This window comes from Vibrio sp. 10N.222.55.B11, assembly GCF_041473705.1.
Taxonomy (GTDB): domain Bacteria; phylum Pseudomonadota; class Gammaproteobacteria; order Enterobacterales; family Vibrionaceae; genus Vibrio; species Vibrio crassostreae_C.
Genome location: NZ_JBFRST010000050.1, coordinates 115344 through 158536, shown reverse-complemented (window position 1 = coordinate 158536; position 43193 = coordinate 115344). Strand labels below are relative to the sequence as shown.

General features: G+C 39.3%; 39 protein-coding genes (1 of these 39 only partly in view). 4 read left to right on the top strand and 35 right to left on the bottom strand.

Features of this window, described 5'->3' with window-relative positions; all coding sequences use genetic code 11:
• Positions 1-99: 99 nt before the first annotated feature.
• The 14 genes from AB4503_RS18625 to AB4503_RS18560 form a co-directional block, all read right to left on the bottom strand.
• On the bottom strand, positions 100-537 hold the full coding sequence (locus tag AB4503_RS18625; protein WP_372115532.1) for a WbuC family cupin fold metalloprotein: 438 nt from the start codon (positions 535-537) through the stop codon (positions 100-102).
• A gap of 10 nt (positions 538-547) precedes the next feature.
• Positions 548-1744, bottom strand: coding sequence for a glycosyltransferase family 4 protein (locus tag AB4503_RS18620; RefSeq protein ID WP_372115531.1), 1197 nt, complete (start codon positions 1742-1744; stop codon positions 548-550).
• A complete protein-coding gene (gene wecB / locus AB4503_RS18615; protein ID WP_372115530.1) occupies positions 1744-2874 on the bottom strand; it encodes a non-hydrolyzing UDP-N-acetylglucosamine 2-epimerase in 1131 nt (376 codons plus the stop codon). Before wecB ends, AB4503_RS18620 begins: the two co-directional genes overlap by 1 nt.
• Positions 2867-3739, bottom strand: coding sequence for a dTDP-4-dehydrorhamnose reductase family protein (locus tag AB4503_RS18610; RefSeq protein WP_372115529.1), 873 nt, complete (start codon positions 3737-3739; stop codon positions 2867-2869). The genes wecB and AB4503_RS18610 overlap by 8 nt, the downstream gene beginning before the upstream one ends.
• Position 3740: 1 nt before the next feature.
• Positions 3741-4778: a polysaccharide biosynthesis protein gene (locus AB4503_RS18605; RefSeq protein ID WP_372115528.1), complete on the bottom strand. Its 1038-nt coding sequence runs from the start codon at positions 4776-4778 to the stop codon at positions 3741-3743.
• Positions 4778-5881, bottom strand: a complete 1104-nt coding sequence (locus AB4503_RS18600; protein WP_372115527.1) for a glycosyltransferase family 4 protein — start codon at positions 5879-5881, stop codon at positions 4778-4780. The genes AB4503_RS18605 and AB4503_RS18600 overlap by 1 nt, the downstream gene beginning before the upstream one ends.
• 57 nt (positions 5882-5938) lie before the next feature.
• Positions 5939-6991 carry an acyltransferase family protein gene (locus AB4503_RS18595; RefSeq protein WP_372115537.1) on the bottom strand — a complete coding sequence of 351 codons (1053 nt, stop codon included), beginning with the start codon at positions 6989-6991 and terminating at the stop codon, positions 5939-5941.
• A gap of 77 nt (positions 6992-7068) precedes the next feature.
• A complete protein-coding gene (locus tag AB4503_RS18590; protein WP_372115526.1) occupies positions 7069-8277 on the bottom strand; it encodes a glycosyl transferase in 1209 nt (402 codons plus the stop codon).
• The gene (locus AB4503_RS18585) at positions 8274-9476 is read right to left on the bottom strand and encodes an O-antigen polymerase (protein WP_372115536.1); all 1203 of its coding nucleotides are present in this window, start codon (positions 9474-9476) and stop codon (positions 8274-8276) included. The genes AB4503_RS18590 and AB4503_RS18585 overlap by 4 nt, the downstream gene beginning before the upstream one ends.
• Before the next feature lie 82 nt (positions 9477-9558).
• Positions 9559-10842, bottom strand: coding sequence for a lipopolysaccharide biosynthesis protein (locus AB4503_RS18580; RefSeq protein ID WP_372115525.1), 1284 nt, complete (start codon positions 10840-10842; stop codon positions 9559-9561).
• Entirely contained in the window at positions 10839-11861 is a 1023-nt protein-coding gene (locus AB4503_RS18575; protein ID WP_372115524.1) for an SDR family oxidoreductase, read from the bottom strand. The genes AB4503_RS18580 and AB4503_RS18575 overlap by 4 nt, the downstream gene beginning before the upstream one ends.
• Before the next feature lie 68 nt (positions 11862-11929).
• Complete coding sequence (tviB, locus tag AB4503_RS18570; RefSeq protein WP_372115523.1) at positions 11930-13210, bottom strand: Vi polysaccharide biosynthesis UDP-N-acetylglucosamine C-6 dehydrogenase TviB; 1281 nt, start codon at positions 13208-13210, stop codon at positions 11930-11932.
• A 373-nt stretch (positions 13211-13583) separates the two neighbouring features.
• Positions 13584-13904 carry a hypothetical protein gene (locus AB4503_RS18565; RefSeq protein ID WP_372115522.1) on the bottom strand — a complete coding sequence of 107 codons (321 nt, stop codon included), beginning with the start codon at positions 13902-13904 and terminating at the stop codon, positions 13584-13586.
• Between the two features lie 166 nt (positions 13905-14070).
• Positions 14071-15153, bottom strand: coding sequence for a helix-turn-helix domain-containing protein (locus tag AB4503_RS18560; RefSeq protein WP_372115521.1), 1083 nt, complete (start codon positions 15151-15153; stop codon positions 14071-14073).
• A gap of 287 nt (positions 15154-15440) precedes the next feature.
• Here AB4503_RS18560 and AB4503_RS18555 point away from each other — a divergent pair, with 287 nt between their 5' ends.
• The 3 genes from AB4503_RS18555 (at position 15441) to AB4503_RS18545 (ending at position 17597) form a co-directional block, all read left to right on the top strand.
• Positions 15441-15914, top strand: a complete 474-nt coding sequence (locus AB4503_RS18555; RefSeq protein WP_372090256.1) for a hypothetical protein — start codon at positions 15441-15443, stop codon at positions 15912-15914.
• Entirely contained in the window at positions 15866-16471 is a 606-nt protein-coding gene (locus AB4503_RS18550; protein ID WP_371981992.1) for an N-acetylmuramoyl-L-alanine amidase, read from the top strand. Before AB4503_RS18555 ends, AB4503_RS18550 begins: the two co-directional genes overlap by 49 nt.
• Positions 16472-17261: 790 nt before the next feature.
• Entirely contained in the window at positions 17262-17597 is a 336-nt protein-coding gene (locus AB4503_RS18545) for a hypothetical protein (protein WP_029224976.1), read from the top strand.
• Positions 17598-17973: 376 nt separating this feature from the next.
• Here the strand turns inward: AB4503_RS18545 and AB4503_RS18540 are convergent, their stop codons facing one another.
• The 8 genes from AB4503_RS18540 to AB4503_RS18505 form a co-directional block, all read right to left on the bottom strand.
• The gene (locus AB4503_RS18540; protein ID WP_372115520.1) at positions 17974-20145 is read right to left on the bottom strand and encodes a polysaccharide biosynthesis tyrosine autokinase; all 2172 of its coding nucleotides are present in this window, start codon (positions 20143-20145) and stop codon (positions 17974-17976) included.
• A gap of 123 nt (positions 20146-20268) precedes the next feature.
• Positions 20269-20709 carry a low molecular weight protein-tyrosine-phosphatase gene (locus AB4503_RS18535; protein WP_048663167.1) on the bottom strand — a complete coding sequence of 147 codons (441 nt, stop codon included), beginning with the start codon at positions 20707-20709 and terminating at the stop codon, positions 20269-20271.
• Between the two features lie 116 nt (positions 20710-20825).
• On the bottom strand, positions 20826-21959 hold the full coding sequence (locus AB4503_RS18530; protein WP_372115519.1) for a polysaccharide export protein: 1134 nt from the start codon (positions 21957-21959) through the stop codon (positions 20826-20828).
• 445 nt (positions 21960-22404) lie between these two features.
• Entirely contained in the window at positions 22405-24522 is a 2118-nt protein-coding gene (locus tag AB4503_RS18525; protein WP_372115518.1) for a YjbH domain-containing protein, read from the bottom strand.
• Positions 24523-24654: 132 nt separating this feature from the next.
• Entirely contained in the window at positions 24655-25563 is a 909-nt protein-coding gene (locus tag AB4503_RS18520; RefSeq protein WP_372115517.1) for a serine/threonine protein kinase, read from the bottom strand.
• A 19-nt stretch (positions 25564-25582) separates the two neighbouring features.
• Positions 25583-26125, bottom strand: a complete 543-nt coding sequence (locus tag AB4503_RS18515) for an outer membrane beta-barrel protein (protein ID WP_171732253.1) — start codon at positions 26123-26125, stop codon at positions 25583-25585.
• Positions 26126-26678: 553 nt separating this feature from the next.
• Positions 26679-27227, bottom strand: coding sequence for a sugar transferase (locus AB4503_RS18510; protein ID WP_372115535.1), 549 nt, complete (start codon positions 27225-27227; stop codon positions 26679-26681).
• Positions 27228-27341: 114 nt separating this feature from the next.
• Positions 27342-28286 carry a UDP-glucose 4-epimerase family protein gene (locus tag AB4503_RS18505; protein ID WP_372115516.1) on the bottom strand — a complete coding sequence of 315 codons (945 nt, stop codon included), beginning with the start codon at positions 28284-28286 and terminating at the stop codon, positions 27342-27344.
• Between the two features lie 170 nt (positions 28287-28456).
• Between AB4503_RS18505 and AB4503_RS18500 the strand changes: the two genes are divergently transcribed.
• On the top strand, positions 28457-30334 hold the full coding sequence (locus tag AB4503_RS18500; RefSeq protein WP_372115515.1) for a polysaccharide biosynthesis protein: 1878 nt from the start codon (positions 28457-28459) through the stop codon (positions 30332-30334).
• Here AB4503_RS18500 and AB4503_RS18495 read toward each other — a convergent pair.
• From AB4503_RS18495 to AB4503_RS18435, 13 genes are all read right to left on the bottom strand, one after another.
• Complete coding sequence (locus AB4503_RS18495; protein ID WP_372115514.1) at positions 30318-31457, bottom strand: glycosyltransferase family 4 protein; 1140 nt, start codon at positions 31455-31457, stop codon at positions 30318-30320. The two genes, AB4503_RS18500 and AB4503_RS18495, sit on opposite strands and share 17 nt — an antisense overlap.
• 106 nt (positions 31458-31563) lie before the next feature.
• Entirely contained in the window at positions 31564-33744 is a 2181-nt protein-coding gene (locus AB4503_RS18490; RefSeq protein ID WP_372115513.1) for an FkbM family methyltransferase, read from the bottom strand.
• A gap of 1 nt (position 33745) precedes the next feature.
• Positions 33746-35056, bottom strand: coding sequence for a glycosyltransferase (locus AB4503_RS18485; RefSeq protein WP_171732258.1), 1311 nt, complete (start codon positions 35054-35056; stop codon positions 33746-33748).
• Positions 35057-35068: 12 nt separating this feature from the next.
• Positions 35069-35599 carry a D-glycero-beta-D-manno-heptose 1,7-bisphosphate 7-phosphatase gene (locus AB4503_RS18480; RefSeq protein ID WP_171732259.1) on the bottom strand — a complete coding sequence of 177 codons (531 nt, stop codon included), beginning with the start codon at positions 35597-35599 and terminating at the stop codon, positions 35069-35071.
• Positions 35596-36273 carry a nucleotidyltransferase family protein gene (locus tag AB4503_RS18475; RefSeq protein ID WP_171732260.1) on the bottom strand — a complete coding sequence of 226 codons (678 nt, stop codon included), beginning with the start codon at positions 36271-36273 and terminating at the stop codon, positions 35596-35598. Before AB4503_RS18475 ends, AB4503_RS18480 begins: the two co-directional genes overlap by 4 nt.
• Before the next feature lie 4 nt (positions 36274-36277).
• Positions 36278-36865, bottom strand: a complete 588-nt coding sequence (locus AB4503_RS18470) for an SIS domain-containing protein (protein ID WP_102306737.1) — start codon at positions 36863-36865, stop codon at positions 36278-36280.
• Positions 36853-37884 (bottom strand): hypothetical protein, encoded by a 1032-nt coding sequence (locus tag AB4503_RS18465; RefSeq protein ID WP_372115512.1) that lies wholly within the window; start codon positions 37882-37884, stop codon positions 36853-36855. The genes AB4503_RS18470 and AB4503_RS18465 overlap by 13 nt, the downstream gene beginning before the upstream one ends.
• A 12-nt stretch (positions 37885-37896) precedes the next feature.
• On the bottom strand, positions 37897-38925 hold the full coding sequence (locus AB4503_RS18460; RefSeq protein ID WP_171732262.1) for a GDP-mannose 4,6-dehydratase: 1029 nt from the start codon (positions 38923-38925) through the stop codon (positions 37897-37899).
• A 2-nt stretch (positions 38926-38927) separates the two neighbouring features.
• Complete coding sequence (locus tag AB4503_RS18455) at positions 38928-39773, bottom strand: sugar nucleotide-binding protein (protein ID WP_171732263.1); 846 nt, start codon at positions 39771-39773, stop codon at positions 38928-38930.
• A 366-nt stretch (positions 39774-40139) separates the two neighbouring features.
• Positions 40140-40868, bottom strand: coding sequence for an acyltransferase family protein (locus AB4503_RS18450; RefSeq protein WP_372115511.1), 729 nt, complete (start codon positions 40866-40868; stop codon positions 40140-40142).
• Positions 40869-40893: 25 nt separating this feature from the next.
• Positions 40894-41868: an ABC transporter ATP-binding protein gene (locus AB4503_RS18445; protein WP_171732265.1), complete on the bottom strand. Its 975-nt coding sequence runs from the start codon at positions 41866-41868 to the stop codon at positions 40894-40896.
• Positions 41865-42638, bottom strand: a complete 774-nt coding sequence (locus AB4503_RS18440) for an ABC transporter permease (RefSeq protein WP_171732266.1) — start codon at positions 42636-42638, stop codon at positions 41865-41867. Before AB4503_RS18440 ends, AB4503_RS18445 begins: the two co-directional genes overlap by 4 nt.
• On the bottom strand, positions 42635-43193 hold the 3' portion of the coding sequence (locus AB4503_RS18435; RefSeq protein WP_171732267.1) for a glycosyltransferase. It continues 302 nt past the right edge of the window; the window shows 559 of its 861 coding nt (coding positions 303-861); its start codon lies beyond the right edge, outside the window; it ends in the stop codon at positions 42635-42637. Before AB4503_RS18435 ends, AB4503_RS18440 begins: the two co-directional genes overlap by 4 nt.

Sequence of the window (43193 nt, the reverse complement as noted above, 5' to 3'; positions counted from 1 at the left end):
TTTTTCATGATCTTGCCCTGATCCTTGGATCTGTTCCCCTAATCAAATCAATTGCTTGATATGAAACCAATCTGTGTAGATACCTATGCTTCTAGCTCTTTAAATATGGGAATGTTTATTCGATTTCTCTGCAGAGAAGTTCGGAAATGCTTTGGCAAATTCAGGGTTAAATGGGCCTTCTTTGACTTCAAGTAAAAGCGCTTTTTTACTAATACATTCAACGCTATGGATTTCATGGGGCAGGATCGTAACCATCATAGAGTCTTGACCTTCACCTAAGTATCTCGATGATATGATCTCGCCAGATTTAGAATAATTGTCCCCCCTCACAACACCTTGTAAAACAGTGAACAGCTCCCACTGATGTGGAAGCTCATGATAATGAGGCTCAACATAGCTACCACGTACCATAGCGATAACTAAACGTTGCACCTTGCCTTCATAACTCGCATGTAAGTTAAGGTGAGATCGTCTCCTTGATGATTTCTCTGCTAGTACAAATAGCTCATCGAATCTAGATGTCAGTAGACGCTCCATGCACACTACATTAGCTTCTTCTTAAATTAAGTTCTAAACTCTTAGCAATACTTTCAACAGAAAATTCGGCTTTTAGTAGTTCATATGCAGATGAACCCATCGCTTGTCGAGTGTTTAAATCCATCAATTTCATTGCATTTTTGACTAACGCTTCGTCTTCGCCATTAACTGTAATAAGGCCTGCTTCGTTATTGTTTACAATATCCAGCAAGTCATTTCCGGCATTAACACTACCTAAAATAGGCAACGACTGAACCATGTAGCCTAAAAGTTTACCAGGGAAGTTGTGCGCCGTATGGTTCGCAGCTAAAGAGAATAAACCAACGTCCATTTCAGCTAGAATTTCTTTGAATTCATCTTGATTCACGGATGGTGAATAAGAGAAATTAGTGAGATTCCAATCTGATGCCTGTTGATTTATCAATTCAACTTCATCCCCTTGACCGACGAACAGAAAATGCGCATCATGGTAGGGTTGCATCGCTTTGGCAAGTCGCATCAAGTTGCCCATATCTTGAGCATGCCCTATGTTACCGCCGTAGAAGAAAACGACCTTGTTTTGAAGACCTAACTTTCTTTTATACCGCCCTTCTTCTCGGCTCTCATGAGGCTCAAGAGACGCCCAATTACGCATTATCTCAGTTGGATATCGACCATCCGTCAAATCATTGAACAACTCTAGATTCTTCTCAGACATTAAGCCAATCGTATCTGCTTGCTGATAAGATTGAGCTTCAAAAAATCGAAAATAACGCTCAATGGCAGAACCTTGCTTAACTATTCCAGCATCAATAACCCATTGAGGGAATAAATCTCTTAAAATCAAGTACGAAGGGCACTGGCAACGGCTCTTTATTTTTTTAACCAAGTTCCCAAAAAAAATGGAAGGCGAATAATAAATGACTCCATCAAAGGTGTCTGGTGCAACATTATTGGATATTGCTCTCCAGGCTTTGGTCGATAATAGCGTTTCGTTTATTGCCCTTTTGACTTTACCAACATCCTTGATAGCGCCACTCGAAAAGCGCCAAACAGTTACACCATCATACTCGGAAATTTCTAACTGAGATTTTTGCTCTACGGCTGGTGTAATCACTGTCACTTGATGCCCCATATGTACAAATTGCTTTGCTAACTCATGAAACATTTTGGCTGCCACACGTGTGCTGTGTGGCAGGTAGTCATCAATAATTAACGCTAAGTGCATTACTGTTTCTTCCAAATAACGCGGTTAACATAATCGGTATAGCTTAGAATTGTGCGAAGTACTTTGTCAGAAACATTTGGTGCAATATAGTCAGCGACTTTGTTCAACAAACGATCTTCGCCTCTTGGTTGATCACCCAAGATTTCAATCGCTTGTAGAATTCGCTCTACACTCATCCCAGTAAACATCACAGCCCCCTCTTCAAACCCTTCAGGTCGTTCTTGAGCTTCACGGATGTTAATAGCAGGGAAGTTCAAGATTGAAGACTCTTCTGTAATCGTACCGCTATCACTAAGTACGACTTTCGCTTCTTTCTGTAGACGAATGTAATCACTAAACCCAAGTGGTTTCATCAAATTCACTAGAGGGTGGAACTCTAGGTTTAATAGCTCAATCTTCTTTCTTGTTCTAGGGTGAGTAGAAACAATAATAGGCAGATTATACTTTTCAGCAATCGTATTTAGAGCGAGAACATAATTGTTAATGTTGCGCTCAGAATCTACGTTTTCTTCACGGTGCACACTGACTAAGAAGTACCCTTCACTTACTAACTCAAGACGCTCTAGCACATCTGAATTAGAGATTCTTTCTTCGTAATGATTTAATACCTCATCCATCGGGCTACCTGTTTTAACGATTAAGTCCGGGCTAATGCCCTCTCGCAACAGATAGTCACGAGCAATATCGCTGTATGGCATGTTTACATCAGAAATATGGTCGACAATCTTTCGATTTATCTCTTCTGGAACACGTAAATCAAAGCATCGGTTACCCGCTTCCATATGGAAAATAGGAATCTTTTTACGCTTAGCCGAAATAGCAGAAAGCGCACTGTTAGTATCACCTAGGATCAACATAGCTTCAGGCTGAATTTCTTCAAACATCTTATCGGACTTACTAATAACCTGAGCCATAGTTTCAGCCGCAGTACCGCCAGCACACTCTAGAAATACATCAGGAGAACGGATACCAAGATCATCAAAAAAGATTTGGTTCAATTCATAGTCATAGTTTTGACCAGTATGAACTAACGTATGATCCGTGTATTCATCCAACTTAGCGATTGTACGTGAAAGACGAATGATTTCTGGGCGAGTGCCTACGACGGTTACTACTTTTAATTTACTCATAGTTATATCTCTTATTGTAATCAGTGTGCATCAATGCTATTAACTCATCCCAACTTGGTGGTACGAATCCTGTCTCTTCGCGGAACTTTGTTGAATCAAGAGAGCGATCCAACACAAAGTCTTCAAACCTTTCAATTTCAATCTGCTTATTGTAGACATGAGCAACTTTTGAGATCAAAGAGTGCTTATCGATAGGATCTACGGATAATTGATACAGGCCAGAAAGGGATGAATCAGGAAGTACATAATCTGCAAGGACTTTTGCAACATAGGCCGTAGGTAGGCCGGAAAAGACAGCTTTCGAGAAGCCTCTTACAGAGCCTTCTTGACTTAAGAACCAATCAATTAAGCTTACCGAAGACTTTAGTTCATGACCTATGATTGAGGTACGTAAAGTGATATGTTTACCATAATCCACTTCACCAAGGCACTTTGACTTACCGTAAAGATCTGTAGCAGTTGGCAAATCTGTTTCTGAATAATTTCCCGCGGCACCATCAAAGACACAGTCCGTTGAAAAGTGAACTAAACGTGCTTGAATGGAATCACAAAGCTGCGCAATTTTATGTGGAAGTAAAGCGTTGACCTCAATAGCCTCAACGTGTTGCTTAGAAACATCATGCTGCTTGATTAGGCCAATACAATTGATGACAACATCTGGTTTAACTGCTAAGACTGCTCTTTCCAAAGTTTTGAAATCTTTAACATCTATATTAGGGAGTAATTTATCCGCTGATGGAAAAAAGTTTTCCAAGCCATTTATGGTGCGAACGGTGCCATAAACGTCGAGATTTGATAACTCAGAAAGATTTGAAAAGATGCTATACCCCAACATCCCTGTCGCCCCAATAACAATAACTTTCACGTTACACACCTTCTGGAACAATAAGGTTACCTGCTTCAATTTCACGAATAAAATCAAGCTTTCTTAGCAACTGCTTCATGCCTTCAACATCTAATCGTTCAGTGTTGTGCGAGTTATAATCTTCAACTTTAGAAAGATCTTTTTCGCCTTCCTCAAAATACTTAGAGTAGTTAAGGTCACGATTGTCTGCTGGTACTCGATAAAAGTCACCTTGGTCCTGTGCCACAAACATTTCTTCACGGCTACATAACGCTTCGTATTGCTTCTCACCATGGCGAGTACCAATTATATTTACGGGGTGGTTTGGCTTATCCATAATGTCTAAAATAGCTTGAACAAGCACTTGAATTGTTGCTGCTGGGGCCTTTTGAACAAAAATATCGCCATTTGACCCATTGTTAAACGCATGAAGAACGAGATCGACCGCATCATCAAGAGTCATCATGAAACGTGTCATATTTGGATCAGTGATAGTGATCGGCTCCCCGTTTACGACTTGACGTATAAACAATGGGATAACTGATCCACGAGAAGCCATGACGTTACCATAACGAGTACCTGAGATAGTAGTATTAGTATTCTCTAGGTTACGACTTTTGGCCACAATGACCTTTTCCATCATTGCTTTAGAAATACCCATCGCATTGATAGGATATACTGCCTTATCAGTACTTAAACAAACTACTCGTTCAACACTGTGATTAATAGCAGCCTCTAAAACGTTCTCTGTACCTAGGACATTTGTTTTAACTGCTTCTAGGGGATAAAACTCACAAGAAGGCACTTGCTTCAACGCAGCAGCATGATAAACATAATCAACACCACGCATAGAGTTTGAAACACTTTGGTAATCACGTACATCACCAATGTAAAATTTCAACTTATCGGATTGAAAGTGCTTACGCATATCGTCTTGCTTTTTCTCATCACGAGAAAAAATACGAATTTCTTTAATATCAGTATCTAAAAAACGACGTAAGACAGCATTACCAAATGAACCGGTACCGCCTGTAATTAAAAGAGTTTTATCGCTAAACATTATTTTCCTACCATTTCAGTTAGCTTTCGCCATGTATTATCAGCTGTTTGTTTCCAGAGATATGAGTTTCTCAATTCTTTTGAGTTTTGTCTAAGATTATTAAGTTCACCTTCATTGCTAAGAACCCTAACCATCTCACTTGAAATACTTTCTGGATCATTCTCATTGAAATAACCACATGCATTTCTGCCAAACTCTGGCATCGGAGATGTAGATGAAGAAAGAATAGCCGCCCCAGAACCAATAGCCTCAATGAGTATATTTGGGCAATTTTCACATGAAGATGGAAAAATAAATAGTGAGCATGATTTGTAGTAAATAGGCAACTCATTGTACGGAACCCTACCTTTGATAACCACATTATCCGACAAATTATTTTCTTTGATAAACTTGATACATTGGCTATAAGCGGGCTCCATTTCTTCACCAATTATTATCAATTTATGCTTAAACTTTAAGCTTTCACTCATCAAGTGATAGGCTTTAATTAAGTTAAGGTGATTTTTATAACTCTCAAATCGTGACACATAAAGAAGTGAGTTATCTATTGATATCGATTCATCAGGTATGAAGTTATCTGAAACACCATGATAAATAACACTTGAGTTAGAGCATGACATGTACTTTTTAATCACATCTCGCGCATATTTTGATATAAATATTACGTGATCAGATTGGGACATTGTTCTAAGCATTAACGCTTTCAAAATCCAATTCTTAACTTTAGACAAGTTATTACTTTCACTCTGAAGTGCATTCTTATCAAAAGGTAACATGTTTCTAAACATCGTCACCTTAGGTACACCAAATGTGAAAATGTTAAAGTCCATCCCCCCTGGAGAGAATAAAACTGAAACATTTAGCCTAGATAAAAGAAAGGGAAGCCAAAAGAATTCCCAAAATGCACGACATAAAATATTTTTATTTGCAAATCCCGCCTCAATGTAATGAACATTATCCGACTCAGGCAAAATAGATTTATCCGGACAAACAATATAAACGTCAACATCACCTGGCAAGTTTACAAGCAAGTTTCTAATGTACGTCTTCCCACCGCCCAACTTAGCAGAAAGAGCATTTATAAATATATAATTAGGTTTCATATTACACTTTTAACTTAATAAAAAAATAAGTATATCACTCTTAATGATTTATATTATCTACCGAGAAAGCCTATTAAGCGAACTAATATCTGTAAGTTTGTTAAGCTTGTGCCCCAATTTAACTTCCAAAACCAAATAGCTTATATAACCAAAAATGACACTCGCAAAAAACATAGTAAATACTAATGCATAATTTTCAACAGTACCAATATCTAAAGACAAGAAGAAAAATATCTTAGCTATAACATTAATTACAAGTACATGGCTAAGGTATATTGAGTACGAGCTATTTCCAATCATAACAAACACATTGGGGACAAACTTTTTCTTACTCTCAAATACAAGCAGGGATAAAACTAACAATGAACATGGCAGCGAAAAGAGCAATGTCCTAGAAAGATGCCCTGGCGCATGAATATAATAAGCCTCATATAGAAAATAAACTATAAATGGAAATGCGACGACATATGTATATACTAATGCGGGGTTGATTTTAGAAAACTTATCCTTAAAACTAAAGTAAGCAGAACCAATATAAACACCAATGATAAACTCAATTGTTAAAGGGCTAAGCGCTAAAGTTAAAAAAGATCCCTTATCAACAAGATACCAATCTAAGACTAGCACCAATGAGCCCCATAAAAATAACAATAGATTTAGTGACCCCCTGGAAAACAATAGAAAAAATGAAAACACCAAATAAAAATACATTTCATGAATCATTGTCCATCCCACTGCTAATATTGGTTGATTTAAATCAGGAATTAATAATAACGATGACCATAAACTGTACTCTGCCCCCGAAAATACCATTTTAGGAAAAAAAGCCGCAAAAACCAGTAAAATGATACTAAAAACCCAATATGGTGGGTATATTCTTACGGCTCTTTTTCTTAAAAAATCAACCATATTGAAGAATGTATCTCTCTTATCAATATTCACGGTTGTTATATACATAATAAATCCGCTAATAATGAAAAATATATCTACCCCAACAAAACCTGAAAGGACAAAATCGGGAATAACTGTACCAGAGTAATAATTCTCTTCTACACGAAACATATGTGTAAAAAGTACTAATAAAACCGCAATACCACGTAAGCCTTGAATATTAATAGATCACCTTTAGAAGGAAGTAACTTATTAATCTAATTTAGTTTAACTTGATTTAATTTACTAAACTTCATTTAACGAACCAAACTCAAGTAGACACCCGCTATTGATTTAACAGTTTTTCCTTCGAGAATTCTATTTACTTCATCAAGGGTTAATGACTTACCAGCATTATTGTTTATAAAGTTTTCAACATCATCGATACTAGTATTGTTATCAACATCAAAAACCAGCGGGTAATTTGAAAAGCTTGATATTTCAGTTCCACTTAAAAAGTTGACGATTGGTTTACCTGTAGCCATACATTCGTATATTTTACTTGGTGTCATAGGGCATGATTCATTCTCGACATTAATGATAACGTCAAATTCTTTCATCTTATTAATGGCCAAGCTTCTTTCTAAAGAACCGTAATGTTTTAAATTTTCTGACTCACAAAATTCAACACCATTTAAAGGCCCATAGAAATAAAAATTAAAATTACTATTTTTGATCTTATTAAGTACCTTCAATGCCAAATCTGGTTCACGAATTCCTTTATGGAAAGCGCCAACATAGCCAATAGAAAAATTTTCTTTACTAACCGAGTTCACACCACTATAAAAGCTATCGACATTGACCAAATGTGGTATCACATTGAAATTTATATTTTTATCAAAAGATTCTCTGTATAACGACATGGTATTTGAATTTGAAAGCGATACAAAGTCAGCCTTAAGCAACAACTTATTCTCTATAAAATAGTTTAACTTTTCATATATTTTAAAATTATTAACTGGCATACTTTTTGAAACAGAAAATGGATCGCCATAGTCAAAAATAAGCTTGGATTTTTTATTGATTTTTTTTGCATATGCCGATGCAATAATTGCTGAAAATGTCGGGGAATAGCCTACGATTAAATCATATTCATTATTCTTTAGCTGCATTACTTTTAGCAATGCAGGAGGAAGCCAATGCCAAAGACCGTCTGGCCAAAATAGTAACTGATGTACTTTTTTCAATAGTTTTACAGCGTAAGTTCTACAAGTTCTAAGTGCTGTGGATATTGAGCCAGTTTTTATATCACTACAACCACCAGTAACAATACTTGAAGTGTTTCTCTTAAAACCATTTACACGGTAAATACCTGAGTTTTCCTCATCAATACCTCCAGAGTTACCACCACAGATAACATCTACTGTATGGCCTTCCTCAATGAAGTGGTCCCTTAGCAAGGCCCATCGATAAGAGTGGGCTGTTGTACTAGGAGGAAAGTGGTAATTTACAATTAAAATTTTCATAATTTCTTTGACTTAAACAATACTGACAAGAATAAAACAAACATTGCAGGAACAATATAATACAATACAAAGGTAAAATATGTGTAAGAAAATTCAGAGTATGACAGTCGAGAAATAGCCAAAATAAAATATATATACCAGACCACCTTAATATAAGGATAACCTCTCGATGTTATGCTGTGTAGCCGGGAGTACAACCTCAAGCCAATATACATTGGCGCACCTAATGTTAAGAGGCCAACGACTAAGCCGACAGAATGACCAAAATTAATTATCCCTTCAGTGATTGACCCTGTGGATAAATTTGACAACCCCCCCCACTGGTCTCCGGTGTACAATTTTGTAAAGGCAACACCGCCAGTATCCAACTTATCACTGTAAATCACTCTTGGTATAAAGTTCGTAATCAAGGAAAAATATGTAGCCCCATAAAACAAAGGCTTATCTTCACTAGAGAAAACGATATCCAGCGGAATAAGACCGTACTTAAAATGTGTACTCTCAAGTTTAAACTCATCTTCACTTGAGAATTTAAGCTCACCTTCAGATGTGCTAACCGTATTCCTCAGTGTTCCTAAGACAGCAACTGAAACCCCAAGCACAATAATATACGGTGCAATTTTAAATATAGTAAACTCTTTTCTAACATAGTGATAAACCATTATTTCCACTAGGATAGTCATAAGCAGAAAAGACCTTGAACCCGACAACAAAGCGATGAAAACGAATATTGCAAAGTGGACTACAAACAATAACCAAGAAAATTTGGGTGGCTCTCTCCTCATTAGCATCACAGCAAAATAGATAACATTCATTGTTGCAATGATGTTATTTATTATAATGACATAACCACGCCCCTTGAAGTATTCAACTCGATACGCCAAATTTCCTATGTAATTTACAACCCCCCCTAACTCATTAATAACAACCATCTGATTTACTATTGAAGCAAACGACATGCACCATATTGCAAAAATAACACTAGGCCCAACCTTATTCTTTATAATGTTGATTTTTTTATGTGCGCTAGGTGGTTCAATTAATGAAAAAATAAGTAATAGCACACACATTAAGAAATATGACACCAAGACCATGTCGCCGTATGCACTAAAAAAAACATCCATATAGAACACTAAATTGAAAGCGCTATATAACTTCACAGGTGAGAAGATATCTTTATTTCTGTGAAATGAAACCATAACAGTCGAAATTATAGTTATCAAAAGAATCAACTTGTATATTATAAAATAAACCTCTGAATCACTAATCAAGTGCACTTCATCACCTCATAAAAACAGAAATACCAACAACATATATAATTAAAGCCAATATATATCTTATAGGGTATCGAATTTTATGTGTTCGTATTGAATATATGTACGTAAACAATAAAAGAGTCAAACTACCAATTATTGAAGATATAAGAACATATTTAATATCATCTGAAATAAACATTAAAAAAGCAGTCACTATAGCTGATATAAAATATGAATAAGAAACATATTTTGTTTTTCCTGATAGTTTAACTCCAGATTCAAGAACCTCTTTAACTATCATCAACCCAGCCGGTAGTATTGCCAATATTATTAATCCCTTTACATCTCCATATGAATCAATAAAAAAATAATCTATAATTTCTGAACCTAATACATGTATAGCTATTGATGTGATTACTATTATAGAAACTAAAAAAACAACAACCTTATTGATCGTTTCATTTAAATTTTTATTATCTTCATTCTTATATAAAAATGGATTCCAAGCCATTGTGAAAGCAATATGGAGTAATTGATAAAAAGCCGAAAACTTTGTTGCCAGTGCCAATAGAGCAACAGAGCTAGTTCCAAAATGCATCAATACTATAAATCGATTTCCAAATTGAACAAAAAAACTACAAAATCTGGCTGGAAGCTGTGGAAGAGAATATGAAAAGCATCCTTTCAGCAATTTAAAATCCATGGAAAATGGGGCTTTTGTTCTAATTATAAGAAGAGATATAGGGATTATAGTCAGCCATCCAGACATCATACCAATTACATATCCTAAATTTCCCATTTCTTCAACAACAACTAGAACGTATGTGGCAATTGATGTAATAACAACTTGTGTAAGACTTAATGCACAATAGGTATATTCTTTATCGACATATCTAAAATACAGCAAAAATATAGTCGCAACATTAAACAATGCTGATGTTATAGATATAATAAGTATATTAAACCCTTCAACTTCAGAATCAAATAGTAACATCGATATTTCCTTGTTAAACAAAGAAACTACTACCATAGCTAAAGATGAGAAGCAGAAAATTATAAAGGAAGACGTGTAGACTAAAACTTCTTTTGACTCTACTTTATACATAAACCTTTGAATGGCAGTCTCTAGCTGCAGACATCCAATTATTATAATAAAGTTATATAGTGCAACTAAAATCTCTACTCGACCAAATTCATCTTGTGTCAGTACAGATAAGTATAATGGTAAGAGTATTATTGGAAGCATCCTGGATAAACCCGTGACGCCTCCATAAATTAACATACCTCTTATAAGAGCATTGTTTGTCATTTGATAAACTTAATATACCACGGCATTGCTTCTTTAATGCCATTTTCAATGTTGAATTTTGGTGCGTAGCCTAGATTTGTCTCTGCTTTATTGATGGAAGCTTGCGAATGACGCACATCCCCAGCTCTGAATTCACGATATTCAGGTTCAGAAGAATAGATAACACCATTATTAGACAACTCATTCTTCAATGCATTAAACAATGTGTTTAATGTGGTTCTATCACCCACCGCACAGTTATACACTTCGCCTAACGCTTCTTCTGACCCGGTAGCAGCCAACACATTCATTTGAACCACATTCTCTATATAGCAAAAGTCTCGGCTTGTTTCTCCATCACCATTAATGAATACATCTTCATTATTAATCATTGCCGATGTCCATTTAGGAATAACCGCAGCATAGGCACCATTTGGGTCTTGTCGACGACCAAATACATTAAAGTAGCGTAAACCCGTCGCTTTAAAGCCATAAGTCCTTGCATAAACAGAAGCATAAACTTCATTTACATATTTAGTAACCGCATATGGAGAAAGAGGCTTACCGATATTTTCTTCCACTTTCGGTAATGCTGGATGATCACCATAAGTAGAGCTGCTCGCAGCATATGTAAAGCTTGCCACCCCTTCTTCCTTAGAAGCTTGTAGCATATTTAAAAAACCAGTAATGTTTGCAGCATTTGAAGTAACAGGATCCGCAATTGAGCGTGGAACAGAACCTAATGCAGCTTGGTGCAATACGTAATCAACCCCTTTCACAGCAGTCTCACATGTGGCGTAGTCTCGAATGTCACCTTCAATAAAACGAAACTTATCCCACTGCGTTTCAGTCACTAAGTTTTTTACTTCATCCAGGTTATGCTGATGACCCGTTGCAAAGTTATCTAAGCCAACTACAGTCTGGTTGAGTTTTAATAGCTTTTCTAATAGGTTTGAGCCAATAAAACCTGCAACACCTGTCACAAGCCATACTTTTGGCTGCTGCAGTAAGTCTTGCTGAATCTGTTCAAATTTAGACATTATTTATTCCATAAATAAAAAGTGAGAACTCTTCGCTCTCACTTTAATTAATTCAAAAGTTATTTTAATTACAGGCGCATATCTACGCTTTCTTTATCCAGTACATATTTCAGGTCGTATAGCACGTGCTCTCCCTTACCATATGCATGAATATTTTCTGCACCCATGTTCTTAAATTCGTCATGAGATACTGCCATGACAACCGCATCATAGTAACCTTGCTGTGGTTCAGCGCATAAGCTAAGGCCATATTCATGTTGCGCCTCTTCTTCAGAGCACCAAGGGTCGACGATATCTACATTAATATTGTATTCTTTTAACTCACTGACAATATCAACAACTTTCGTATTTCGTAAGTCTGGGCAGTTCTCTTTAAACGTAAGTCCCATTACCAATACATTGGCGCCCTCAACATGAATGCGTTTCTTCAGCATTTTCTTCACTAGTTGAGAAACAACATATTGACCCATCCCATCATTGAGACGGCGGCCTGCTAAGATCATCTCAGGATGATAACCCACTGTTTGAGCTTTATGAGTTAGATAGTACGGATCAACACCGATACAGTGCCCACCCACTAGACCCGGACGGAATGGTAGGAAGTTCCACTTAGTACCCGCAGCTTCGAGGACTTCTAAAGTATCAATGCCGAGTTTGTTAAAGATGATAGAAAGCTCGTTGATAAGAGCAATGTTGACGTCGCGCTGCGTGTTTTCGATGACTTTTGCTGCTTCAGCAACCTTTATAGAAGATGCTTTGTGTGTGCCAGCCGTGATGATGGTTTTGTAAAGTTGATCTACGTATTCCGCCACTTCTGGTGTAGAACCACTTGTTACTTTAAGGATGTTTGTAACACGGTGCTCTTTATCACCCGGGTTAATACGCTCTGGCGAGTAACCTGCAAAGAAATTTTGGTTAAACTTGAGGCCAGATACTCGCTCTACAACTGGTATACAGTCTTCCTCTGTTGCTCCTGGGTATACTGTTGATTCATAGATGATGACATCACCTTCAGAGACTACTGTACCCAGCGCTTCAGAAGCTTTGATCAGCGGTGTTAAATCTGGTTGCTTATGTTGATCAATAGGGGTTGGAACTGTAACAATGTAGACATTGCATTCTTTTAGATCTTGAAGAGAGGCGGTGTAAGAAAGGCGAACAGCTTCTGCCAGTTCGATGTCACTGCACTCTAGTGTATTATCGCGACCAGCCGACAGCTCATCGATACGTGCTTGATTTATGTCAAAACCAATTGTTGATTGCTTCTTACCAAACTCTACAGCCAAAGGAAGACCAACATATCCTAAGCCAATAATACCGATACGGGCATTTTCTAACGTTAATTTCATATAGTTTGTACCAATTTTTCTTTAAAGCTTTCCACTCACACCTCAGGCATCCAAACCCATCTGAGACACTTTTCATTCATTTTGAGACAGTCCGCTGCGGACAATCTCTTATAAATCCTAGATTTTGCTATCTTTTTAAAAACCGCCCCAATAGGCCGCCAAAGCAGCTTTCAACCTTTCGGCTTACCGCACTTTTAAACTTGCTAGCCACCCACATTTGGGTACGCTACCGCCCTTAGGTTTGGCTCCTAAAGGCAATAGTCACAATTTGTTCGCTTTATGCGTTTTTCATACGGTTTTAAATATGCGGGGCATTCTAGCAAAGTAAGTGCATATTAACCAGTTTGAAATTCACCCTGTCTGGTCGAACATCTTACCAAGCATTTACCCAGCGGAAGCATTGTACGTCTTGTAGGTACTGGGTTCCTATGAAGTAGCGGTTTTCTTGTGCTGCGTCGCAGTAGCGCTTTTCTATATCAATGAAAATATTGCCGTTTCTATACAGCGAGACGAAGCTTGGGTTGTTGTTTACCGCCAATAACGCTTTAATCTCGGTGCGTGTTAGCCCTTGTGGGTAGTGGTTAACCAGCAGTTTCAAGAACTCGCCAATGCGTCCTTCTACTCGCGCTATCTCTTTTTCTAAAATGGTGACTTTTTCTTCCGTTGTCAGTTTTTTTAGGCTGATATCGTCCATTTGCCCTCTCCCTAATTCTACTTTTGTATCTTGACGTTTTTTGTCTGTATTCGCGCTTGGTCTGCCCTAGCCTTTGGTTTCCCTAAGCTTTTCGCTTCCTAAATTATTGGTTTTCAATAGCTTTTAGCTGTGTGAGCAAGCGCTTAGTCTGTGAAAAATCGAATGGTCACTTTTTAGAATCCGTGCTGGGCGGTTTGGATTGAACGAGGGCCTTGATACGTGCTTCGAACGGATTGGTGGTGCTTTTGGCTTGGTAATCCGCTAGGGCCTGAGAGACGGGCGTGGGTTGTTTGTGAACCATGGGCTTGGCTGCCGGTTGGGTTTTAGCTTCCTTGGTCGATGTAGAAGCAGAAGCCCTTGCTGGTTTAGCCGCTTTTGTTTGCTTAGCCGCTCTAGCCTGCTTAAAGACTGGCGATGAGTCTCGCTTCGCTTTGGCTTGGGCGCTTCTTCTTAGCCAGCCATTCACAAAGTGGCCAATGTGCTCAAAGGGTTTGCGCTTATCGGGGTTGATGTACAGCCAGGCTTGCATGGCATGCAGTTCTTGCAGCACATCTAACTTTGGGTAGGTTCGCTCTAAGATTTTGTAGAACTCATGATAAATCGGCGCGCTGCCCTCTTTGGTGAGCAGGTGAATCACGGCTTCATTCTGTTGGCTTATGGGGTTTGTGACGTTGGTTTTAGGTGTCGAGATCTCATGTTGTTCAGAACCGCTTGGAGGATCAAGTACATCGGTGTAATCCAAGCTGCCGTTTTTCAAGCTCAACTCTGTTTTATGTTCTTTATGAAAGATTATGTGTGCCGGATGATCACTCTCCGTGGTGGATCTTGAGTCACCCAGGAGAGTGTCTGAATGGTCGGTTTTCTGCGCATGTTCTGTCTTCTGGGGGTATTCCGACGAAGCTGACGGTAAACCTGTTTGTTCTACATTCGTGTTCTCTTGATTCGCTTGGGCTAGATCGGTCTGCTGAATGTGGCTGTCGCTGGGAAGGCGCAGCTGATATATGTTGCTGCGCTGGCGTCCTGAATCATCAAAGCGCTTTATCCGCTTCACAAAACCTTGTTTTTCGAGCTCGTTAACGTGTCGTTTCACGGTTCTTACCGACACTTCGCAATATTGCGCTAAGTAATTTAAGGATGGGAAACACACGCCGCGCGCGTCTGCGTTATCGGCTAATTTCAATAGCACTAACTTGCTTATTGGCGAGCCAGTTTTTAATGGGATGAAAGAAAGAATTAGAGAAACACACATGGTTAACGCTCCTTGTTAATTAGTCATTCGTATAGAAATCCATTGATATACAGAAGCATTAACAACACTTTTTGGCGCTTTAGGGGCAAAAGGCCTATGAGATAAGTTGTAAGAAAAGATGTTTGGTTAATCACCTCGGATAGATATGCAACATCAACCTTATTAAGCAATGGCTTTTCGAAGCACCTCTCACTTTTTTGCGTTCCTCTGTTTTCGTGTTATTCCCGCCAACCCCAATCAAGAATGTTGAAGTACATTGCCCTCCCCATGCAGCAATAAGGTGCTTAATGAAGGCGATAGTTTCTCTTTTTATTTCAGCGTATCAACCCGGAATGGCGAGCATCGAGTGCCGTGCTAACTCCCTCACTCAATCACGTCAGCCGTTATTTTTTAGTGATAGTGATGGGTTTGGCCAAGTACTGAGCTATGAAGTTAACGGTTATAAAGAAAGCCATTTAGAAGGTTGTTATTTTAATGAGGATGAATGCGGTGACACCCCCAGCTATGACGATATTTGTTGGATGATCAGCCGAGCACGGCGTAAGCAGCCTCTGGGTTATTACGTGATGTATTTACGTTATGTCAGCCACCACCCCGGCTATGAAAAAACCGTAGCCACCAGTCTGCGACAACACATCGCATTGCACCCTGATTTAAATGAATCGCTATCAACGTCTTTAATCGCCTATTTACAACAACACGAGGATTTATTTTGTCAAACACTCCACCAGCAACTGATCGAGTTCCAAATCAGCCGTTAGAAGCGTCTGTTTTACAAGAGCGGGCTGACACCAAAGAACGAATTGATTCGGAAGAGCAGGCTAGCAAGATGGAGCTTATCCCTTCGTTAGAGCCTTGTTTACCTTCAGCATCCTATTCATTCAGCCTGGTTTCGGTTTTACTCCGCTTACCTCATTGCCCGCCATATTCCTTTATTACTGTGCATTGCAGCGCCACGCCGCCACAGCAAGATGTAGGCGTAGCCGAGATTCGCCAATGGCATAAAAAGAGAGGCTGGCGCGATGTGGGGTATCACTTTGTTATTCGTCGCAATGGGGATGTCCAATTGGGCAGGCCGCTGTCGCAAACTGGCGCGCATGTGAAAGGACACAACAAGGGCAATATTGGGGTTTGTTTGGTTGGCGGTTGTAATGCCGAGCTGCAACCAGAAGATAACTTCACACTTGCGCAGCGCAAGGCACTGTTTGGTTTGATGGCTGCACTGCAAGAGCAGTTCTTGATTTCAGATGAGAATGTTAAGGGGCATAAAGATTGGGGCGTGAATAAGGCGTGTCCTGTTTTGAAGATAAAAGCTTAAGAGCAGATGCGGGATTCGAAAAGTGAGGAAAATAAAGTGAGAGTGGTGCTTTTAGCTCCTCCCCTTTATCACGACTGTTACTTGGCAAAAAATATCCTATACAAGGGGAGGCTGGGAGGGGTTGGTTAGGCATCGCTAGCAACCCCCTCTAACTCCCCCTTCTATTAACACCATCACTCACAATAGTCCGGTGTTCAAGGGGGAGGACCAAAAGCTAAGTCTTCGAATAATTTGAAGAGCAGTTGCGGGATTCGAGTGACGGGTAAACGAGTAGCGAGAGATTAAGAGCGAGAAGAAGAAGATGGTTGTAGTGCTTTTAGCTCCTCCCCTTTATCACGACCGTTACTTGGCAAAAAATATCCTATACAAGGGGAGGCTGGGAGGGGTTGGTTAGGCATTAGCTAGCAACCCCCTCTAACTCCCCCTTTTATTAACATCACCACTCACAATAGTCCGGTGTTCAAGGGGGAGGACCAAAAGCTAAGTCTTCGAATAATTTGAAGAGCAGTTGCGGGATTCGAGTAAGCGAGATGCGAAGAGACTAAAAGCGGATTCCAGATACTTCGTTCCTCGCCTCTAAAGCAACAGAATGGCGGAATGACGGAGTCGTGAGATTATTAACTTAATAAAAGTAGTCGTCATTCCCTACAGTGAAGGACGAACGTGATAGGGAATCTAATTCAACGGATAAATGGCGGAGCAGAGGGCTCGCTAAGGTTGTCGAACCATAAGGTTATACAGTCAAAGGTTATACATGCGGTCAAAGCCAATCAATAAACCAAGGAGCAGTATGACATTGTTCGGAAGAATATTCGGGAGTCAGTCTTCGATTAGCAAGGGGTTAGATGCACTCACCAACACAGGAGATGCGATGTTTTTTACTGATGAAGAAAAAGCGAAGCACAAGCTGGCACTGCTTAAAGCGTATGAACCTTTTAAGTTGGTACAGCGCTACATTGTGTTGTTGTTCACCATTCCTTATGTGGCACTGCATGTGATGGTGATTCTTGGCTGCATGCACGGTTACGATTGGAAGCCATTAGGGGAAATGACCAATGAAGCGTTTGGTTATCCGGTGCTAGCGGCTATTGGATTGTATTTAACGGGTGGGGTGATTAAAAAGTAGAAGAGCAGATGCGGGATGCGAAAAGCTAGAGGAGCAGATGAGGGTAGCGGGTAAACGAGATACGAAGAGCTGAAAGAATAGATGCGGGATGTGAGTAATCGAGATGCGAAGAGCTTAAAAGAATAGATGCGGGTAGCGGGTAAGCGAGATGCGAAGAGCTTAAAAGAATAGATGCGGGTAGCGGGTAAACGAGTAACGAAGAGATGAAGAGCGGATTCGAGTGGCGCTTTTCGTATCTCGCCACTCTCATCTCGTATCTGCCTTTCAGCTCTTTAGCTCTTTAGCTCTTATTTTTTCGATACTCGATAACTCGAATCCCGTATCTGCCTTTGTGCTCTTCGTTTACCCGATTACTCGCATCCCGTATCTGCTTTAATTACTTCTTGTCGCTCGAATACGCGTAGTTGTAGTAACCGTAGCCGTATGAGCTTGATGCTTTCTTCTCGATGGCGTTGAAGATAACGCCTTTCACTTCGATGCCTGATTGTTCGAAGCGGTTGCGAGCAACATCGATCTCTTTAATGGTGTTTTGACCGTAACGCGCGACCATTAATGTGGTGCCCGCGAAGGCGCCAACAATACTTGGGTCGGTTACTGCCAGTACAGGCGGAGTATCGACAATCACCAAGTCATACTCTTTTGATGCCCACTCCATGAGTTCTGCAAAGCGTGGGTGCATCAGCAATTCAGATGGGTTGGGAGGCACTTGGCCGCGAGTAAGAATATGTAGGTTTTCTACTGGTGTGGTTTTAATGGATTGAGCAAACTCTTGCTTACCACTTAATACATCAGAAAGGCCGTTATCCCAGTTCACACCAAAGCTTTGTTGTAGGTAGCCTTTACGCATATCGGCATCAATCAACAGCACTTTTTGGCCAGTTTTCGCAGCCACTGCGGCAAAGTTGGTCGAGATAAAAGATTTACCAATACCCGGTGCAGGGCCCGAGATCATCAAGACGTTGTTTTTCGCTTCTAGCATTGCGAAGTGCAAGCTGGTACGAAGGCCACGCAGTGCTTCAACCGAAAGGTCTGCAGGGTTCGATTCGGCAAGCAGTGCTTGAGTCCCCTTGGTCTGCTGTTTCTTCGATTTAAAGCGGTTGGTTAGTTCAATCTGTAAATCAGATTTTGGTACCGCTGCGTAAACCGGAAGGCCGATTTGTTCAATTTGGTCTGGGCTTTCCACACCACGGTGGAACGCTGCTTTTACTAATACAAACGCGACGCTTAGCATGCCACCCAGTAGCGTTGCTAATACAACAATCAGTGGCTTCTTCGGTTTAACGGCACGAGCATATGCTTGCGCGTCATCTAAGATACGAACGTTACCAACCGTACCGGCTTTGATGATGCTCAGCTCTTGAACCTTGTTTAATAGCTGGATGTAGATCTGTTGGTTTACTTCAACATCACGTGTCATACGCAGTACTTCACGTTGTGTTTTCGGCAGCTTTTGCACTTGCTTGTTTAAGCGCTCTTTCTCACCCAATAGCGTTTTACGCTTATCAAGTAGGGCTTTGTATGCTGGGTGATCTTTAGTGAAACGCTGGCTGATTTCACTCTCTTTAAACGTCAGTTCATTCAATTGCGCTTCAAGCTCTACCATTACCTTCAGGGTTGATTGTGCTTCTAAACCTAAGTCGATCGATTCGTTCTTTTGGCGGTAATTGTTCAGTACGTCTTCATAGCCAGTTAGCTCAGATTTAATGCCCGGAAGGTGGCTTTCTAAGAACTCTAGGCTTTTCTCTGCTTCCGCTGAGTTACGCTTCACGTTTTGTAAGAAGTAGATCTGACTAATGTGATTGAGGATTTCAGAGATCTGCTGCTTGTTTTCACCTTCAAAGCTCAGCTTCAAAATGCCAGTCTGCTTGCCTTGCTCAGACAATGATAAAGACTTCTTCAACCATTCGATCGCTTCTAGTCGGCTACGTTGACTAATAGAGAATTCAAAATCGTTGTGTGATTCAAAACCTGCCACAAACAAGCTGTAGTCGTCGGCTGTTGCTAGCTCACCCACTTTGCCTTTTAAGATAACTCGCTCATCGTCACGAACCAGTTGGTAGGTACCCTGCTCAGCATCGAGAATCTGAATCGTGTGTGCGTAACCGCTCGCATAGCTTGGCAAAGTAAAGCGGCTCACTGCGATGTGGTTGATGTCGCCTGTTAAGCGAGCAAAGCCCTTACCTACGATGGGTGCATAGTTAGGTGAGGTCACTGTCGTTAAGTTAAACTTATCAACCGTTTCGCCTAAGATCATACGAGATTTGATGATCTCAACTTCGGTGGTTGCCGATGACTCTTGCGAGAATAGTTCGCCCATATCGCCGACCATCGATGAAATACCGCCAGAGCTTTTCTCTTCAATTTGAATCAACGCGTCGGCTTTGTATATCGGCGTTGAAAGCAATGCAAACGCAATACCAAACACAGCAAAAGCAAATGTGGTCAGCATGATTAGCCATTTAGCGTCCAGCAGAATGCCAAGCAGTTTTCCTAAATCGATCTCATCAGAGTTATCTGTATGTGATTGCTGAGAGGGTTGTGTTGTCATTTGTTTGCTACTTCCTAAATTATTGCTATTTAAGAGACGATATATACGCTCCGCGTACTTCTCTTTTATATGATTCTGTTGGTGGCTATGCAACATAGCTTAACTGAAGATTTTCTCTATCAATTACAGCTTTTTTGCCCAAGCTTGTGCCGCTTCGTCAATCAGCTTATAAGCGTGTTCAAAGGCTTCACGGCTTTGACGATAAGGGTCAGGAATGTCTTTTTGGCCAATCCACTGACCGAACAGCATAGTTTTACCGCGTGCCTCTGGCGATATTTGAGTAAGCGCCTCCATATGGCCCTTCTCCATCACCAAGATCAAGTCATACTGCGCACAAAGCTGTGGTGTAACTTGCTGCGATTGGTGATTTTCAACATCGACCCCGTTTTCTGCAGCGATCAAAATCGCCGTGTCGTCTGCAGGTTTGCCGATTAAACGGCTTTTCTCAGCAGCGATACCGGCAGAGGCCACTTCTTTGTTGGGCAGCAAGTTTTGTAAAACTCGCTCTCCAGTCGGGGAACGACAAATGTTGCCCACGCATACGACTAAAATTTTATTAAACATAATGGTCTCTAATTGTATTGGGCTTATAAGCTGGGTTTACTTTTAGATGTAAAAATCAGGTTACACGCACAATGCAACCTGATGATTAATTAGGGTTTATTACAAACCAGGGCTTATTACCAATTACGAACGCGCAACATACCTTCGGTTAGGTCGTTGAAGCCTGAAATGGTTGGTACAAGCTGACCGATTACACGGTTCCAGCGGCTGATTGGTGCGGCCGTTACGTAAACAATGTCGTAAGGTTTTAAATCAAACTCGGTGCCAATGACTAGGGCTGATGCATCTTCCATATTGAGTTGGTAGATGTCTGCCATGCGTTCTGATTTATCATCAGAAGTTCGGATCACAAACACACCCGTTGCATCTGCCGTCAGTTGGTTAATACCACCTACGTTGCTGAGCGCTTCGGTTAGGCTCATCCCAACGCGATCAATCTTAAGTAGTTGAGGATCGTTCACTTCACCCATCACGAACACTTTCTGGTTGTCATTACGCGGTACGTGAACAATATCACCGGCTTGCAGTAAGCGGTTTTGGGTTAGGTCACCACGTTGCATTAAACCGTAAAGTGAAAGGTTCTCTTCCACGCCATTGCGGGTTAATGAAACATTACGCCAATCTGCATTTTCAGACAAACCGCCAGAACGGTTCACGGCATCTAGTAAAGTTAATGGAATATTAGTAATCGGCTGTTGGCCAGGTTTTGAAACCTCACCCGTAATGTAGGTTTTCTTAGAACGGAAGGCCGCTACGTTCACATCGACTTGAGGGCTTTCGATGTATTTCGCCAAACGTTCCGCTATATCAGAACGAATTTCACGAACCGTTTTTCCTGCAACTTCTACTGTACCAATGTATGGGTAGAAGATGGTGCCATCTGCATGAACCCAGTTACCCGCTTCTGTGCTGCTACGGTAAGAGCCCGCAGGAATGGTCAGTTCAGGGTGATCCCAGATCGTGATATTTAAGATATCGCCCACGCCGACTTTGTATTCATACTTTGCGATGTCTAGGTCGAGTTCAGGGTTGGCTTGTGACACCGACAATGTACCCGTCTGGTAAGTCGATACTGATTGAGCTGTCAGTGGGTAAAGGTTAACCACATCAGAGATATCAGATTCTTGCTGTTCCTCTGAAGGCTGAATCACATTCTTGTTGCCAGTAGAAAGGTGAGTTCCTGGAGTAGTACACCCTGCAAGCAATACAGGAAGGAGCGCTAAAAGGAGACGATTTTTATTAATCTTCATGTTAACCAAGTCATAGAAACGGAATGTGTCGTGATATCCCAAAGGACACCCAAAGAAGTTAGAACAAACAATTTTATCAGCTACGCAGTATTTAATAGAGTTAAGGAGGGCTATTACTGTGATATCGCTCCCACTTAATATCAAAGATAGGAACGCTACCGCCCTTTGATATTCCGCGACATCACACTGCGTAGTTAATCTGCCTCTATCTATCTGGAATTGAGATAGAGGTTTTTTGTCATAAACCGAGCCAAAGATCGGACTTTCACACGGTTATTTTATTGCGTATGCATTATCCACAATTTGTGTTTATTATCAACCTAGTTGAATGGTTTAGGAGCAGATACGGGATACGGGTAAACGAGATGCGAAGAGCTAAAGAGCAAGAGCAAAAAAAGAGCCAACACATGAGGTGTTGGCTCTTTATTTTAGATGTTACGCTGAATTATTTTACTGCTTCTAAGTATTTTAGGTAAGCATTGCGTAAGCGCTGTCGGTTTTCATAGTAGTAACTCGCACCGATGCGGTTACGGTTGAAGTACTGTCTTTCAATATTGTGTTGTAAGCCAGTGTCGACACCCAAGCCTGTGCCTAAATTATTGTGAGTTTCACCAACGCGAGTTTGAAGTGCATATACAAACTGGTCGATACCACGTAATTGAACGTAGTCAGGGCTCATATCTCGCCATAGTGTCAGCGGAATTGCGATAGAAAGCGTCACAAAATCTTCGGCTTCACTGCTGCCTACTGCTTTGGTGGTCTGGTATGAAGCATCAACTCTTACGTCACCTAACCAGTGGCTGGTTGTCACACGTACCCCTTCATCGCCTTTCCAAAATTGACCTGCTTGCACTTTACCTTGCCAGTTCCAGTCCGGTCTTGAGTAGGTGTAGTGGCCAATCATAGGTGTCGCATCTAAGATGGCTTTCCCTCTTGAGTCATACTTATCTTGAGCAGAAAAGTTCGCGTATTCAGCACCTAGAATGTGACGGCCGTTATTGCTCGCATACTGCGTTTCATTCAAAAAGCCCAAAAAGTTTCCGTAAACTTGTCCGAATGAGAATTGAGTGGTGAGGTTGTAAGGCAATTGGAATGCTTGGTGGAAAAGTACCCTATCGACTTCATTTTCAAACGCGTCGTCGCCCCAAATTTCGCCCTCTTCAAAGTCGTCACTCTCTGCCAGTGGCATTACATGTCGAATATCCAACGCAGCGCCTTTCCAAAGAGGTGTATACAAGTTAGTGGCAAGCGCTAAAGAGTAATCAAATACACCGTATTCTGTCGCAGTATTGTGATACAAAGCAGGGGAAACAATCACCTGCGTACGGCCAAAGCCTGAACGCGCCACCTCTTTATCAAAGTTTGCTTTTGCATAACTCTTTTTCACATCAGAAGTACGAACAAGAAGGGTTTTACAAGGTTCGCCCGTTTTTACAAATTCACGGTAACATGGCGCACTGGTAATCACTTCCATCATCGGCATGTCGTTCACCAAGTTAAACAGGCGAATGTTTTGTTGTTGGTAATTTTTAACCCCGAGGTCTTGAAGCATCCCTTCTCCCACATAGGAAGAGATAATACCCAACGCAACACCAACACCATCGACTTGGTTACGATTATAGCGTCTGTTTTCCAGCGCAACGTTTAAACCAATATCATCCGCAGAGATTCTCACGTTAAGAAAGCCTTCATCAACCAGTGCTTTTTTAAGTTGAACCATACCGGCAAATTTATGATGCGCTTGTTCTACTGCGATCTTGTCTTCCAGTGTCAGTTCGTTCACTCGGCGAGACTCAGAGAAGCCCATTAAAGGAGTAGATGCAGCCACCGACCAAATATCTATATCGGCATTACCACTGGTATAAAACTGGTATTGAAAAGATAACTGCGTATCCAGTGGTAAGTAATGCTCTGGTGTGAACACCTTAAGGCCAGCATTGAATTGGTGAGAGTCGTGCTCTGCAATAAGCTGAACAAAATCCAACGGCTGATATTCTAAGCTGGCAAAGGGCCCGTTCAGAACGCCATGGCTCACTTCTGATTTACCATAACCGGCACTAAACCTTGCAGGGACAAAGTCAGGCTCAAAATCGGCTACTGCATAGTAGGTTTCAAAGTTGCTGGCCGCGCCACCAAAGTCTTGAACACCTATGGCTAAATCGAATCCTGTCCAATCTTTAACGAAAGGAAGTTGGTATTTAAACGATGCCGACAAATCACGAATACCGTTACCACAATTAGGATTGTAGTTCGGTACATTTGGATAAAGGTGGCAATCGTACGTTTTTGTGACAATTCGACCCGCCGCTTCAAAACCATCGAATAAACCAACGCTGAATAATATGTTATCTAGCTCACTGGTTTTCCCTCTATATGGTACGCCTTGACCATAGAGGTAAGAGATGTCGCCAGTGTCCATCACTTGAGCATTGGGCACGATGATCGCACCAGTGTAGCTTTGAGACGACATTAAGTTATCGACAGCGTAGGCATTAGGAGCAATAACTAATGCACTGACGGATGCAATGAGCGCTGCGTTTCTAGAGTGGCTGAGTATTTTCATTGGTATGCAATAGGTTATAACAGTATTCGCAAGTGGCTATGTTTAATAGCGACTATGTTTGATTGTAACTATGTTAATAGTAACAGCAGTAAAAAAGGCACCGATTGGTGCCTTTTATTATCAATCTTTAAATTAGCCGCCAGTACCACCGCCGTTACCGCCGCCGCCAGTACCACCAGTACCACCAGTACCACCAGTACCGCCAGTTGGTGGCTTAGTACCATCATCTGGGTTTGGAACAGGTTCAGCTTTTTTAGGCGGCGGAAGATCATCCACAGGAGCGGTAGGGTCTGCAACTGCTTTTTCAATTAAGGTCGGGTCTTCCGTTAGATCCAAGTAAATTGTGTCGCCATTCGTTGCAACCGGGTAGTTAGGATTCTCAGAAATAACTTTCTTTGTGATCGAGTCTGTCGCCAAAGCCAGTTCATTAGCTGTTGAGTTAGGGCTTACTACAAGTACGTCTGATAGTACCGCTGCTGTTGCTGAAACTAGGCTAGCTTCAGATGCAGGAAGAGTCTTAATTACGTCTTCAGTACGACGCAGTAAGTCAGCTACACTGCTAATGCTACCGTTGTTCAGCAAGCTATCCAAGCCAAGATCTTTCAGTACTTGAATACCTGTAGCTTCATTGTATGCTGCACCATCTAGCTCTTTCTCAATCAAAGTTGAGATTGGAGAAGATGTGATGAGGTCATCGAGGTTAGCTAGGCCTTTAGGGAACTTGTAGCTCACCTTGCTCATGTCTTTGCCGTTAGAAACATCTTGGGCACCTGGTGTTGCGTTATATGTAAACGCACAAGTTTCAGGCTTGTTAAAAACGGTAAGCTCTGTGACTTCAGAAACACCATAAAAGTTAGTTGACTCTAAAGTGCCCGTAGTTCCATCATCACAGTTGAATGTGCCTTTCATACCCATAACTGCTGGGTCGAATGCCATAATATTACGGTACGCTTGCTCAGGCGGCACGCTGTTGTTGTTGTCACTGCCACAACCACCAAGGATTGCACCAACGACTGATAACGCTAAAATTTTATATTTCACAATTTATCCCTACAAATGATTAAAAGCTATGAGACAAGGCAACATTAAACGAGTCGATATCGACACCACCAATATCTTGATATAGCTGGTATTCAATACCAACCTTCATCGCTGATGTAATCGAGTATTCAGTACCAAAAGCAATCGTTGGAGTCACACCAGAATCGTCAGACTCAACACCTGGACCGTTTGCATTCCAGTCATAAATGGCGATGCCACCTTTTGCGTATAGCGCTAAGCTGTCCGTTACATTTCCAGAGGCTTTAAGAACCACATCAAAGCTGCTTGCTTCGTAGCTGCCACCTGCAATGTCTTTAAGATCATACTCGCCAAGGTAGTTATAACCACCTTCGATGGCCAGTGTATCTACGATATGATAACCAACAAACAGACCGTAAGATGTGTCTGAGTCATCAATAGCCGTGCGGCTCTCAACTAATGGTGCAAAGTTATCGGCCGTTACATTACCGACTTTAGCGCCCACGTATAAATTTTCAGCTCCAACAGCTGTTGCTGATAGCAACAACAAAGGAGAAACCCTAGCTAACCACTGCATTTTCATATAATTATATCTTCCATATTTCAAACTGAACTGAGGCTGATTTTCCTAGCAAATCTAAGCGATAGTCTAATCAGTTTTTGTATGAAAGCCTAAAAATCAGACACTCATACACGCCATTCCGTACCAAAGCTACTGACACAATTGAACAATATTGCATGCTGGAGCTAGAAGCTACAAACAGCTCAATACTGTACTTTTGAATTTCGCCAGATTTATCAATGTTGTTTAACAAGCACAAAGAACTTGAGAGTAGCTTGCTTAAACTATTACAAGCGAGCAGTTAGCATAATCTTTTCGTATGACACTACAAAAATGGTACTCACAAGGAATCAACACAAAAAGATTACTGCGTTGCTTTCAATATCCAACTAAGACCACCTAATCAATGATAGATAGCCTAAAAAGGAATTACTCTGATTAAACAACTAATTGAACAACATGATAGGTAATAACCGCTATCAAGTAAATGTATAATTAGTAAACGCACCACAACGATTCAAAAAAAACGTCAGAGTTGCGTCAGAGAGAGGTGAAAGATAAGAAAGAAGGCAAATTAAACGCGGTCGCCCGAACCTTTACCTAATACTGTTTGAATGATGTATTGGAAGTACAATTTAGTATTCAACGTGTTAATCATGCGTTGATCCCACTCTGCAAGTTTTTTCGGTGTCGACATGTCGATATCATTGATTTGAGCTAGTCCGGTTACGCCTGGCCTTACCGCGAGTACACCTCTTGACTCCCTCTCATCGATCAGTTCTTTTTGGTTGAACAAACATGGCCTTGGACCAACTAAACTCATTTCACCTTTAAGTACGTTGTATAACTGAGGCAGTTCATCAAGCTTGGTCTTACGCAGGAATCCACCGAGCTTAGTCACTGAACTCGCTCCAACTAAATGAGTCGCTACAGACTTTGTATCCACTGGCATGGTTCGGAATTTGACTAAGGTGAATGGCTTTTTGTTACGTCCCACTCGAGTTTGAAAAAAAACAGGAGAACCGGTATCAAAATAGCCGATGATGCAAATGACGAGAAATATTGGCCAAAGAAACAACAGACCAAAGAAAGCAAAAAAGAAATCTAACAAACGAATCAAAATGTATGCCTTAAATCTCTGATTAAACAAATATGATGAATGGCATAAGTGCCGTTAATTAATAAAGTGTATCTTACTCACTTACGAATATGAACGTAAGACTCCTCTTAAAGCATATCAATGCGACTTCAAGTAGGCATCCACCGTCTTTTTAATCCCTTCTTCAAAAGTTACGGGAGGTACCCATCCCAAGATCTCTTTCGTCAAACGAGTCTCAACCTGAAGGCTACCGCATATTCTCTGTGCAATGTGTTGTTTCTTTAATACTGAGGCTACCAATTGTATCCAGGACATTGGGATAGGTAAAAGCCTCGGTGTCTTATTCATTGATAAAGCGATAGTTTGCATTAATTGAGTAGTGGATACATCATGATTATCAGAAGCTAAGAACGTATGTCCGGGAGCTGAGGGGTGTTGACAACACGTCAGTATCAAGCTGCAGAGATTCTCTAGATAAACCAAACTTCTTTGGTTTTTTATAGCACCAAACGGTAATGGAATACCTTTATCAATCATACGCATCATAGATAAGAAGTTGGCTTTAACTCCCGGTCCATAAACTAAAGGCGGCCTAATGATAACCACTTCTAAACCAGTCTCTTTTGACAGCTGATTCAACTCGACTTCGGCTTCATACTTACTCAAGCCGTAAGGGTCTTGAGGGATATTACTTAGGTCAGGCTGAAATGGTGAGCCCGGCTCAGTAAATTCGCCATTAACTTTAATAGAGCTGACGAATACAAACCTTTTAACCCCGGCTTCAACGGCTTGCTTTGCAAGGTTCAACGTCCCAAGAGTGTTTATCTCTCGGTACGCAGCTTGGGCATCTAGCTCACTCTCATTCATTTGATGCACTCGAGCAGCGCAATGAACCACACAATCGACACCTTCGAATGCACCAGACCAATCGGTAGAACCGTCAATGGAAGGGATAACCAAGCTATTAGTTAGTGGCTCTATTTGCTTACGCACAACCGAAGTGACATTCCAGTCACGCTCTCTAGCCAACTCAACAACTCGAGAACCGACAAAGCCAGTGCTACCAGTAACCAAAATTTTCATAATGCAGAAGCCTAAAATCGAACAAATAACAAACAGAATTAACAGTAAAACTACTGGGTGACACATAACAATCAATTACAGGTAGCTTACCGCACTCAACGACATTAAAATACAATCTAAAAACTATAACTATCAAACTTAAGAAGCTCAGTGGCTCGCTAAGGAACACCATGATCAGACCAATACATATATTGCTTAATGCCAAACGCAAGAACAAGCGTTTCATCAGTATTGGCTATGATATTTTCGCTATCGTGATTTCACTCTATTTAGCCATTGCCTTAAGGCTTGGAAATGCATTTTTTGCAGTCGAAATAGAGGAGCTAATAACTCTTTTTATTACTGTTTCAATCACAATTTATAGCTTCGTTAAATTAGGAATGTACCGAGCGGTCTTACGCTATATGATGCTACCAGCCGTTGGCAACATTTTCTTTGGGGTTATAATATCGACCCTAGCTTTAATAATGAGTGGCTTTTTTTTCCACTCATTCATACCTAGAAGTGTTCCGTTTATATATGCTGGTTTAGCAACCCTGACGTTAGGTGGCCCCAGAATACTAATCCGTTCGATCTATTATCACTGGTTTAAACGCCAAAAACCCAATGTATTTATTTATGGCGCAGGGGCTACAGGCCGCGACTTAACGTATGCTCTCATTCAGGGTGATGAGTACAATCCAGTAGTATTACTTGATGATGACCCTACAAAGTCAGGTCAAATATTATTTGGACTTAAAGTCCATCACCCAAGCGATTTCGAGCACCTTCAATCATTATATCAACCCGTAAAGCTGCTTTTAGCTATTAATGGGATTAATAAAGGTGAGCGCTTGAGGTTGGTTGAAAAGTTATCACACTGGCCAATCGCAGTGCAATCTGTACCATCAGTCGAAGATATTGCCGCAGGAAAAGCGACAGCAACTGACGTAAAAGATCTTGATGTTGCAGATTTACTTGGGAGAGCAGCAGTTGACCCGGACAAGCAACTTTTGGCACAAAATATTTTCAATAAGAGTGTTATGGTTACTGGCGCAGGGGGCTCTATTGGATCTGAGTTATGTCGTCAAATAATGTCACAAAAACCTAAAACACTCGTATTGTTTGAGCTAAATGAATACAACCTTTACAAAATCGATCAAGAGTTAAACTCAACAAAAATCAACTTAAAAAGCGAGACTCAAATCGTCGCGGCTCTTGGATCCGTCCAGAGACAGAATCGGTTAGAAAAGCTGATGACCGCTCACGGAGTTGAAACGGTTTATCACGCAGCTGCTTATAAACACGTCCCTTTAGTTGAAGATAATATTGTTGAAGGTGTTCGTAACAATGTGTTTGGAACACTTGCTTGTGCTGAAGCTGCAATCCAAACAGGTGTGAAGAACTTTACTCTCATTTCGACAGATAAAGCAGTAAGACCAACTAACGTGATGGGCGCAACCAAACGCATGGCTGAGTTGGTTCTTCAAGCATTGGCCGATAAGCAAAATACCACCACTTTCACAATGGTACGCTTTGGTAATGTTTTGGGCTCTTCTGGGTCTGTTGTTCCACTGTTTAAAAAGCAAATAAAATGTGGCGGCCCTGTAACCGTAACTCATCCAGATATCATTCGCTACTTTATGCTTATACCTGAGGCAGCTCAGCTGGTTATCCAAGCTGGTGCCATGGGTCACAACGGACAAGTATTTGTTCTTGATATGGGTGAACCCGTCAAGATTCTAGACCTTGCAAAACGCATGATTCATTTGATGGGTATGCAAGAGCATGTCGAGGGCGATTCTCAAGAAGGCGATATATCTATAAAGTTCACAGGATTACGTCCAGGAGAAAAACTTTATGAAGAGCTTTTGATTGGAGATAATGTGGAAGGAAGCGGCCATCAAAAAATCATGACGGCCAAAGAACAGATGCTAACTTGGAATGAGATGCAGCCTCTTTTGGAACAACTCGATGGGTGTTGTCATAACTTTGATGAAGAATGCATTATGACGATTCTATTAAATGCACCAACTGGTTATAAACCCAACTCTAACGACCAGTACTAATACTAATCTCTTCATAAACCTTGAGAGTTTTTTCAAAAACCATTTCTTGAGAAAACTCTTCTTCAACTTTTTTACGCCCTTGAACGCCAAACTCAAGCGTTTTTTCATCACTCTCCAGTAAGATGCGTAAACAGCTAGCGAGTGATATAACATCCCCAGGCTTCGCCAATAAACCATTAACGTTATGTGATACTATTTCGCGACAGCCGACAACATCTGTCGTGATTACCGCTCTTTGGCAAGAAGCTGCCTCGATCAAAATACGAGGTACCCCCTCACCATAAGTCGTAGGTAAACACACTATATCGTTTTCTTTTATTAGCTTAGGCATATCTTGCACGTTGCCTAACCAATTGATATCTCGGGAACTTGCCCAAGCCTTCACTTGGCTTAGAGGTATAGCAGAAGAAACATCGTTATCAATAATTCCTGCAATATTGAGCGTGAAACTCAACCCTTGCTTTTCTAGCTCATGCTTTGCTCGAACTAGACACTCCAACCCCTTTTCTTTTAAAAGCCTTGCACCAAACAAAACGTTTTTATTTAAGGGAGCTAATGAAGGGGAAAAACGAGCCAAATCAATTCCAGCCCCCTTGATCACGCGACCATTATGATATTTTAAAATACCGAGCTCACCAAATAACTCAAAGTCTTCGTTATTCTCAAAAACAAAGCGAGAGCTTGAGGAGGATATAAAGCGATAGAGATTAGCAATTATAAGTTTTAATAATTTGAACTTCATAGCATTAGAACTAAACACAGCCCCTAAGCCAGTAACACTGTAAACAATTGGTTTTTGGTAAAAAAATCTATTTAGTAAACCAGTATATATATTAGGCTTGATTGTTACACAATGTATTAAGTCAGGTTCAATACCATCTAGTATTTTTTTAAGCCTATAAGTACTAGTTATCTCTCGAAAAAAATTTACACTTTTTCTTTTGACAGATAATTGATGGCAAGTAAAGCCTTTAGAAACTAATTCGTTCTTGATAGCATCATTTGAAAAACTGCTAACAATATGTATATCAAAACCTAAAGACTTAAAATATTCTGCTCGTTCTAGCCAATGAAGGCGGAAGTACCAGTCAACATTTATTACATATAATATCTTCTTACTCATAACTCGCCATAAAAAAAACACTAGTTAAAGTTAACCAGGTAACATTTGAAGTAAAAATAGAGTTAAGGGAGAACCTTAGTTCTCCCTTAATGTCATACCTAATTCACTACCAACAAACTAACATATATTCGTAGATTAAATCTTTTTCTGGCTGTAGGTGAACCAGCTTAAATTGATAGTCTAAGTCCAATTCCTTTACGAATCTCTTACAATCAAAGATTTGCTCTGGCTGAAGCCAGAGGTGGTAGACAGATATCAGTAATACAGGTTTATTTTTCCTAATAGTAGCCTCAGCTCCTTTCAGGGCATTTAATTCAAAACCTTCCACATCAAACTTAATTAAGCCAACATCACCATTTTCGTATTCAGAGCTAACAAGTGCATCAATACTAACTGATTCGACCTTAATACTGCCTTCAGAGCCACCTTCAACAATACACGAACCGACACCATCATCACCAACCTTTCTCATTGAAAGTGTTTCTACTGTCTCGCCGACAGCAATATTACGAGGTTCAATAACATCCCCCAAATATTGCTCATTTCGTTCAAGGTTCCTTTTTAGACAATTATAGTTATCAAGCATTGGCTCAATTGCAACGACCTTTTCAAAACCAAAACCTGCAAACATAATAGCTGTATCACCTACCCATGCCCCACAGTCTAAAGCCAACTTACCTTTAAATGTCTCTGGAATTGAGTCAGGAAGATACTTAATACCTGACTTAAAATAATTCGTAGCCAACGTTATTGGTAATTCGGCTAGATCTAAATGAGCATAGTCAAGCTCTTGCTTATTCATAATAACTTCGAGGTTAGAAAGAATAAGCCTATCTTCATCGGTAAACAAAGTCGTTGAAAGAGGGAGCTTGAGCTCTAAGCCTTGATGTTCAAAGTAAGGTAATATTTCGTAAAGCCCAAACAGCTTTCTTTCATTAAGAAGGCTAAACTCATCGAGCCCCTCTCTAAATTCGTCTCTGAGCATCGAAATTCGCTTCTCATTAGCTCGAATATAGTAGTGAAACTGATTTGTTGGTGCGACCATCAAAGTAACGCTAGGGTCAGACCTCTTACTATCGTAAAGATCTCGCTGTGAAATGAGATCAGAAACCCTGTCTATTTGTGTTGAAAGGTGGCCATATTCAAGTTCGTTGATACGCGATACCAACTTACCAGAATTCTTAGTGATAACGGAGTTTAATGATGAACTCAAGGTAGCAACAACCGGGTCAACAATAAGTTTATTACATATCAAACGTGCCTTCTCGACTAATTTACGTCGTATTGAAGCTGTCTTTTGTTTAACAGCAACTGTTTTTTCCGATATGAGGCTCTTATACAGAGGTAACACGTGATTATAATAATAGTCGTTGGTATCTGGAGAAAACGATGCGTTATCAACGTCAAAGCCGTCTAATTTAGCCTCATCGAAAACTGAATTCGCCTTGGCCAAATACTGCTTCAGACCTTGGTCCTTGAGTCGCGAAGCATGGAAGACCAAATCAAACATATGATGAAAATAGAAAGCCTGTACGAAAGTAGGAAAGCGACCACTTTCTACTAGGAACCTTTTAATTACGTCATAATTACCAAATGAAATTAGAGCCTTATCAGAACTCGCACTTGATGAACCTTCATTTAAAACACGATAGTTATATACTGGAACATCTAGAAGCGTTATTTCATCGACAATAGAATATGCAATAAACTTAAATGGCATATCCTGATAAGATGCACCTGGACTTTCATAAAATCTTATTAAATTCTCTTCTAAAAATTCGCGCTTATATAATCCAGTCCAAATAGAAGATTCTAAAAGGAATAACTCTACAGATTCACTTGGTACTACTCGACCAATATTATTTTCATCAAAATTAGTTAAGTGCTTAAGAGATTGAGTGTTCAGAACTCTGTCATTTTGTATACGATTAAAGGTAGCTTTAACGATAGGATTAGGTACAAGTTGATAAGCTTCTACAAGGCGCTCGAACATGTCTAACTCGATCCAATCATCAGTCTCGACAATTGCAATAAAGTCTCCGGTAGCAATACTTAACCCAGAGTTAATTGCCGCTCCATAGCCAGCATTTTCTTTGTGAATAGCTATAACACGATTATCCGCACCAGCATAATCATCAATAATTTCATGGCAGGAATCTGGACTCCCATCATTCACAATAATAACTTCAAGATTTTGATGACTTTGAGCTAAGACACTGTCTAAACACTGTGGTAATGTATCTTCTCCTGCATAAACGGGAAGAATCACTGATATTTTGTATTCCATACTATTCATAACTCTTAAGAACTGCCTTTAATGTTGACTCTAGATCGTATCTATCATTGAATGCTTCAAAAACTCTTTGACTGTCTTTTGCCATAGAGGTCAGACTACTTTTATCTAGTAGAGATATAAATTCAGCACACTCATCTGCCGACTCTAATTGGTGATAGCTTTTTGAAGTTTGAATACCTTCCATACCTGCTTTAGTTGACACTAATGGAGCCCCAAAAGATAACGCCTCTAAACATTTAACTTTCATCCCAGACAACAACTCATCAGGGTTTACTATGAGATCACATGATGCATAAAATTCTTCCAAACTCTCGCAAAAGCCCAAGACCTTTACAAATTTTGGTAACTCTAGTTCATCTAAAGCACCACATATAGTGCCCGTCACATTCAATCTTATATTGTGCTCCCTTCTAGATAAGCTCTCTATCAGGTTCTTTATCGCAACAACATTCGGGTAATGTCCTGACGCCATAAAGCCAACAACAAGCTGAGAACCTCCTTGAGGCGTATAATCTAAGAAGTTCTTTGGTATCATAGGGGGTTGCACAATCACGTTTGAAGATGTTGTGTCTCGGAAGTACTCACCCTCAGCCTCTTGAATCGCTATAATGTAATCAGATCGAGAAAGCCCAATTGATTCTTCACTTTGTGAAGTCGAAAAATAGAATTTATCTTCAGCAACACCTATATTACTCATTCGGGAATTTCGGTTTGCGAATACATCATGCGTATCTAACATAATAACTGCATCTTTATTTACCGCAGTTGAAAGTTTAGAAAGGAAAACATAATTGATCATCGCAACATCAAATTGATTAGTAGCAGAGAGCGCGCCCACAAACTGCATTGCTCTGTCATCGACCCAATCATCAATACCGTTACCATCTGCGATTACTTGTTGGTTAACATCTCGCTTAAGTTGACCAAATTTACCACCTATAGCTTTTAAATTATAAGTATAATCCCATAAGTCATTATTTGAATCCCAAGGAGAATCATTATAAATCACAGTATGTATTGAATAGCCTAATTTCTTCAAGGCTCTTATTTTAGAGTCGCAATTTTTACCAACAGCGTCAGAGCCATAAAATGGCATGACTACTAATGCATTTTTTTTAGAGTGAGACTTAATTATTTTAGGTAGTACCGTTGTGTCTTCAGGCAGTTTCTCTACGATATTAAGTGCTTTTTTTAATAATCGCCTAAAGTAATATGAATTCACTAGTTTAACAAACAGCCCCCATACCCGTCTTCCGACTCTAGTGTGATAACATTTAACAAAGAACAGCTTAATTCGATTCAAAACAAGACCTTTTTATAATGGAATAGAGAGTAAGTTTGGGTATATATCATATTTAGTGTAATGTTTTAGTTCAATCTCGTGACCAGTTTCGACCATGTATACTTTTGACAAACCAAATTTAATCCCAGCTAATACATCGCTTTCTTTATCACCAATCATTATAGATTCGTTCAAATCAACATCATATTTAGTCGATGCCAATTCTAACATGCCAGTGTTAGGTTTTCTGCAACGACACCCAAAACTAAATTCAGCGACAGAACCTTCTTTATGGTGAGGACAATATAAGATATCCAAAACCTCTATTCCATGTTTAGATAATTCTTCCTGGTACCACTTTGTAAGAATTTCATAGTCATGAACGGTATAGTATCCTCTTGCAATACCAGCTTGGTTCGTCACAATAATGATTTGAAAACCATGCTCAATCAACCGCTTCATACCTGAAATACAGTTCTCAGTAAATTCAAAATCCTCTATTCTGTAGAGATAATTAATTTCTCGATTAATTACACCGTCGCGATCTAGAAAGGCAATTTTCATTTGAATTTCTCGCACGCTTTATGATAATCCTCAGGAATACCTATATCAATAAAATATGTTTTACTTGTATAAGCCTTAAATACTCCATTAAAACCTGGTAAAAAGTCCGTTTCAAATGAGAATTTATTTTTCGAGTAATTTTCGATAATATTTTTATCGAGAAGATAAATTCCACTATTGATAATTCCGTTCCCGCCAGGCCCTTTCTCAACCATTGCTAACACATTATTATCACGGTCTAGCTTGAGACTTCCATACCGACTTACGTCATTGACCTCTACACCAGAAATTAGCAATTGAACATTTTTAGAGCTATTAATAAACGCGTTATAATCAAGCTCGCAATACGTATCACCATTTAAAACTATAAACTGTTCACTTTTCACTTTACTGGTTGCAAGTTTTATAGCACCGCCAGTACCAAGCGGTTCATCTTCAACTATAAAATCTACATCACAACTAACTGGATTATCTTTCTGCACTTGATCAATGATGTAGTTAGCTTTGTAGGAGAGTGACAGAATGATTCTTCTTACACCTTGTTCCTCTAAGTACTTCATTAGTCGATAAAGAAATGGTTGCCCAGAGATATCCACCATTGGCTTAGGTAACTCGCCACTAATTGTTTTCAAGCGGGTTCCAAACCCTCCAGCTAAGATAACTACATCATGCATAAACTTACTCTTCCGTTTTAAATATAACTTCTTCAACAATCGCACAGATCATATGACCGATACATATATGACACTCTTGTATGTAAGGAGTCACGGTAGAAGGTACGTTAATAGAGTAGTCAACCATATCCTTTAACTTACCGCTTTCGCCACACAATGCAACGCTTGTCACACCTAAATCTTTAGTTAGATTCATAGCATTAATTATATTTTCAGAGTTTCCTGAGGTACTAATCCCAATAAAGATATCCCCGCTTCGGCTCTGTGCTTGTAATTGTCGAGCAAAAAGTTTATCGAATCCGTAATCATTACCAATTGCCGTCAGCATAGATGTATCCGTTGTTAAAGCTAAAGCAGGCAAACCAGGTCGATCAAAAAAGAATCTACTCACAAATTCAGCGGCGATATGTTGCGCATCAGCAGCACTACCACCATTACCTGCTATAATAACCTTATTACCGTTACGATATGCTTCGATAATTAAATCTGCAACTTTAGAAACTTGAGCTAATACTTCATTTGAAGAAATTAACTTTTGTTTAACTGAAATACTCTTGTTTAAATAGCTATGGATGTATTCTAGATTGTCCACGAATATGCTCCCTCTTCGACAAATTGGAATTTATATACTTGACCACCAAATTGCTCAAGCTTACGTTCTACTATATTTTTCTTTTCTGGCTGAACAAATATCATCATAAAGCCACCACCACCTGCTCCAGACACTTTCATTGACTTGGCACCGATATTGAATATTTCATTTTCAATATCTTGGATCATAGGGTTCGTTATTGAAGATGACGTTTTTTTCTTACTTTCCCATGCATCAAGAAAATCAGCAGCCATCGCATCAATATCTGATTTCAACAAATGCTCTTTAATTCTGTAAGCAGATTGCTTTACACTATGCATAGCTTCAAGCTTAGAGTCTTTGTCCTCCTCTAAAGACTTGATTTGGTCATCTATAATTTTAGCAGAGTCACGAGATGTTCCTGTAAAATAGAGTATTAAAGATGATTCAAGTTCATTCACAATATAGCGGCGAATTCTCAATGGGTTCACCACTACATGATTCTGAGCATAGAACTCCATGAAGTTAAAACCACCAAACGTTGCTGCATACTGGTCTTGTTTTCCACCAGAAAGGGAACAATCAACTCGTTCGATACTAAAGGCCAACTGAGCTAAGTCGTACTCACCTAGAGGCAATGAGTATAAATGAGTAAGCCCTTGAAGCATTGAAACAACGACGGTTGAAGATGAACCAAGACCACTGCCTGCAGGAGCATCTGAGTGAGTAATAATTCTCAATGGCTTTAACTCTCCACCGAAGTAGTCATTCATAACTCGAAGATATACAGCGCGGTGAAGCTTGAGTTTACCTTCTAACCCAAACTCATTTTGACTCAAGTCTATCTCTTCGCTAATCCCTAAATCAACAGCTTCAAAATAGACTTTATTGCCTTCAATTTCATCATCGACATATGCATATGCGTACATATTAATGGTCGCATTGAGTACGCATCCGCCATATGTGTCACTGTAGGGCGACACATCAGTCCCCCCTCCGGCAATTCCAAGGCGTAAAGGCGCTTTGCTTCTAACTTTCATTAATATTTTTTCCTAACGATTTAAAGGAATACGACCAGAAGAGATTTCATCACGCCAATGCTGTAATAAATCTTTGAACATATCTGATGTAGCAATTTCCGGCTTCCAATCAATAAAATTTCTGATCTTAGTGTTGTCGAACATCTGATAATCGGCATCAATAGGACGTAAACGATCTGTATCTGTTACAACTTCTATATCATTGCGAGTACTAAAACCTAATAATATTTCAATAACTTCAGGAAGCTTAAATGCCTCTTCACCTGCAATATTGAATGCCTCACCACAAGGCACGTTGCCCTTTTCGCTCTCGAGAGCAAGAAGGTAATACGCTCTAACCGCATCTCTAGCATCTTGGAATGTCCTAACACTTGCAAGATTACCAAGCTTTAATTTGGGTTCTTGATAGCCTGCTTCGATAAGAGCAATTTGCTTTGCAACAGTACTTTCAAAGAATACATCACTTCGTCTCGGACCTGTATGAGTCCCCATACGCGTCACAAAGGTCTTAATGCCATATGCTTCGCCGTAAAACTGGCCAAGGTAGTCTGTTCCAATTTTACTGATACTATATGGACTAGCGCCATGAAATTGTGATTCCTCATTCAAAGCTTCACCAACTTTTGCTCGACCATATACTTCACTAGATGAACAAACATGTACCACGGGATTGTAGCCGTCTGCTGCTTTTAACTTGCGAACACATTCAAGTAAGTTAGCCGTACCGATAATATTGGTCTGTAGAGTCTCAATAGGGATATCAAAAGAAGTCCTAGGAAAGGACTGCGCTGCTAAATGAAAAATAAAACTAGGACGCTTTGAATCGATTAGCTCATAAAGAGATGCAAAGTCATTTAAGTCAGCGTACTCAACAGAAACACGCTCTTTAGCATTGATCTTTTCTGTCAGTTGATAAATGTTATCCATTGGCTCCTGCCAACGCATCATTCCAACGACGTCGTAATCTGTTTCATTCAAAAGATAGTCGGCAAGCTGTGAGCCTACTTGTCCAGTAAAACCGGTAATCAGAACGTTTTTCATTTTTAATTGTACTCCTTGATAGATTCTTTATACGATTTTGCAGGTCTCTTTAAAATCGCATCTAAATATTTACTTTCAGTATTTATTCTCTTAGGTCTACCTTTCCAAAAGCTAACTGGAGCTTCCGTAAAAGAATAGGTCAAATTTGGATGTTTTTGGTCCGCTAATTCTTTCACTATATCCTGTCGACTTACAAGTTGATGACCGGAAAAATTTACAGTTCTGGTTTCTATGTCATTCCAGTTTACAATGATATTTTTTATACCCAATAACACGTCATCAAGCGAAATAACGTTGCGTTCAAATCCGTCAAAGACATCAAGGTTTTTTCCTAATTCTGCATGCTCAGCTACCATCAGAGAAAACTTATCATCTTTGGCTAAAACATATGAAAATCGAACAACAAAGAAATTCTCATTACCTTTAAAACTCTCTTCAACTTGAGATTTCATCTTCCCATATTGACCAAACGGTTTCGTTTCTGAGTCATCAAAACAAAGTTTATTAGCAGACCCAAACACAGCATCACTTGACGAAAATATGACTTTTACGCCTTTGACAATAAGCTTGTCGATGAGAAGAATCGTATTAGTTACATTAATATTATAAGCTTGATCGAAATTCTTTTCACACAAGTCAGGGGAGGATATAGCCGCAAGAAAAACAACGACATCATCTTTTTGGACTCTAGAAAGTAAATCATCAAATTTGTTGCTAGATAGGTCTAAAGACACATCACAGTTAGTTCTTCCGACGGTAAACTTATTAGAAAAATCTAATTTTTTGTATAAAGAATCTCCAACAAAACCTGAAGATCCAAATATATAAACATTATTTTCAAAATTCATAAAAACCTAACTAGAAAGTTAATAAATAAACCAAATATTATAACTCAATTTTCTCTCTTCGAAGGGGGTAATAATACCTTCCCTTTTAAATATTTATATAATCTAACATCAACCAAAGATGCATAAATATATGATATAAAAATTGATATCGAAACGAACATTAAAATTTCTGTATATGGGGATTCTTTCCCCTGATACATTATCCCTGTTATCAAAAGTGGAAAATGAAGTAGATACAACGGAAAACTAATATAGCCTAAAAACTGAAAAATATTACTACTCATCATTTTTTTTATTGGGGAACGCTCACCTAAGAAATCTACTCCCATTAATGGTATGAACGATAAAATAAAGAAGTAATCTGCTCTATTTGAATGTGCTGGTTGATAGTAAATACCTAGCATACAAACAAAAAATGAGACCCCACATAAAAATTTCTATATGCTTGTATGATGTGAAATATTTCTTTGATGAGAAAAGTGTATAGCACGCAGATCCAAGGAGCATTGAAGATACAGCATAAATAAAGTTGTATAAACCGTAAAAACCACTACTTCCAAGACCTGTTTCTGAATTCCAGGCTAGAAGTGAAAACAGTAGTAATGCAACTATAAACCTTACTAATATACTCATTTTAACGAATATGAGTGGGATTAAAAGTGAGGCCCATAACTCTATACTAATACTCCATGCCGGACCATTAATTACATAAAAGTCGCTATCAAAAACACCATGAATTAAAGAGAAGTTTTGAATCCATAGCCAGACACTAAAGACATCTTCAGGGGGAAGATAACCTCCTGTTTTTGCATTGAAAGCGTAGATACAAAGCATAGCCGTTGTTGATATAAATACCAGTGGCCACAACCGCAAAATGCGAGTAATAAAATAACTAGAAAACTTTTCTTCTTTACCATGCGCATGAGTTAAAACAAAGCCTGATATCATAAAGAAAAATACTACACTTAAGTGCGGTCCTTTAAAAGGTACATCGTTGGTCCAATTTGAAACTGCATTAAATGCATGATTTAGCAAAACAGTAAAAGCGAATAGCCCTCGAAATCCATCGATAGCAGAAAATCTTTGTATGTTCATTGTAATATATTCATTATAAGGTAGATTATATTGTACGAATAGAAAATGTTATGGCTTGATTAAAATTGTCATCGATTGCGAGAATATATTCTACATTATAATATATTCTCATCCAAACACGACTTTCTTCAATAACTAGGTGACTCACTTGAGAATCATCGAGGCTTGATCTAAATAATAATGATTTCATTCCCTCTAAAAAAAACTGTACATCTGCATATTCTTTCGATAAGTTAACATCACCTATTTTCAGATCAACTATGTATGGGTTTTCATATTTATTAAACTCCAATCCATAACTGGTTAGCTTCATCATCATGTTATATTTAATATACACAGAATCGCTGCTACCTTCAGCTATAACAACTCCATCCTCGATACATACCAACCTATCAGAAAGTAATCGCAATTGAGCTTCATCATGGGAAACTATTATCACAGTGGTATTAGATTTTATTTTTTCCTTAATACTGCTTTGAGCCTTTTCTGCAAATGTCACATCACCAACACCAAGAACCTCATCAATAAGTAACACCTCTGGAGTTGTATACATAGCAATAGAAAAGCCTAACCTTGCTAGCATACCCGATGAATAATTCTTAATCGGCTTTTCATAAAACTCTTTTAGCTCTGAATATTCTTTTATATCATCAATAAGATTCTTAATATGTGATAATCTATGTCCAAGCAACATTCCACTAATTATAGTATTTTGCCTTCCTGATAAATTAGGATCAAAGCCAGCTTGTAGTGCCATTAATGAAACGCTTTGTGTGTTAATATGAATATTACCACCATCAGGTTTAATAATTCCAGCCAAGATTCTTAGTAATGTTGACTTTCCCGCACCATTACGGCCAATGATGCCTAATGTCTCACCTTTAAATACATCAAATGTAATATCTTTTAAGGCTGTGTGTTGATCATAAGAAAAAAGACTAGTTCTTTCCTTATAGATAACACTAACGTTTTTTAATTCTATGGCTTTATCAATAGTCATTTTTGTACTACTCTCGGCAAGATATATTCTAGTTTTTTAAAAGCGAATAAACATACCGAAATAATGGTTAAAGACAATATGATTACATATAACAACAGGTCCAAATTAGGAACTGTTTTGTACATTAATACATCGCGATATGAACTTAACATAACCGCCATTGGGTTTACGAAAAAGATCTTTGACTCCATTGCAGGTATATCTCTATAGTTAAAGAAAATACCAGAACAGAACATCATTATTTGCAATCCTGTTTCAATCACAAAGGAAAAATCCCGAACAAATGGAACTATTAATGAGACGGCTAATGAGAACGCTACTATAAGTAATAATTGAATTAAAACTATAGGAATAAACCAAAGCAAGACTGAGTTGTATTCATAACCATAAATTAGTAAAAATACGAAAAGCAATAGAAACACTAGGATTTGTTTTATTGCATCTTGTAATATGAAAGTTAAAGGAAAGAATATCTTAGGTACATGTACCTGACTCATCAGGTACTTACCTTGTATAATGCTTCCCTGAGCGTGACTCACGCTACGCCCAAACCATATCCAAGGAATCAATCCAGTTAGCAAAAAAGGGACATAATCAGGCCCACCTTGCTTAAGCAAAAAAGAAAAAACTAAATAGTAAATAGCCATTTGCAATAGTGGCTCAATAATCCACCATGCATAACTAAGGTAATTGATCGAAGCTTCTGACTTTAAATTAAGCTTGGCTTTTATCCATACTAGCTCTAAAGTTCTAAAGGGCATGCGGCTCATAACGAGTTTCTCTTAAATAATGCTTTAAAAAACACATTCAATTTCATTTTTTTAGCAAAGATGGAAAAGTAATAAATATGAACTAATAACGGATAAATACCGAAAATACCATTAATTTCACGATTAAACCTCCTACTATTCTTTAGAATATAAGAAAGTCGAAATTCATCAAATTCTCTACCGATATCATCCACATCATGAGTTACAATTAATTTATCTTGATAGTAGCCATTTAAGCTCATTTTTTTGGACAGTCTATGAGTAAATGTCAGATCATCGAAATAAAGAAAGTAGTCAGTTGGTATTAACGATGAGTATTTGAAAATTCCGTCATTGTAGATTGTTAACCCAATAAAACTAGCGGCTTCAATTGAACCACTTATCTCACCAAAGTTTCGACGATTTATCAAAAATTTTAGACTTTTCTTTATTGAACTAGGTACAAAGTTCATCGGTCTATTCATATTTAGTCTAATTTTATTCTTATTGATAACTTGAGGAGCTAAATAAGCATAATTACTCCCAAGGTTCTTATAAGAACTTTTGATTTCATCT

Bases quoted from the DNA above. Each gene is read 5' to 3' on its own strand.
- AB4503_RS18580 (WP_372115525.1), bottom strand. From the start codon at position 10,842: ATGACAAACAATGCTCTTATAAGAGGTATGTTAATTTATGGAGGCGTC.
- AB4503_RS18525 (WP_372115518.1), bottom strand. From the start codon at position 24,522: ATGAAAATACTCAGCCACTCTAGAAACGCAGCGCTCATTGCATCCGTC.
- AB4503_RS18465 (WP_372115512.1), bottom strand. From the start codon at position 37,884: ATGAAAGTTAGAAGCAAAGCGCCTTTACGCCTTGGAATTGCCGGAGGG.
- wecB (WP_372115530.1), bottom strand. From the start codon at position 2,874: ATGAGTAAATTAAAAGTAGTAACCGTCGTAGGCACTCGCCCAGAAATC.
- AB4503_RS18490 (WP_372115513.1), bottom strand. From the start codon at position 33,744: ATGGAATACAAAATATCAGTGATTCTTCCCGTTTATGCAGGAGAAGAT.
- AB4503_RS18495 (WP_372115514.1), bottom strand. From the start codon at position 31,457: ATGAGTAAGAAGATATTATATGTAATAAATGTTGACTGGTACTTCCGC.
- AB4503_RS18625 (WP_372115532.1), bottom strand. From the start codon at position 537: ATGGAGCGTCTACTGACATCTAGATTCGATGAGCTATTTGTACTAGCA.
- AB4503_RS18515 (WP_171732253.1), bottom strand. From the start codon at position 26,125: ATGAAAATGCAGTGGTTAGCTAGGGTTTCTCCTTTGTTGTTGCTATCA.
- AB4503_RS18460 (WP_171732262.1), bottom strand. From the start codon at position 38,925: ATGAAAAACGTTCTGATTACCGGTTTTACTGGACAAGTAGGCTCACAG.
- tviB (WP_372115523.1), bottom strand. From the start codon at position 13,210: ATGAAATTAACGTTAGAAAATGCCCGTATCGGTATTATTGGCTTAGGA.
- AB4503_RS18545 (WP_029224976.1), top strand. From the start codon at position 17,262: ATGACATTGTTCGGAAGAATATTCGGGAGTCAGTCTTCGATTAGCAAG.
- AB4503_RS18620 (WP_372115531.1), bottom strand. From the start codon at position 1,744: ATGCACTTAGCGTTAATTATTGATGACTACCTGCCACACAGCACACGT.
- AB4503_RS18455 (WP_171732263.1), bottom strand. From the start codon at position 39,773: ATGAATTTTGAAAATAATGTTTATATATTTGGATCTTCAGGTTTTGTT.
- AB4503_RS18600 (WP_372115527.1), bottom strand. From the start codon at position 5,881: ATGAAACCTAATTATATATTTATAAATGCTCTTTCTGCTAAGTTGGGC.
- AB4503_RS18450 (WP_372115511.1), bottom strand. From the start codon at position 40,868: ATGAACATACAAAGATTTTCTGCTATCGATGGATTTCGAGGGCTATTC.
- AB4503_RS18440 (WP_171732266.1), bottom strand. From the start codon at position 42,638: ATGAGCCGCATGCCCTTTAGAACTTTAGAGCTAGTATGGATAAAAGCC.
- AB4503_RS18555 (WP_372090256.1), top strand. From the start codon at position 15,441: ATGAAGGCGATAGTTTCTCTTTTTATTTCAGCGTATCAACCCGGAATG.
- AB4503_RS18500 (WP_372115515.1), top strand. From the start codon at position 28,457: ATGATCAGACCAATACATATATTGCTTAATGCCAAACGCAAGAACAAG.
- AB4503_RS18530 (WP_372115519.1), bottom strand. From the start codon at position 21,959: ATGAAGATTAATAAAAATCGTCTCCTTTTAGCGCTCCTTCCTGTATTG.
- AB4503_RS18480 (WP_171732259.1), bottom strand. From the start codon at position 35,599: ATGAAAATTGCCTTTCTAGATCGCGACGGTGTAATTAATCGAGAAATT.
- AB4503_RS18585 (WP_372115536.1), bottom strand. From the start codon at position 9,476: ATGGTTTCATTTCACAGAAATAAAGATATCTTCTCACCTGTGAAGTTA.
- AB4503_RS18505 (WP_372115516.1), bottom strand. From the start codon at position 28,286: ATGAAAATTTTGGTTACTGGTAGCACTGGCTTTGTCGGTTCTCGAGTT.
- AB4503_RS18535 (WP_048663167.1), bottom strand. From the start codon at position 20,709: ATGTTTAATAAAATTTTAGTCGTATGCGTGGGCAACATTTGTCGTTCC.
- AB4503_RS18475 (WP_171732260.1), bottom strand. From the start codon at position 36,273: ATGCATGATGTAGTTATCTTAGCTGGAGGGTTTGGAACCCGCTTGAAA.
- AB4503_RS18565 (WP_372115522.1), bottom strand. From the start codon at position 13,904: ATGGACGATATCAGCCTAAAAAAACTGACAACGGAAGAAAAAGTCACC.
- AB4503_RS18540 (WP_372115520.1), bottom strand. From the start codon at position 20,145: ATGACAACACAACCCTCTCAGCAATCACATACAGATAACTCTGATGAG.
- AB4503_RS18445 (WP_171732265.1), bottom strand. From the start codon at position 41,868: ATGACTATTGATAAAGCCATAGAATTAAAAAACGTTAGTGTTATCTAT.
- AB4503_RS18560 (WP_372115521.1), bottom strand. From the start codon at position 15,153: ATGTGTGTTTCTCTAATTCTTTCTTTCATCCCATTAAAAACTGGCTCG.
- AB4503_RS18575 (WP_372115524.1), bottom strand. From the start codon at position 11,861: ATGTCTAAATTTGAACAGATTCAGCAAGACTTACTGCAGCAGCCAAAA.
- AB4503_RS18605 (WP_372115528.1), bottom strand. From the start codon at position 4,778: ATGTTTAGCGATAAAACTCTTTTAATTACAGGCGGTACCGGTTCATTT.
- AB4503_RS18590 (WP_372115526.1), bottom strand. From the start codon at position 8,277: ATGAAAATTTTAATTGTAAATTACCACTTTCCTCCTAGTACAACAGCC.